Genomic DNA, 57,425 nt, shown 5'->3' on the forward strand with positions numbered 1-57,425 from the left:
GTCAACTACCCCCACTTCGCTAACGCTTGAAGTGGGGGCTTGCAACTCCCCAGAAGTGCGAGCGGACTTCGTCCTCCTTCCTTGACTTGGGGTTGCATTAGGGGCAGGTTGACAACTACCCAACGACGCAGGTCATGCCTGTGTCGTTCCTTCAACGATGTACTCTATTCCTTTTCGTTGAAGGTTCATAGCACCAATGCGGTCATCGTTTGAGGTGTATCCACATGTTCGGCAACAAAAGGTGTGTGTACGTTTCTTTCGATTGGCTTTTTCCGTATGCCCGCACTTTGGACATGTCAAAGAGGTGTAATGCGGAGCAACCACCATCACTTTTGACCCATGCAAACGTGCCTTATACTCTAACATTTGACGGAACTGATAGAACGCCCACGATACGGTTTCATATCGGTCATGGATACGTACACGTTCTGTTTTTTCACGAATGCCTGTTAAATCTTCTAATACAAAAAGGGTACGTTCTCCATATTGACGAACGAGTGCCTTCGTGACAGCATGGTTCACATCCGTCATCCAACGGTTTTCTCGTTGTCCGATTGTTTTCAACTTCCGACGCGCAGAAGCCGTCCCTTTTTGCTGGAGGGTTTTTCGCATTCGTTTGTACTTGGCACGCATATGCTTGATTTTTCGTCCGTTAAAAAAGGTAGTTTTCCCTTGCGAATCATAAGCTGTTGCAAGAAAGTTAACCCCTACATCAACACCGACCACTTGGCGAATGTTGTGTTCATCTACGGTTGGAATTGTTTTGGTCATGGGGATGTGCAAAAAGAATTTGTTATGCTTGTAGACGAGTTTGGCTGTGCCAAACGTCCATGAGCCATCAAAATATGGTTCCATGCCTTTTGGTTCGAACGGTACTTTGATTCGTCCTTCTAGCGTATTGACAGAAAATACGCCTTGAACAAGCGAATAATCTCGATTCCAGACGAGATCATATTCAAGTTTTTTAAAGCGAACCAATGTCCATTCGTGACCATTGCTTTTTAGGGAACGGTATCTAGCGATCACCGTTTTAATCACAGATTGCGCCATTTGCGAACGCAAAGCGTAGTTTGATCGAAGTAGACGATAGGTCATGTCGTGTAACTTGGCTTGTACAAGCACTTTTGTGTCAAAAATCACAACAGATACAGCGTTGCACGCTTGTCGATAAGCGGAAAGGGTGGCTTTCAATACTTCTGCTTGTTCCGCTGTTGGGTAAATTTTGATTTTGGCTGTTAACGTCATGTCCATTTGTCTCACCTCTCTTTCACTAAATATTATATAATACCCGTGGTGCTAGATAAACTTGATCAAGCATAAAAATAGCCCTTGCTGGCGGATCTCCAGTAGAATGAAAGTGTCACCCAACATTCGAAAGGAGAGATCCCCCATGCAAGAGCACTTTCATTTTACTACAGATCCAGCCAAACTTCAAAAACAATATGCCGCTATTTTCTGTTTTGTTTCTGCCCAACTGTCGTTGATTCAAATGTATCTTCATCGCCGCAACCGTCACTTGGTCAAGCAAGAAGACGAAGTGGTCATGGCGGTTCACCTTTTGGGGAAGCTGCTGGGCTTTTCTTCCGAACGAGCCTGGCATCGTTTTGTCACGGGAAATTTGTTCACAAACGGCTCGTTTCTTGAACGCTCCCGATACAACCGCCGCTGCCGGGCGCTTGGTTTCGCCATCAAATGGATCCGTCATGAGCTGGCGAAACGTGGCCAACACCATGCTTATGCGGTCGTCGACAGCTTGCCTCTTCCGTTGTGCCATCCCGTGAGAATGCAGCGCGTCAAGCGATTTCGAGGGATCGCGGATATGGGGTATTGTGCTTCCAAAAAGCAATGGTACTACGGTTTCAAGCTGCATCTTCAAGTGACCAATCAAGGGCTGGCCATGGGCTATGTCGTGACGGAAGCGTCCTGCCACGACGTCAAAGCCGCTGAAACGGTGATGACTCAAATCCCTCATCCCTACAACTTTGGGGACAAAGGGTACATCAGCCACGCTCTTCGAGAAAAGCTGTACGAAGAACACCAAGTCGCGTTCTGGACACCGTCTCGACACAATCAAAAGCACGGCCCATCCAAGGCATGGGAAGAATGGATCCAAAAAAAACGCAAAGTCATCGAGACGGTGTTTTCGATTCTCGTAGACCAATACCGGATCACCGACATTCGAGCGAATTCCATGGCCGGGTTTGAAGTGGCACTCGATGGCATCTTGTTGGCTTATTCCTTGGTCACACTAGGGCTGGTTGAGCGCTGACGCTCAACTAGCACCACGGGTTATATAATATATTATATCTCACATTTCGCACCCTCCCAACGAAAATCGGGAGGATTTTTTGTGTCCATCGTCGAATGAATCCTTGACATACAAGGAAAGTGAAGGAGTTTTTCTCTCATGAACGTTCAAGTCAAAAAGGTCTATCGTAATGATTATTTGAATATAATAAGTGCCCTATTCAAGAAACTGGGCCAACCCCAATTGATTGACCATCTCGTTCCCGTTGATCCACAGTGCCAGACTCGAGTCAGCGATGCCGTTCAGGCCATCATCTACAATATGTTTGACGGCCGGCAAGCCCTCGTTCACGTGGAACGATGGGCTCAGGAGATCGATCTAGAGAAACTCATCCGTCCCGGTCTCCATCCTTCCTGGTTGAACGACGATGCCTTGGCTCGTCATCTCGACCGCTTGTATGAGGCCGCTATTCACAAGGTGATCAGCACTTGCTTGATTCACATTTATCGCAAAGAAGGCCTTTCCCTCCGAGCCTTTCACGCCGATACGACGGACAAGACGGGTTACGGCGCGTATGAATCGGCCTCATTAGAGGCTTTGCAGATCACACATGGCTATAACCGCCATCATCGTTGGCAAAAACAGATCGGCTTCGGACTGGTCGGCAACGAGGACGGCATCCCGTTTTACGGCGATGTGCACGACGGCAACCTGCCGGACAAAACGTGGAATCCGGAGGTGCTGTCCCGTGTCCACGAACAGCTCAAACAAGCCAAGATGGAAGACGAATGGATTTATGTGGCCGATTCCGCCGCGATGACAAAAGACACTCTGGCGCAAACCAAAGCGGCCAACGCCTTTTTGATCACCCGAGGCCCTTCGTCGCTCCGCATCGTCAAACGGGCATTCGCGGAGGCCGATTCGGCCCACATCCCGTGGAGCGACCCCTTTACGCTGGCGGAGAGAAACGGCGCCACGTACCGGGTATGGGAAACATCCTCCACCTATGAAGGCCACCCCGTTCGGCTGATCGTCGTCGAATCGAGTGCGCTCGACCAGCGAAAAGGAAAGACGCTCGAAAAAGAACGAACCAAAGAAGCGGAGCTTCTTCGCGAGGAACAAGCCCGTTGGGAGCGCCACCCTTTCTCGTGCCGGGAAGACGCTGAACAAGCCTTGGCGTCCCTCAAGACGTCCCTTCGCCCACGGTTTCATCAGGTCAAGGCCGCGGTCGAAGAGATCGTACGCCCGAAAAAACGGCGCGGACGGCCGAAAAAAGGGGCGGAACCCGAGATGGAGACGCGGTATCTCTTGCGCCTTGACGTCGAATTCGACCAAAACGCGTGGGAACAGGCAAGACGGAAAGCGTCCCGGTTTGTCCTCGTCACGACCGTTCCGGAGGAATGGAAGGGCCAACAAATGGATGCCCAAGAGATCTTGAAGCTATATAAAGGGCAGATCTCGGTGGAAATGAACTTCGCTTTTTTGAAAGACCCTTTTTTCACGGATGAGATCTATGTCAAAAAGCCAGAACGAGTTGCGGTATTGGGCTATTTGTTTCTCTTGGCCTTGGCCATTTACCGCGTCTTTCAGCGCCGGGTGCGCCAGTTCATCACACCCGAACACCCATTAAAGGGCGCCGGAGGCCGCAAGCTGACCCGACCGACGGGGCAGGCGATTTTCCAGCTGTTTCAATATGTGAACGTCGTCCTCCTGGAGCTGCCGGATGGACGCATCCAACGCTCACTGGATCGCTCCCTCACCCCTGAACAACGAAGGATTCTGCAGGGGTTGGGGCTGGATGAGAGCATTTACGTGTAACGTCATACGGAACGACCAGTGATGGTAAAAAAAGGATAGCCATCGCTCGTCGTGTTGGTCAAAAAGTTATTCTGAAAAACTAAATAAAAAATCCTTTGTTTTGACCTTGTCAGGGTGCGAAATGTGAGTTATATCATATGTTATATCATATTTTTTAGTGATACAAAAACAAAAAAAGCGATTCCTCCCCCACTTACTCCCTTTGGTCGTTGAAGTGGGGGTCTCCTCGCCAAAGACGATGAACATTCCGTTGGACCGGCTCATTTCCGTCGAGCCGACGCGCATCATCGGTTCCTTTGACCGCCGCGGAGAAGAGGCCATGGTACATACTCGTTGAACGGAGGGCACGCGTCTTTGGGCGCGTGTTTTTTTGATGGTGGTCGGCTGTTTCTGCCTGCGGTCTGTTCTGTTGCGCTGGGCGCTATACCCAATGAAGGCGGCATTCGCGTTGCGATGTGCCAGGGAGCGGAATGGTTTTTTGTTGCATAGGCAAAGACTATCTTTTAGAATGGAAAGGACGAACGACTGACCATAAGGGGGAAGGGACATGCATGGCAAACGGATTGCCTTATGCGCGTCACGCAAACTGGACGAAATGACAACGCTTATTGAAAAGCAAGGAGGAACGGCCATCATTCGTCCGGCGCAAGGGACCGTCTTTTCAAAGGGAAGCGAACTGGGAGAGGAAATGCGAACCGTCATCGCCATGCGGCCGGACTGGATCGTATTTACGACGGGAATCGGCTTTGAGGCGCTGTTGGAAGCGGCCGACCGGGAGGGAATGGCTGCTCAATGGCATCGAACGATCAAGGAAGCGAACGTGGCTGCCCGCGGCTATAAAACGGTGACGGCGTTGAAACAAATCGGCGTCACCCCGGTGGCCGCAAGCGAGGACGGGACGACGAAAGGGTTGATTGCTGCTCTTTATGGGCACGACTTTGCGGAAAAAAACGTTGTTGTACAGCTGTACGGCGATACCGCGCCAGCCTTGAAGCAGTTTTTTCTTGAACAAGGCGCTTTGTATACGGAATTGTTGCCATACCGGCATATCGCTCCGGATGAGGAGACACTGGCGACATTGTATAAAGAAATCGTCGGGCGCGAAGTCGATGCCGTCTGTTTTACATCGGCGATGCAAGTCCGCTTTTTCTTTTCGTTCGCCCGCGAGAAAAAAGAGATCGCACCGCTGCTTGACGCGTTTCGCACCGATGTCGTGGCCTGCGCCGTTGGCAAAGTGACAAAAGAAGCATTGGAAGAAGAGGGAGTCGATCGCGTCATCGCCCCGGAACATGAGCGGATGGGAGCGATGATTGTGACGCTTGCCCGTTATTTTCAACAATAAGCCCTGTTGAGGGTTGTTTTATATCAATTTTCCAACCTGCTATATAAGAGATCATCTTTTTGTTAAATGTTTTATATTATGTGTTTCATCAAAAATGCTAAACTGTTTATTTTTTGTCACAGTTTTTCGAACATTTGCCGCTTATAATAAAACTGGGTATGTATTTTTCATATGAAAGGGCGGGGCGAGCATGAAACGAAGCTCATTCCAGCAGATGGCGAGCACGGTTCGGCGGGGATTTGCTACGGCGCGTCGCTCATGGGGGCGCGCGTGCTGTTTTTTTTTTTTGCGCTTCCCTGTCGGCGGTGTGATATGACTCACAACGATGGAGATGCTGCACACAGTATAATGGAAACAACGGACGGATCATAAAAAGGAGGAATTGATGATGCATTCATTTTGCCATATGGGCGGCCCTGAAGGGGTGAAATTATGCGCCGGACTGGCGCAATTAAAACAAGAACACGGCCCGCTGCGCGTCCAAATGGAGCAGCTGCTTGCCACAGCGGAAGCGATCGGCCAAGGGACAGATGACCGCAACTGGCGCGAGCCGCTCGCTGATTTGAGAGAAAAAGTTGAATCGTTCGTCGCCGCTCTAGATCCGCATTCGGAGCGGGAAGAAGGCGTATTGTTCCCGATGATGGCTCGGTACATCGGGCGGACGACCGGCCCTATTGCCGTCATGGAATACGAACACGAACAGGCGAAAGCGCGCCTTTCCATGTTTTTAGAAAAGACCGCCCAGCTGCCGGAGAACATCGACAGCAGACAGGCGTTGATGCTTGCCGGCGCGGTCATCGAGGCGCGTCACATTTTGGATGAGCACTTCATGAAAGAGGAGAACGTGCTCTTCCCGATGGCCGAGCGGCTGTTGTCCGATGCGGAGAAAGAAGAGCTGTTTGCGCGCATTAACTAAGTAACAAATGGAAAACAGGATGCCCCAAACGACGGGCATCCTGTTTTTTATTATTGGTTCATTTATTGGCAGGTTGTTATGCATGATCGTTAGGATATGCGGAAGCGCACGTTGTTTCGTTTCCGCCGCCGTTAAAGTTGACAGGCCGGCTGTTAGGCAATCGGTTTGCCCCCGCCTGTTCAGTTTAGGGTTCCTGATGTGACGCACGCCGCTCGCTTATTTGGCGCGGTTGAACGGCTCTGCTTGTTTTGGCATTCGCTTCCGATAGACGACGTAGCTGCGCTGCAAGTAGCGGAGCGGAAAGCTGAACACGTGAACGAGGCGGGTGAACGGCCAGACAGCGAACAAACCGAATGCAGCGAGAATATGAATTTGAAACCAAAGCGGCACCGTTTCCATATAAGCTGGGTTCGGACGGAATGTAAGAAGGCCGCGAAACCACGGGCCGATCGTCGTCCGGTAATCAAACCCGTGCGAATCGATGTTCAGAAACGTCGACGACAACCCGCTGGCGATCACGACAAGCAAAAATCCGAGCGCGACCCAGTCGCCGGTGCTGCTTGTCACCCGTACGCGCTTGACCGTCAAGCGGCGGCGAAAAAGGATCACGAAACCAACGAAGGCCGCCAAACCAGCGGGAATGCCGCCCGCCAAGGCGATGACGTGGTACATCTCCTCCGTAACGCCTAACGCCGTGTAAAACGGTTCCGGAATGAGAATGCCCATCACGTGGCCGACGAAGACGAACAAAATGCCCCAGTGGAAGAGAAGGCTTCCAAGGCGCAATTGCCGTTTTTCGAGCAGTTCGCTTGATTTGGATGTCCAGCCGAACTGATCGCGCTGGTAGCGCCAAACATGGCCGGCGATAAAGAGCACAAGCGACAAATAAGGAACGATCACCCAGAGAAATTGGCTAACCATGCCGTTGCACCTCCTTTCGGGATCGGCGTCACGCCGAGTTGAGTGAATGTGTGATTGAGCGCGTCAAACAGCTGTGCATACGGGCTGCCTGCCGCTGCCAGCCTGTCGCCGATTTCGCGGATATGGCCGGCATAATCGGCGAGCAAGGCGGTCGTATGCTCTTGATCTGCATAGGCCATCCATTCAAGCATGAGCGGCAAGTAATCGGGCAGCTCGTGATCGGAGACGTCGAATCCGGCCGCCTCGTAGCGCGCTTTTAAGGCGACGAGTTCGATTCCGCGCTCCCGCTGCTCGCCGTTTGTCATATACGTCAAGTACAAATTCGTTTTTTTGCCGAAATCAAATGTTTCGACATATTGCTCCATCCGCTCTCGAGCCGGGGTGACCGCGAGCTGTTCGGCCACTGCCAAAAGCGGCGCGCGGACGGTTTCATCGTCAAGCGAGCGGATGGCGTCTAGGCAGTCAGGAAGCGATTCGGCCCACTGTTCGTCCGGGTAAGACAACAAATACGATACACATAGAAAGACCGTTTGTTGTTGTTCGCTGTTCATCGTAAATCCTCCATTTCATTATTGAAGGGGGCGGGGCTCGCCTTCTTTCTCCTTTTACAGCGTGCCGCAAGCGCCCGGGCCGCCGGCAAATGCAAGCCCGCAGCTGCCTTGTTCGGCGTAGAGGTCAGCGACTTCTTCGCGGTGCGATGCTGGAATGACGAAGCGGTCTTCGTATTTGGCAATCGCGAGCAAACGGTACATCTCTTCAATGTCTTCACGGCTTAAGCCGAGCGATTCAATGAGGCGGATGTCCGGCTGTTTGTTCGTTTGTTTCGCCCGCATGTATGAGCGCATGGCCGCCATTTTTTTCAATGTCGTGCGGATGTGCGCCGTATCGCCCGCCGTCAGCAAATTCGCCAAATATTCGATCGGAATGCGCATTTCATCAATGGCCGGGAAGATGTCATCGGCGCTCGCTTGGCTTCCTTTTCCTTCGATCGTATTCATGATCGGGCTCAGCGGCGGAATGTACCATACCATTGGCAGCGTCCGGTATTCCGGATGCAGCGGCAAAGCGATTTTCCAGTTGACGATCATTTTGTAAATCGGCGAGCGCTGCGCCGCGGCGATCCATTCGTCCGGGATGCCGGCTTCTTTCGCGGCGGCGGCGACGGCTGGATCGTTTGGATCAAGGAAAATATCAAGCTGGGCGTGGTACAGCTGTTTCTCATCTGTGACGCTCGCCGCTTCTTTCACTTTGTCAGCGTCATACAGCATCACACCGATGTAACGGATGCGGCCGACGCACGTTTCCGAACAAATCGTCGGCATGCCGGCTTCGATGCGCGGGAAGCAGAGCGTGCATTTTTCCGCTTTGTTCGTTTGCCAGTTGAAATACACTTTTTTGTACGGGCAGCTTGTGACGCAATACCGCCAAGCGCGGCAGGCGTTTTGGTCGACGAGGACGATGCCGTCCTCGTCGCGTTTGTACATGGCGCCTGACGGGCAGCTCGATACGCATGACGGATTGAGGCAATGCTCGCAAATGCGCGGCAAGTACATCATAAAGACATTCTCAAATTCCGCTTGGATCGCCTGCTCCATTTTGACAACGTTCGGATCACGCAAACCGGTGATATGGGCGCCGGCCAGATCGTCTTCCCAGTTCGGCCCCCATGACAGCTCCATCCATTCGCCGGTGATGCTTGATTTCGGCCGCGCCACTGGCTGGTACTGTTTTAGCGGGCTGTTCGTCAACGTTTCATAGTCGTAATTCCACGGTTCGTAGTAATCGTCGATCGTAGGCTGGTACGGATTGTAGAACAAGTTGACGAGCCGCATCGCTTTCGAGCCGGATTTGAGCCGCAGTTCGCCGTTTTTCAACTCCCAGCCGCCTCTATACTTCTCTTGGTTTTCCCATTGTTTCGGATAGCCGATTCCGGGTTTCGTTTCAACGTTGTTAAAGTACATGTATTCAGCGCCGGGGCGGTTCGTCCATGTGTTTTTGCACGTGACGCTGCACGTATGGCAGCCGATGCATTTGTCCAAATTCATCACCATGCCGACTTGCGCTTTAATCTTCAAGCCAATCAACCTCCTCGAGTTTGCGGATGACGACGTACAGGTCGCGTTGGTTGCCCGTCGGTCCGTAATAGTTGAATCCGTAGCTTAACTGTGCATATCCGCCGATCATATGCGTCGGCTTTACGTGGATGCGCGTCGGGCTGTTGTGCGTGCCGCCGCGGTTGTTTGTCAGCTTCGTGCCCGGCACGTTAATATGGCGGTCTTGCGCGTGGTGCATAAACGCCATGCCGCGCGGCAGCCGGTGGGAGACGACGGCGCGGGCGACGACGACGCCGTTTTCGTTGAAACATTCGATCCAGTCGTTGTCGTTGATGCCGGCTTCGGCCGCATCATCTTTGTTCATCCACACGGTCGGCCCGCCGCGGAAAAGCGTCAACATCGGCAAGGAGTCGAAATACATGCTGTGGATCGACCATTTGTTATGCGGCGTCAAATAGTTCAAGATGACTTCCTTTCCGTTTTCTTTCGGGCGTTTGTTTGAAAACGGACGGTGCGGCAACACCGGCTTGAACGTCGCCATCGTTTCGCCAAACTCGCGCATCAGTTCATGATCGATGTAAAACGACTGCCGGCCGGTCAACGTCCGCCACGGGATGAGCCGTTCGACGTTCGTCGTAAACGGCGAGTAGCGCCGCCCGCCTTTTTCAGAGCCGCTGAACGCCGGCGAGGTGATGACCGTTTTCGGCTGGGCGGTGATTTGTTCAAACGTAAAGCATTCTTCCTCGCGTTCTTTCGCTAAATCGGCCAATTTCAAATCCGTCTTTTTCTCAAGCGCCTCCCACGCTTTCACCGCCATTTTGCCGTTTGTAGTTGATGACAGCGTCAAAATCGCTTCAGCCGCTTTTTTCGCTTCGCTGATATCCGGGCAGCCGTCGGCGATGGAAGCGCGCCGGACAGTGCCGAGCCGGCGTTTCAACTGTTCATACTCGTCTTTCGCTGACCAGGCAATCCCTTTTGTGCCGATCGGCTGGCGGGCGACGTTCGGACCCAGGGCGGTCATTTGATCGTAAATGAGCGTATAGTCGCGCTCGATGACATGAATGTTCGGCATCGTTTTGCCCGGAATCGGTTCAGTTTCGCCTTTGCTCCAGTCTTTCACTTCACCGAACGGCTGCGCCAGCTCTTGCGCCGTATCGTGCAACAGCGGAGTGGCGACGACTTCTTTCATCGGCTTTAAGCCGGCTTGTTTGGCGACATCAGATACGGCTTTCGCAAGTGATTTGAAAATATCCCAGTCCGAGCGCGCTTCCCAGAGCGGAGGCACGGCTGGATTGAACGGATGGATGAACGGATGCATATCCGTGCTGCTTAAGTCATGTTTTTCATACCATGTCGCTGCCGGCAGGACGACATCGGAGTAGAGCGCTGTGCCGGCCATGCGGAAGTCCAAGTTGACAAGCAGATCGAGCTTGCCTTCCGGCGCTTCATCGCGCCAGCGGATTTCTTCCGGGCGCAGGCTGTCGCGGTCATCGTTTAACAAGCCGTTCGTCGTGCCAAGCAAATGTTTTAAGAAGTATTCGTGCCCTTTGCCGGAGCTTGAGATTAAGTTGGCGCGCCAGACGATCAAGTTGCGCGGAAAATTCGCCTCGTTGTCCGGATCTTCGATCGCAAACTGCAATTCTTTCTTTTTCAGCTGTTTCGCGACGTAGGCGCCGATCTCTTCCGGCGTGCGGGCTCCATGGCTTACTGCTTCGTTATACAGCTCGATGCCGTTTTTGTTAAACGTCGGGTACGACGGCAGCCAGCCAAGCCGCGCGGCCAAGACGTTGTAATCGCCAGGGTGTGAATAGCGCGCTTTTTTGGCCAGCGGTGAGATGAGCTCATCGACCGGCCGCTCTTCATAGCGCCATTGGTCGGTCGCAAAGTAAAAGAATGACGTGCCGTTTTGCAATTTCGCTGGTCCGACCCAGTCGCGGGCGGTGGCGATTGTCTGCCATCCTTCCACCAGCCGCAGCTTTTCCTGCCCGACGTAATGGGCCCAACCGCCGCCATTCACCCCTTGGGCGCCGACGAACAAGACAAGGTTCAAGACGGCGCGGTAAATCGTATCGGAGTTGAACCAATGGTTGATCCCGGCGCCGACGATGATCATCGACCGGCCGTTTGTGTCGATCGCGTTGTCGGCAAACTCACGGGCGATTTTCACGACGAGTTCGCGGTCGACGCCGGTGATCGCTTCTTGCCATGCTGGCGTGAATGGCACCTCGTCATCGTACGAGCGGGCGACTGTGCCGCCGATGCCGCGGTCAATGCCGTAGTTGGCCAAAATCAAATCATAGACGGTCGTGACGTAAACGTCTCCTGTTACGGTTTGCACTTTTTTCACTGGAACCGCGCGTTCGATCGTTTTTCCGCCCTCAGCGGTGAAATATGGAAGCTGGATCGAGATGACTTCATCTTCGCTCCCTAAAAACGACAGGCGTGGCTCAAGCGGCTGTTCTGTTTCCTCATCAACAAGACGCAAGTTCCATTTTCCTTTGTCTTCCCAGCGAGCGCCGATCGTTCCATTCGGCACGACAAACGAGTCGGTGTTTTCATCATAGATGACCGGCTTCCATTCGGCATTGTTCGTTTGTTTGCCAAGGTCTTTCGCCAACAAGAAGCGGCCGGCCGTCCATGCGCCGCCGTTTTGTTTTAAGGTGACGACAAACGGAAAATCGGTGTACGTTTTGGCATATCGTTCAAAATATGGAACGGTCCGTTTGACGTAATATTCGTTTAAAATAACATGTCCCATCGCCATCGCCAAGGCGCCGTCCGTCCCTTGCTTCACCGACAGCCAGTCGTCGGCGAATTTTGTCGACTCGGCGTAATCTGGGCTGACGGAGACGACTTTCGTGCCGCGGTAGCGCACTTCGGCTAAAAAGTGAGCGTCCGGAGTCCGGGTGAGCGGGACGTTTGATCCCCACGTGATGATGTAGCCGGCGTTGTACCAGTCGCTCGATTCCGGCACGTCCGTTTGGTCGCCCCAAATTTGCGGCGATGCCGGCGGCAAGTCGGCGTACCAATCATAGAAGCTTAATATCGGGCCGCCCATCAGCTGCATAAACCGCGCCCCAGCGGCATGGCTGACCATCGACATGGCTGGAATCGGGGAGAAGCCGATGTTGCGGTCCGGTCCATATTTGACGACCGTATACAATAAGGAAGCGGCGACAAGCGTCAATGCTTCATCCCAGCTGACGCGCACGAATCCGCCCTTCCCGCGCGCCTGTTTGTAGCGCTTCGCTTTTTCGCGGTCTTCAACGATGCTTTTCCACGCCTCAAGCGGGTTGTTTGGATGATGGGAGAGCGCCTCGCGCCACATGTCAAGCAAGATGCCGCGGACATACGGGTATTTGACGCGCAGCGGGCTGTACATATACCATGAGAAGCTCGCGCCGCGCGGGCAGCCGCGCGGTTCAAAGTCCGGCATATCCGGCCCGGTCGACGGATAGTCGAGCTGCTGTCCTTCCCAGGTGACGATGCCGTTTTTGACGTAAATGTTCCAGCTGCACGACCCCGTGCAGTTGACGCCATGGGTCGAGCGGACGACTTTGTCGTGCTGCCAGCGGCGACGGTACGCATCTTCCCAGGCGCGGTCGCCGTAGGTTGTTTCGCTATGGCCGTCGGCTTGGCGCTCGATCGGCCGAATATATTTGAAACGGTTGGCAAGAGGGGATCGTTTTCGTTTCATTTGCTTCACTCCTTATTAGCGTTGTGTACTTTTAACTATAGCCATGATGTCAATAACGCGATGTTAACTTTGTCACACTTGGCATCATTGTCACAAATCCGTCAAAGAAACGAACAAATATTCTTTTCTGTGGTATAATGGGGAAAACGATAAAAGTTTGAGGGGATTTCGTTGCGATACTCCAGCCATGTCATTGCCACATTATGCCTCGGCGCGGCGGCGGCCGCGCATACAAAGCTGCCGTTTACCGCCGCCTATACGGCGGGGCTTGTCATCGGCAGCCTTCTTCCTGACATTGACGAGCCGTCGTCATACGTCGGCCGCCGTTCGTTCGGCGTCGCGGGGAAAGTAAAAGAAGCGTTCGGCCATCGCGGCATGACGCATTCGCTCATCGTCTGGGGGGTGCTTGCCGCCCTCGTCTGGCGCGACTCGGCGTCGCCGTTTACCGCTGGGCTCGTGCTCGGCTACTTGTTTCATATTGTGGAAGACTTTTTTTCTGTTCAAGGGGTGCCGCTGTTTTGGCCGTTTTCGTCCAAGCGGTGGAAAGTGCCGCTCTATCGGACGGGAAAAGGGATGGAGAAAGCATTGGTTGGCATCGCTTGGATCGCATTCGTCTATTTTGGCGTCAACGGCTTGTTTCACGAATGGTGGCGGTCATGGTTGTCGATGTGGTAACGGCGTCCGATCAAAAAAAAAAGGAAAAAAGAGGTGCGGTGGCGAATATAGTGAGAGGAACGGATTTGACTAGATAAGGGGGAGAGGAAGATGAGCGAACAATATCCGGTGCTCTCGGGCGCCGAGCCGTTTTACGCCGAAAACGGGCCGGTCGGGGTGCTGCTCGTGCACGGATTCACCGGCACGCCCCACAGCATGCGCCCGCTCGCTGAAGCGTATGCGAAAGCCGGCTATACCGTTTGCCTGCCGCGCTTAAAAGGGCACGGAACGCATTACGAAGACATGGAACGGACGACATTCCACGATTGGGTCGCCTCGGTCGAAGAAGGATATGGATGGCTGAAACAACGATGCCAAACCATTTTTGTCACCGGGCTGTCGATGGGCGGGACGCTCACGCTTTATTTGGCGGAACATCACCCAGACATCTGCGGCATCGTGCCGATTAACGCCGCTGTCGACATCCCGGCCATCGCCGCCGGGATGACGGGCGGGGGCGAGCTGCCGAGGTATCTGGATTCGATCGGTTCGGACTTGAAAAATCCGGATGTGAAAGAGCTGGCATACGAGAAAACGCCGACCGCTTCGCTTCTTCAGCTGGCTAGGCTGATGGCACAGACAAAAGCGAAACTCGATCGCATCGTCTGTCCGGCGTTGATTTTTGTCTCCGACGAAGATCACGTCGTGCCGCCGGGAAACGCCGACATCATCTTTCAAGGCATTTCATCGACGGAGAAAGAGATCGTCCGCCTCCGAAACAGCTACCATGTGGCGACGCTCGATTACGATCAACCGATGATTATTGAACGGTCTCTCGAATTTTTCGCCAAGCACGCCGGATAAAACGAATCGGTATATGGCTGATCCTGTTCAAAGGAGAGGCCATTTTTTGTTTGTCGGTATTTTTGTGAAAAAATATGTGGCTGTTTTGCCGGGCTTGTTCTACACTTATAAATAGCTGGAAAAAGAATAAGGGAGTTTTCTTTGTATGAATCATATCAAACCGATCGCATTGCTCGTTGAAGAAAAACGAATCGTGGATGCCCTTGCCCAGGTGCGGCCGCATTTAGAAAACATGGGATTGTTTCAATGGCGGCCGCTCATGGCGTCATGGGACAGCATCGAGCCGTTTCGGGCACTCATCCGGCTGTTTGATTATGCGCTCATGTACCGGCATAGCGGGCTTGTCGCGCGGTACGCCCACCGGAAGTTCAACACGTTGCAGACGCTCGCTTGGGTGTGTGATGAGTGGCTCGAGAACCGCCGGCCGCTCGATGTGGAAGAGGCGCTCACCCCGCGTCTTACAGAAGCGCTCGAAGGCCGGGTGGAGGAGCCGAGGGAATCGATCGCCCGGGCGGCGTTTGCGTTGGTGCGCGCTTTATTGGATATGCAGCGGATCGATGAGGCGCACGAATGGATGGATGTGGTTGCCCGCTATGAGACGGTGCCGATGCATGACAAGTGGGGCTATTTTTATATCGAGACCGGCGACCGGAAGCGCGCCGAACAGGTGATTCGCGCCGGTCTCGATGACCCGGAGCGCGGCGACATGTGCTATTTGCTGCTTTCGGATTTGTACGCTCTTGACGGCCGCCACCACGAGGCGCTTGCCGTTTTGGAGGAAGGAGGGCGGCGCTTTCCGCAAGTGCTGGCGTTTTACGCTGAGCGCGTGCGCCGCTTGCGCGATGTGCGCGCCTACCGTGAGGCGCTCGCGGCGATGGATGAACTTGACCGCCTGAATCCGCTTCATATGCATCGCCGTTATTTCGCCCATTTGCGCGCCGAACTGTATTACCAGCTTGACGAATGGGAGAAGCTTGAATCGCTTGTGAAAGCGGAGCCGCAGCTTGAAAAAACGCCGTACGCCCGAGCGCTTGGGCGGCAAAGGAAACGGTCGGTGGTGCTGCCGCTTGTGCCGGTCGTGCAAAAGCATAACTATTGCGTGCCGGCAAGTTTGGAAATGATGCTTCGATTGCTTGGCTCCCCCCGTACGCAGGATGAAGTGGCCCAACATATTTTTGATGTGCGCGGATCGAAATTGTCGACGACGGTTCATTATTTGGAAGAGCTTGGCTTTGTTTGCCGCTTTTTCGTCGGCTCGCCGCTTCGTTGGAAGCGGCTGATTGATGAGGGCGTTCCGGTGCTGTTAAGCGTCGATTATGAACAGTCATCGCACGTGCAGGTGTTGTTTGGCTATGACGAGCGGCTTGGGGCGTTGTACGTGCAAGACCCGAATCTATTTGATCCGTTTGTTGTTTCCGAGGACGAGCTTGCCAAATGGTATGCAGGGACGCATTATTTGTCGATTGTGGCGCTTCCCCGGGAAAAAGCGGCGCTCGCCGCCGAGCTCCCCGAAGAGGAAGACCGCTATTTCCGCGAATTGCATGCGTTGGCCGAAAAGATGGATGAGGACGAGCAGGCGCATTTCGACGCGTTTGTCGCCTTTTTGCGCAAGCATGAGCACATCCCGTACACATGGCTGTATGTCATGAAGCATTTTAGCAGCGATGAGGCGAAGCCGCTTGTGTTGGATTACACCAGGCGCGTCTTGAGCGAGTATCCCGAACATAACGACTTGCTGCTGATGGCGGCGAAAGCGTATGTCTACACGCAAGAAATGGAGAAGGCTGAAGACGTGCTCAAACGGGTGAAAGGAAAGGCACAAAGCCCGCTCTACCATTATTTGCGCGGCCGAATCGCCTTTTTTGCCAGCCGCTACGAAGAGGCGGCTCGCTATTTTCGCACCTCGCTCCAGTTGGACCCAGATCAGCCGGAAGTGTGGAGCTATTTCGGACTCGCCTCGGCGTACGCCGGTCATATCGAAAAAGGGCTCATCTCTTCGCGCGTAGCGGTCAGCTTATATCCGGGCGATTTGTTTATCGAAACGAACCATGGTGTGCTGTTGTTCCACGCGAAGCGGTTTGCCGAAGCGCGCGCCTGGTTTGATCGTCTTGTGCGCCGCGAACGGCGGGATGCCCAGCTTTGGTATGAGCGGGCCCGCTGCGATCGGGAGCTCGGCCGCCGGCGCAAGGCGGAACGCGGCTTTTGCGTCGCCAAAGCGCTCGACCCGCAGGAACCGTACCCGTATTTGATGTTGGCTGACTTGTATGATGACGACGGTGATCGGGAAAAAGCGAAAGCGGTGTTGGAAGAGGGATTGGCCGCCGCCTGGCGGTTGGCGCCGCTTTACGTCCGCCTTGGCGATCTCTATATGGAGGAAGGAGAGGCGGAACAAGCGGTTTCGTGCTACGAAGAGGCGATCCGCCATGACCGCGATGACGTGTTTGCCCATCTCGGCTTGGCGGCCGCCCTCGCGGAGCGCGGGGATGTGGAAGCGGCGCGCCGGTATGTAATCAAGCAGCGCACCCGTTTTGCCAACAACAGCGAATATTGGCTCAATGCAGGCAAATGGCTCATCGCCCACGGTTTCGCCGATGAGGAGGAAGGACGCGAGACGGCGCTGTCGTGGTTGGAGGAAGGGCTGCGCCTCGCCGAGTTTGATGCCGAAGAAGCGTACGAGTTTTACATCGACCAGCTGACAACGCCAACTCTTCGAGAGCGCGGCCGGGCGTTTTTGAAACAGCTTGTCTCGGCTCGCCCGACACTCGCTTCGGCCCATTCCGCTTTCGGCGTCCTTTATGAGCGGCAAGGCCGGCCGTCGAAGGCCATGGCGTTTTACCGAGAAGCCGCCGCCATGGGCCATGCGCTTCCCCTCTTCCGGCTCGCGGAGCTGTGCGCCTCGCTCGGACGCTACCAAGAGGCGAAACAACATTATGAGGCGTGTCTCAAAGCCGATCCGTCGTTTGTCCTCTGCCATTTTCGCTTAGCTGCGCTCTATGAGGCAGAAGGAAACGAAGAGCGGCAGCACGCGCATTTGCTTCAGGCGGTGCGCTTGGCCCCGAAGCGCATCGATATGGAGCAGCTTGCCGCGATCGCGGAGCCTTCCGCGCTTCTCCGCGCGTTGGCTGACGCCCGTCCGCATGCAGGGGAGGTGTGGTATTACGACAGCCTTGGATATGTTTATGGAGCGCTCGGACGGCGCGATCAAGAAAAGGCGGCCGTCGAGAAGGCGCTTGCTCTTGACCCGGACCATCCTGAAGTGCTCCGCCATTGGGCGATGGTGCTGATCGCGGAAGGAAGCCAAAAAGAGGCGGCGAAACTGCTCGAACAGTTGATGGTGCGCCATCCGGACGATGAATCGTTGTACCCGTTGTATGTGGCTCTCTTTCCGAAAACGATGCGCGGCTTAGGGAAGCTGCGCCATCGACTCGAGCGGCTGAAGGCAAGCCGCGAGGCGAAAAGCGTGATGTATCGGAACACCGCCTCGGCTCTTTTCCCGTATTTTGGCGAGGAGCAGGGGGGGCATGACGAACCGGTGCGATGGTGGACAAAAGCGAAAGAATGGGTCGGCACCGTTGTCTTGTTTTCGATTGTGACCGATTTCTACGACGAAGCGATTCGCCTCAACCGTAGCGATGCGGAAGCCTACAGGCGACTCGCCCGCTTATATGCCGCGCTCGAATTGGACAGCGATGCCGTGAAAACGTGGCGCAAAGCGCTCGCCCGCGTTTGGGATCCGTCTTTGGCGCAAGAATTTGTGGAATATTTATTGGCCGCCGATGAGGAAAGAAAACGCGAGGAAGCGAAGCGCTGGCTGGAGCGGCTGCTGGCTGATGACCCGGATGATGTCGACCTGCGCGTGTTGCAGGCGGTCGTTTGGCTTCAAGAAGGACAGCGCGAGAAAGCCAAGCGGCAGCTCGAGGAGATTGTGGCGGAAGAACCGCTCGCCCGTGAGGCGCTCATGTTGCTTGGCGAGCATTATATGGAAACGGGCCGCTATCAAGAAGCGGCGGCGCTTTGGGAGCGCTATGCCGATTGGTATCCTGAGGATGAAGAGTTCCATATGCAGCTTGCGGCTGTTTATGAAGAAGCGGGGCGCATCGATCAGGCGCTCGCGGCCATCGAGCGGTGCGTCCATATGGCCAAAGATGCTCGACTTCGCTACGAACGAGCCCGCTATCTCGCGCTGCTTGGACGCTTCGATGAGACGAAGCAAGAGCTTGAGGCGGCATTTTCGGCTGATGAAAGCGGAGAGCTCGCCATGTTGGCAGCCGACGAGCCGGCATTTCACCGCTTGGAGCGGATGTGATCAATTGTTGCTTTTCTTTTGATGGAAAGTTTGCTATTGTATGAGAAGAGAAGATGGACGGGGCAAAAGGGGGTGGACGGGACGCATGGAAGCGCCTATTGATTTGCTTGTGTATATGTCGCTTGTCGGCGCGTTATGGATCATCATGAAAGGGTATATGGGCGCACATCGGACAGCGAAATCATTGTTTTACGAGCCGGCGTTGGCCTCGGTTCGCGAGCGGGAGGCGGGAGGAGGCGCCGAACGAGCGGCGCTTCCATGGCGCCCGCTGTTTTTGCCGCAGCGGCGGAAAATTCCCGTTCGGGAACGGACAAGCCGAACGGATGAGGATGGAAGGCCCTTTCCTTTATGTTGAAACGGCATGATTTTGCAACATGATATTGAAGGAGGGCTTTTCATCCTATTTCGCGCAGGAGACTCCCACTTCAACGACCGAAGGGAGTAAGTGGGAGAGAAATGCGCGTTCCCCCCTTTCTTTTGTGTATGATATAATAAAGGCGTGGAGAAAACCGTTCAATAAAGGCACTCCAATCACGGCTACTCGATGTATGGAGTTGGTTACAGGAAACGTTGTAACCGTAAAACATCGAGCGTAGGTCCGTCTGTTGTGTGTGGAAGCCAAGTACTGCCAACAGACACACCGAGAGAATCGGTAACGATGCAGGCATGACCTGCGTCGTTGGGTAGTCGTCAACCTGCCCCCTGATGCAACCCCAAGTCAAGGAAGGAGGACGAAGTCCGTTTGCACTTCTGGGGAGTTGCAAGCCCCCACTTCAAGCGTTAGCTAAGTGGGGGTAGTTGACGAAAAAATGGGTATTGGTGCTGCTTGGCGCCGTTTTGCTTCTTGCCGGCTGCAACCGCAACGAACCGATCAATGAACATAGCCAAGGCATTTGGAACCATTATTTTGTCTACCCGATGTCGAAGCTCCTTTTGACGCTTGGGCACTGGTTTGGCGACAACTACGGCATCGCCATTATCGTGCTGACGCTCATCGTTCGTTTTTGCTTGCTGCCGCTCATTTTGAAGCAGTTCCGCGCATCACTCGCCATGCAAAAGCTGCGTCCGGAATTGTTGAAGCTGCAAGAAAAATATAAAAGCAAAGACCCGGAAACGCAGCGCAAGCTCCAGCAAGAAATGATGCAGCTGTACCAAAAGCACGGCGTCAATCTGGCGAGCGGCTGCCTGCCGGTGTTAATTCAAATGCCGATTTTTATGGCGCTTTATTACGCGATTTCGCGGACGCAAGAAATTAAAACCCACTCGTTCCTATGGGTCGAGCTTGGCCACCGCGATCCGTATTTCATTTTGCCCGTTTTGGCGGCGTTGACGACGTTCATCTCGCTCCGCCTCTCGCCGTCGATGGCCGAAGAACAAATGCCGCAAATGGCGATGATGTCGTACATCATGCCGGTCATGATTTTTATCGGCGCCAGCTCCGTTCCATCGGCGCTGTCGCTCTATTGGGTCGTCGGCGGCTGCTTCTCGATCATCCAGTCGCTCATTTTGCGTGCTCAAATGAAAGCGGCCAAAGCGGCGGAAAACAGCTAAAACGACTTCGACAATCCCCTGTCTGCTTCAAAGCAGGCATGGGATTTGTTGTCTTGTCTGCTGTCCATATTGCTATGGTATAATGGTAGAAAAGCCCAACAAGATGTAGGCGGGATGAAAAAACAGCAACCCGACCATGCAGGAAGAGGAAAAGGAGTGAACAGGAATGAACAAAGCGCTTATTAACATCGACTACACCGTCGATTTCATCGCTGATCATGGCGCGCTTACATGCGGGAAACCGGGGCAGGCGATTGAAAAAGAGCTCGTGCGGGTGACGAAACAGTTTATTGACAACGGTGATTTTGTCGTCTTTGCCATTGACAAGCATGTGGCGGGAGATCACTACCATCCGGAAACGAAGTTGTTTCCGCCGCATAACATTGAAGGGACGGAGGGCCGAAAGCTGTACGGGGAGCTCGAGGCGGTGTATCAGGGGAACAAGCATAAAAACAATGTGTATTGGATGGACAAAACGCGCTACAGCGCGTTCGCCGGGACCGATTTGGAGCTGAAATTGCGCGAGAGAGGCATCACGGAAGTGCATTTGGTCGGCTGCTGCACCGATATTTGCGTCCTCCATACGGCGGTCGATGCATACAATAAAGGCTTTCGCATCGTCGTCCACCGGCGGGCGGTGGCGAGCTTCGACGCGGCGGGACACGAATGGGCGCTCCGCCATTTTCGCCATACGCTAGGCGCAGAAATAGTGGAATAATGGAGAAAACGTGATAGAATAGACGATGAACGTTCTTTTTCTCCATTCGGCGGCGCAGTCATTCGTGTGTTGGAGGCAGCGATTCATGAAGACATATGCTGATGACAGTTTGATGCTTCATACGGACTTATATCAAATCAATATGGTCGAGACGTATTGGGAAGATCGTATGCATGAGCGCCGCGCTGTGTTTGAAGTGTTTTTCCGCAAGCTGCCGTTTGGCAACGGCTATGCGGTGTTCGCTGGGTTGGAGCGTGTCATTCAGTTTTTGCAACAGTTCCGATTTTCTGACAGCGACATCGACTATTTGCGCCAAGAACTTGGCTACCGTGATGACTTTTTAGACTATTTGCGGACGCTTCGCTTCACCGGCACGGTCCGTTCGATGCGCGAAGGGGAAGTGGTGTTTGCCAATGAACCGATTATGCGCATCGAGGCGCCGCTCGCCGAGGCGCAGCTCATCGAAACGGCTATTTTAAACATTATCAATTTCCAGACGCTCATCGCCACGAAAGCGTCGCGCATTAAGCATATTCTCGGGGATGAGCCGGCCTTGGAGTTCGGCAGCCGGCGGGCGCAGGAGATGGATGCGGCGCTTTGGGGCGCGCGCGCAGCGTATATCGGCGGGATTGAGGCGACATCGAACGTGCGTGCCGGGAAGCTGTTTGGCATTCCGGTCGCCGGAACGCACGCCCATTCAATGATTCAAGCGTATCAGGATGAATACACGGCCTTTTTGAAGTATGCACGCCGCCATAAAGACTGTGTCTTTCTTGTCGATACGTACGATACGTTGAAGTCGGGGGTGCCAAACGCCATTCGCGTCGCGAAGGAGCTGGGCGACCAAATCAACTTTATCGGCATCCGCATCGACAGCGGCGATTTGGCCTATTTGTCGAAAGAAGCGCGGAAAATGCTCGATGAAGCCGGATTTCCGAACGCGAAAATTTTCGCCTCAAACGATTTGGACGAAGATACGATTTTAAACTTGAAGTCGCAAGGGGCGAAAATCGATGTGTGGGGGATCGGCACCAAACTTATTACGGCGTACGATCAGCCGGCGCTCGGCGCCGTGTACAAAATGGTGGCGATCGAAAACGAACGCGGTGAGATGGTCGATACGATCAAAATCAGCGGCAATCCGGAAAAAGTGACGACGCCGGGGCTGAAGCGGGTGTACCGCATCGTCAACAAAATCAACCATAAAGCGGAAGGCGACTACATCGCCTTAGAGAGCGAAAACCCGCAGCAAGAAGAGCGGCTGAAAATGTTCCATCCGGTGTACACGTTCATCAGCAAATTCGTCACCAATTTCGAAGCGCGTGATTTGCATGTGACGATCTTCGACAACGGCCGGCTCGTGTATACGTCGCCCCCGCTTCCGGACATTCAAGCGTATGCGAAAGAAAGCTTGCGCTTGTTTTGGGAGGAGTACAAACGGACGCTCAATCCCGAGCAATATCCCGTCGATTTGAGCCAAGCGTGCTGGGACAATAAGATGGAAAACATCCGCAAGGTGAAAGAAAAAATTGCAGGCGCATCTTTAAGTGAATAACCGTCTTGGCTGCGGGGCAAGCGCATGGTGTCGCTTTGCGCGCTGGCGTCCGATTGAAGCTCGGCGCGTTGCAGCGCAAAGCGATATTCTTTTTTCCGCCGCAATAACAAAGGTGTCCCGAACGGCGCGGGACACCTCTTTCATGTATAGATGCAACAAAGAAGTTTAACATATCCTTGACAGAAAAGTGGTTTGCCCATTTTTGACTGTCGAAGGCAAGCCATAGGCTTGCCCCGTCACGCCAAGGCGTGACGGAAGACCGAACAACCACCTGCTTCACAGACCCATATATGGGTCTTTAAGCGGCGTTGTTCGGTCGCCTGACAGTCGATAAAAGCTGCAAATGGTAAATCTTCAAATTGCATCTATATAGACCGCTGACGGTTTTGGCTTGGCAGCTGTCGATCGAGTTCGTCAACGAGTTCGGCGAAATGACCTAAGACCCGCTCGATCGGTTCGGGGCTTGTCATATCCACTCCGGCTCGCTTGAGCAGACGGATCGGATCATCGGATGCGCCGGAGCGCAAAAATTGTTTGTACCGCTTCACCGCCTTGCCGCTTGCATCGGTTTGGATGCCGCTCACAATGGTGTACGATGCGGCGAGCGAAGTGGCATATTTGTATACATAAAAGGCGTCATAAAAATGCGGGATGCGCAGCCAGCCGCGCGCGGCGCCGGGATCGGCGGCGTACGCCGGGCCGTAATACGTTTTCAGCAGGCCAAGCCAAAGCTGGTTCAGTTCGTCCGCTGTCAGACTGCCGCCTTGGCGCACTTTGTCATGAATCATCCGTTCAAATTCGGAATACATCACTTGCGTGTACAACGTGCCGCGGATTTGCTCGATTTGTTCGACGAGCAGGCGGAGTTTTTCTTCTTTTGTTTTCGCCTGTTTGTACAAATAATCGAGCATGAGCCATTCGTTCGCGGTCGAGGCGACTTCGGCGGTGAAAATCGAATGACCGGAATAATGGTACGGCTGCGCGCGGTTCGTGTAGACGGAATGCATGGCGTGCCCAAGCTCGTGAGCCATCGTCAATACGCCATCAAGCGAACCGTTGTAATTGAGCAAGATGAACGGATGGGTGTCATACGCTCCCGTGTTGTAGCCGCCGGTATATTTTTTCGGGCGCGGGAAGACATCAAGCCATCGCTCTTGAAACGCTCGGTGCACCTGTTTGATATAGTCGGCGCCGAGCGGCTTGAGCCCTTCGACAATGAACGTTTTCGCTGTTTCAACTGGGATCGATTTCGCCGTTTCGCCGACAAGCGGCACGTACAAATCATAGCTGTGAACGCGGTCAAGCCCGAGCGCGCGCCGCCGCAATTCGATATAGCGGTGCAGCGCCGGCAAATGGCGGCGGGTGGCGGCGATTAAGTTGTCGAACACTTCCTTCGGGACATCGTCGGCGGCCAGCGCGGCGGCCAGGCCGGATGGATAGCGGCGCACGTTCGCATACAATTCGTCCGCTTTGACCGAGGCGTACAACGTCGCCGCGGCGGTCTGCTCGAGCGCCTCATAGCTTTTCGCTTTCGCTTCAAACGCCGCCTTTCGATAGCGGCGGTCCGGGTGCTCGAGCATGGCGGCGTATTGGTCGTCGGTCAATGTCACTGTTTTTCCATTCGGCATCGTGACAGACGGCGGCTCGTAATCGCCGCGGACGGCGTGGTCATAAATGTTCTCCGCCTCGCCGAGCACCGGCGATAGTTTCGCGAGCAGCCGTTCTTCGCGTTTCGTAAGCGTATGCGGCTTTTGCTCGCGCAACTCATGGAAGTAATAGCGGTACGCTTTCAGTTCTTTGCTCGTTTGGAGCTTCTTGAGCGTCCGCTCGGGTAGGGCGAGCAGTTCCGGCTCGATGAACGCTGTTTTCGCCGCATATTGGGCGGCGAGCGCTTCCACTTTTGCCCCAAGCCGGGCCGCTGCCTCGTCTTCAATGTTCAGATCGCGTTTTAAATGGGTGTAAAGCGACAGTTTTTCGAGCTTGCGGGCCGTTTGTTCGTTGAGGGCGAACAGTTTGGCGATCGTCTTTGCATCATCGAGTTTTCCTTCAAACGCCGCCAGTTTCGGCAAGGCGTTTTGCACCGCCTTGTAGTCGTGCATCCACTCGGCTTCGGATGGATAAATGTCGGCTAGGTTCCATTCGTATGCGGTTTCGGCGGCTGATGCCGGCCATGGGGAGGCGAAAAGAAGCACAGCGGCGAGCCCAAGAAGCCAGCGCTTCATATCATCACGTCCTTTCCGTTTTTTCCTCTTGTTGGTAGTATGCGCAAGCGGAACGATTTTAGCCAAAAATAAAGAAAGGGAGACAATCAATGGAACGAATTCAGTCTTACAAAGCTCCATGGGGCATGATGTGCCGTAAGGGGAGAGGACGATGAAGGTCATTATCGCGGAAAAGCCGGACCAAGGGGCGACGCTCGCCTCGATTTTTCGGACGAAAAAACGGCAAGGCTATATCGAAATTTTGCCGAATGACTTGTTTCCCGACGGGGCGTATATGACATGGGCGATCGGGCATTTGTTCCAGCTCGCCCCGCCGGAGCGGTATCGGCCGGAGTGGAAGCGGTGGACGCTCGGCACGTTGCCGATCATCCCGGAACGGTTTGAGTATGAGATCGAAAAAGCGAAGGCGAAACAGTTCAAGGTTGTGAAAGAATTGCTGCGAAAGCCGGAAGTGACGGAAATCATCCATGCCGGCGACGCGGGGCGCGAAGGGGAGCTCATTGTGCGCAACCTCATCCGCATGAGCGGCGTCAACAAGCCGATCAAGCGGCTTTGGCTGTCGTCCTTGACCCCGAAGGCGATCGAGGAAGGGTTCCGCCGCCTGCTTGATGAACGGACGACGCGCCCGCTCTATGAGGAAGCGTACGCCCGCGCCTGCGCGGATTGGCTCGTCGGCATGAACGCCTCGCGCGTGTACAGCCTCTTGCTGAAGGAGCGCGGGATGAACGATGTGTTTTCCGTCGGGCGCGTGCAGACGCCGACATTGGCGCTGATCGTCCGGCGTGAGCGGGAAATTGAGCAGTTCCGCCCTGAACCGTTTTGGGAAGTCGTCGCCTCGTTTGTCATTGGCGACAAGCGTTATGAAGGAAAATGGACGGATAAAAACGGCCAAACGCGTCTTGGGGACGAGGAGATGGCGAAAAAGATCGCTGCCTTTTGCCAAGGAAAACGGGCGGAAGTCGCCGACGTCCACACAGAGCGGAAAACGTATCAGCCGCCGCTGTTGTTCAACTTATCGACGCTGCAAGCGACAGCGAACAAGTTGTACCGCTTCTCGCCGAAAAAGACGCTTGATGTGCTGCAATCGCTCTACCAAAAAGGGATCGTTTCGTATCCTCGTTCCGATTCGATGCATGTGACGAAAGGGGAAGCGGAAACGTTTCCCGCCATTTTGCAAAAGCTGTCCTCGTTTCCGGCGTACGCTTCGTATTTTCCGCTGCCGCAGCCGTCGATTTTACAGAATAAACGTTATGTAAACGAGAAAAAGGTGACGGACCATTACGCCATTATCCCGACCGAGCAAGTGGTGGATCCCGAGAAGCTGTCAGCCGACGAACGGAAGGTGTACGATTTGGTCGTCCGCCGCCTAATTGCCGCCCACCATCAGGCGGCGGTCATCGATTATACGACCGTCACGACGCTCGTTGACGGCCGGGCCCGCTTTGTTTCGAAAGGAAGACAAGTCGTCGAGGAAGGATGGCGCGCCGTCATCCGTCCGCATGAGGAGGAGAAAGATGCTGCGCTGCCTCTCCTTGAGCGAGGGGAGGCGGGGGAAGCGGCCGCTGTCAAGGTGAAAGAAGGGAAGACCGAGCCGCCGAAACGGTATACAGAAGGCGAACTCATCACTTTGATGAAAACGGCGGGAAAATTTTTGGACGATGAGGAACTGGAAAAAGTGCTCGCCAAAACGGAAGGGCTCGGCACGGAAGCAACAAGGGCGGCGATCATTACCATGCTGAAAGAGCGGAAGTATATTGAAGTGAAAAACAACCTCGTATATGCGACCGACAAGGCGAAAGTATTGATCGAGGCGCTCGGCGGCACGATTCTCGCCTCGCCGGAAATGACGGCGAAATGGGAGCAGCGCTTAAGCGAAATCGGCGAAGGGAGCGCCTCTCCCGCTGCCTTTATGGAACAGGTGAAAAAGTTGGCGCAAAAAGTGGTCGCTGACGCCATCGCCGCCGCGCCGAATTGGAATTTCAGAGGGGTTGACACCGCCTCGATCCAACGGACAAGGAAGAAAAAAACGATGGGCGAGAAGCTTGGACCGTGCCCGCTTTGCGGCGGGACCGTCGTCGACAAAGGAACGTTGTACGGCTGCGACCAGTACGCGAAAACAAAATGCCCGTTTACGATTTCCAAACGCATTCTCGGCAAATCGATTTCGGCGGCCAATGTGAAAAAACTGCTGGCGCAAGGGAAAACGAATGTCATCAAAGGGTTTAAAAAAGGCGAAAAAACGTTTGACGCCATCCTTGTCTGGGATGAAAACGAGAAGAAATTATCGTTTCAGTTTCCGAAGCGGTGACAAGGGCGGGGGAGGAAAGGATGGAGCGCTTGGACAAAAGGCGGACCGATGGCGGACCGCCGATCTGACCTCCTTTTTCTCAAATGATACACCGAATCGGGTCAAATGGGAACGATTTTCGTTTTTATTAACCATGATAACATTATGTAAACAATAAGCTCCCCCTGGCTCCCTGAAGGCGGGTCAATGACGGGGCAAACGACGGCAGGCGGCAATGCGGCCAGGGCGGTCTGGATAATCGGTGAACACACCGTCCACGCCCATGGCGCATAGGCGAGCGAGATCGTGTGGTTCATTGACGGTATAGACGTGAACCATGAGCCCACGGCCATGGGCGGCGCGCACCCACTCTTCGGTGACGGCTGAGAGCGGCAAGCCGATGCCATCGGCATAGACGGCGATTTGTTGCAACAGCTCGTCGCGGCCACTTCGCGCTTCCTTTTCGCCGACCAATTGAATGAGCGGGACGCCGCGCGGGATGAGCGGGCGGAGCGCCTGCAAACTTTCTGGATGGAACGATTGAAACATGACGCTTCCACGCTGGAGAACGCCGTGTTTTTGCAATAGGCGGGCGACCGCCCGTTCGATGCCGGGCTGTTTCGTTTCGACGTACAACGGAACGTTTACACGTTCCGCTTTCAGCATCCGAACCACCTCATCAAGCGTCGGAACGCATTCGCCGGCAAAGCGTGGATCGAACCACGATCCGGCATCCAATTTTTTGAGCTCACGCAATGAAAAATCGCTGACCCGCCATGGCGACCGGTGCGGGTAAACCGTTTCGACATTTGTCGTCCGGGCGAGCGTCGCATCATGCAGGGCAACGAGCTTCCCGTCTTTCGTTGCGCGCACATCGACTTCGATATAATCGGCATTCATGCGGGCGGCGAGGCGGTAGGATGAGAGCGTATGCTCCGGCGCGTGTCCGGACGCGCCGCGGTGGGCGATGACGGTGGTTTTCGGCTGGCTGGGTGGCTGCCAGGCAGCCGCGGCCGCTAAGACGATCGGCAGCGATAACAAAAACAATGCGCAAAGATAGAAGCGAAAAACCGTGATCCGGCGCATAGACATCTCTCCCCTTCCAGTATCATATCGGAAAAACAAGTGCGAGAGAAAACGAGGGGATATAGCAGGGAAAGGGTGCTTGTACCGATAGTGTCGCACATCAAGCAAAAGAATATTCAGGTTGATGCATAACGTGCACCATCATGCCGCATACTGTAAACGACAACAAAACGTTGGGCTATAGCCAAGCGGTAAGGCAACGGACTTTGACTCCGTGATGCGCTGGTTCGAATCCAGCTAGCCCAGCTGAATCGCCGGACGGGGTCCGCTCGCCCCGGCGGCCAAAACGGCTTCCGCCATGTTGTGCGGGGCCGTTTTTTCGTTCGCCGGAAAGCGGGGACGAGAACATCTTTTTATCGTTTTCAGCGGCTCCGCAAGGACACGCATCCGATGCCCGAGCAGAAGCAGCGCCGCAAAAAAATGTGGTGTCGGCAGGATTTTGACGAATGGTGGCGAATGAAAAAAAACGAAAGGGGAGAGGATCATGAAAACAGCTGATTTATGCGATCAATGTTTAGATGAGTTGCAAGTGTGCGAACTTTCGTTTCAATCGTACGGCGGAAAACGGATGTTTTCCGGGCCGATCGCGACGGTCGACGTGTTTGAGGACAACGTCCTTGTCCGTGAAGCGCTCGAGACGGTGCCGCCAGGGACGGTGCTCGTGGTCGATGGAAAAGGCTCGCGCCGCGTGGCGCTATTAGGCGACCGGTTGGCGCAAATCGCCTGCGACCGGGGGCTTGCCGGCGTCATCATCCACGGCTGCATTCGCGATTCGGCGGAAATCGGCCGCATGCCGCTTGGGGTCATGGCGATCGGCACGTGCCCAGTGAAAAGCAAAAAAGAAGGAAAAGGCGCCCGCGACGTTGTGCTCGAGTTCGGCGGCGTCCGCTGGGAGCCGGGCGCATACGTGTACGCCGATGCCGACGGCGTTGTCGTCGCCCGCGAAGATTTGTCGGCAAAAAACGGTTGACGCCTGCCATCAAGTTGTACTACGATGAGAACGGATGCTTGTTCCATGACAAGATCAATAGGCGAGAAACAAACAAGGTGCCTAAGCCTGCTCTAGGGTTTGGGTGAAAAGGGAAGCCCGGTGAAAATCCGGCACGGTGCCCGCCACTGTGATGGGGAGCTTTGCGGCAGCAAGTCACTGAAGGATGCTTCGGGAAGACGCCGTCAAGCGATGATCCTCAGTCAGGAGACCTGCCTTGTTTGGATCGGACGGATGCCTACGGGACTATAGGCAGACGTGCGGGAGAATGATGGCTGCATTGGGCCTGTTTGGGCCGTTTACGGCTTTCGTATACATTTTTCTGCACCTCTGCTGTAGAGGTGCTTTTTCTTTTGCCGAAAACCTGCCCGTCTGTCTGCGCCTAAATTCTATCATTCTAGCCAAAAAGGGGGGATTCGGTGGCGACATGGGATTTGCGGGGAATGAAGCATCATGTGCTCATTTGCAACGGAGGGACGTGCCTCCGCCATGGCGGGGATGATGTGACAACGGCGGTGCGCGAGGAGATCGCCCGTCTCGGGCTTGACGACGCTGTCCATACAACAAGGACGCGCTGCAACGGACGATGCCAAGACGCGTGCGTGATGATCGTCTATCCGCAAGGCATCTGGTATCGACAGATGACGCCGGAGCGGGCGAAGGAGGTTGTGCGCGCCCATTTGGGTGAGGGGGTTCCGATGCGGGAGTGGGCGACGTATGAATACGAAGGCGAATTGGTGTTGACGCCAGCCGGCGAACGGGAGGCGCCAAGCGGAAAACGGAAAACGGAACATGCTGCGAAAGGAGTGAAGGGATAAATGAAGAGAGCGGTTCGATGGAGCGGAATGGCGGCTTTGTTCGTTTCTTATTTTTTGTTGACGAATGAAAATGAAGCGTATGCCATGCACATTATGGAAGGATTTTTGCCTGTCAAATGGGCGCTGTTTTGGTGGCTGTTGTTTTTGCCGTTCTTTGTGTTCGGATTGCGGCGGCTTGTGCATACGCTGAAGCAGCACCCCGAACATAAGCTTCTGATGGCGTTAGCTGGCGCGTTTACATTTGTATTGTCGGCGTTGAAAATTCCATCCGTCACCGGCAGCAGCTCGCATCCGACCGGGATCGGCTTCGGCTCGGTTTTGTTTGGACCATGGGTGATGGTGGTGATCGGCACAGTCGTTCTTCTCTTTCAAGCGCTGCTTCTTGCCCACGGAGGAGTGACGACGCTTGGGGCCAATGCGATGTCGATGGCGATCGTCGGCCCGTTCGTCGCGTACGGAGTGTATCAACTGTGCCGAAAAGGGGGGGTATCCAATCGAGCGGCTTTGTTTCTTGCCGCTTGTTTGTCTGATTTGGCTACATATGTCATGACGTCCCTGCAGCTTGCCCTGGCGTTTCCGTCTCCTGATGGGGGAGTCACCGCCTCGTTTTTGAAATTCGCCGGCATTTTTGCCATTACTCAAGTGCCGTTGGCGGTGACGGAAGGCATCATAACGGTAATCGTCTGGAACTGGCTTTCCTCCTATCAAGCTTCTCCGCTGTTCCAAAAGGAAAAGGGGGCGTAATGCGATGAAGAAAAATGGCTTGCTCGTGTTGCTGGCTGCTTTGCTTGTCATCATTCCTCTTTGGTGGGCGCGCGGATCGGAATTCGGTGGAACGGACGATCAGGCGGAAAAAGCCATTCAAACGCTCAACCCGCATTACCGGCCGTGGTTTGAGTCGATCTTCACCCCTCCAGGCGGCGAAGTCGAAACGCTTCTGTTCTCGCTGCAAGCCGCGCTTGGCGCCGGCGTGATCGGCTACGTCGTCGGGTTGTACAAAGGGCGTTCGGAGCGGAAAAACAGCCATGATTCGCGAGTTTGACCGTTGGGCGTATGACAACCGGCTGCGGGCATGGCGGGCGGAGTGGAAGCTGATCGTGGCGTTTGTTATGCTTGCCGTTGTCATGATGGGCGGCTGGCGCGAACAATGGCTTGTGCTCATCGGAATGGCGTATTGGATTGTCGCTCGTGCACGAGTGCCGTTTTCCGTGTATGGAAAAGCGATGCTCGCCGCCTCCGTTTTTTTAGGGCTCAGCCTGCTGACGCTCGTTGTGTCCGTGTCGGTTCCTTTTCAAATAACTTTCATCGACAGCCAGCTGCAGCCGGCTGCAAAGCTCGCCGTCCGCTCCCTTGCCGCCTGGTCGTGCTTGTTTTTCCTTCTCATTACGACGCCGGCGCCGGACTTGATTGCGGTGCTGAGGCGAATGCGGCTGCCGGCGGCGCTCGTGGAACTTTGCTTTCTTATGTATCGCTTTATCTTTTTGCTCGAGCAGGCGGCCGCAGAGCTAATGCTGGCGTTGCGGGCCCGCAGCGGGGGAACGCATTGGCGGCATGGCGGGATGCTGATGTACCAACTATGGATGAAAACGTGGCAGTCGTATGAAGCGTTCAGCCGTTCGCTTGCGGCGCGTGGAGGCGTCGCGTCGGCTGGGCATACGCATCATCGGGAAAAAGCGCATGTGCCTCTTGTCGATGTTGCGGCCGGCATCATCATGGCCTTGTTGCTTGGGTGGGCATGGCGGAAAGGGTGAAAACGTTGCTGCTGCGAATGGAACGAGTGAAATACGCTTATCAAGCAGAACGGTACGTGCTGAATGGGATTGATTGGGAAATTCCAGAGCGAAAAAAATGCGCCTTGATCGGGCCAAACGGCTGCGGCAAAACGACGTTGTTTCTTCATTTGAACGGGCTGCTGCGGGCGCAGGAAGGAGCGGTGTATTGGAAAGGGCGCAACATGTATGAACGCGGAGCGGATTGGACGCAATGGCGGCGTGAAGTCGGCATCGTCTTTCAAAACCCGGAGCATCAAATCCTCGCCCCGCTCGTGCGTGATGAATTGGCGATCAGCTTAGTCCATGCCGGAATCGATCGAGAAAAAATGGGGGAGGCGCTTGCCGCGATTACGGCGGAATACCACCTTCAATCTTGGCTGGACCGCCCGACCCATCAATTCAGTCTCGGACAGAAAAAATGGCTGACGCTCTGCTGTACGATGGCGGCCAAGCCGGACTTGCTCGTATTGGACGAACCGACCGCCTATTTGGATCAGCATCAGACAAAGCAGTTTCTCAAACAAATTGACGCCATTCACCAGGCGGGGACGACTGTGTTGATCGCCACCCATGACATGGATTTCGTCTGGCAGTGGGCGGATGTCGTCGCGGTCATGCACGAAGGACGGATCGTGATGCAAGGGGCACCCGAAGACGTATTCGCCGACCGCCAGCGGCTGTTGGACATTCGCTTGGATGTTCCGCTGTTCGTGCGGCTTTGGCAAGCATGGCGGCCAGAGGAAAAGATCGTCCCCCGATGTGTTGCGCCGTGAAAGGGACATGAGCGGCGAATGGAGTGTGAAAAATGGGTGCTAGTCGGCAAAAGGAGGGATCATGATGAGCGGCAAATTGCTCATTGTCGGCTTCGGCCCGGGAAGCGTCGACCATATGACGAAACGGGCTCGGGAAGCGATTGAAGAAAGCGACGTCATCATCGGCTACAAAACGTACATTGAACTTGTGCGCGATCTCATTGCTGGAAAAGAGATCATTAGCACGGGCATGACCGAAGAAGTGAGCCGCGCCCAAGCGGCGGTGAAGTGGGCCGAGCGCGGCAAAACGGTTGCCGTCATCTCCAGCGGCGACGCCGGGTTGTACGGCATGGCGGGGCTCGTGTATGAAGTGTTGATCGAAAAAGGGTGGACGAAAGCGAGTCCGATTGAAGTCGAAGTCATCCCCGGCATTTCCGCGATTCATTCGTGCGCGGCGCTGCTTGGCGCCCCGATTATGCACGATGCCTGTACGATCAGTTTGAGCGATCATTTGACGCCGTGGGAGCTGATTGAAAAGCGGATTGACGCCGCGGCGGCGGCCGATTTTGTCATCGCGCTGTACAACCCGAAAAGCGGGCGGCGCACTCGGCAGATTGTGGAGGCGCAGCGCATCCTGCTTCGCCACCGGTCTCCGGAGACCCCGGTCGGTCTGGTAAAAAGCGCGTATCGCGAGCGTCAGCATATCGTCCTCACCGACTTGGCGCATATGCTGGACCATGAAATCGGCATGTTGACGACGGTCATTATCGGCAACTCGACGACTTTTGTTTACGATGGGCTCATGATCACGCCGCGCGGCTACCAGCGCAAATACCAGTTGACTGCCGCCGTCCAGCCGCTCAAGCCGCATGAGCGGCTGCGCAAAGAGGCGGAGCCATGGGCGCTCGACCAGACGAAGCCGCTGAGAGAGCCGGACGAAGAAAACGGAGAAGCGTTTCGGCCGTTTGCCGCGGCTGCCTCCGCTTTCGGCGACAAGAAAGACCGCGGTTTTGCCGCCGTAGCGGTTTTGCCGCCAGCTGTGGACGCGGCCGCGAAGGAAGCTGGATTGGCGCCGGCAGCTTCCGCTTTTCCGCTGCCGGAGGAGCCATTCGTCCAAACGGAAAACCGGCCGTCATCCGCTCTGTTGCATCGGGTGAGAGAAACAGCGGAGGACGCGCTTGCAGCATTGGAAAGAAGAACGACAAAGAAGGCGTCCGCCGTGCTGTTCGAAGCGGCAGTGAGCCCAGGGGTGGCCAACAAGCAGTTTACTCCGGAGCAGCTCATCGCGCTTGCCGAAGCGGTCGGACCGGACGGGAAAATGACGTACACGCCGGATCATTATATCAAAATCGAGCGGGTGACAGAGGATCCAAAAGGGCTTGTCGATCGGCTCGCTGCTGTCGGACTGATGGTAATGCCGGTTGGTGATGTGCTGACGGTGAAGGCATGCGACTTTTGCGATGGAGAGAAAAAAGACGCGATTCCATATGCCGAGGAATTGGCGCGGCGATTTGGGGGCATGGCGCTGCCGAAAGAGTTGAAGCTTGGCATCAACGGCTGCGGCATGGCATGCTACGGCGCGGTGCGCGAAGACATCGGGCTTGTGTACCGGAAAGGGAAATTTGACTTGTTTTTAGGCGGGAAAACGGTCGGCCGCAACGCCCATCCTGGCCAGCTCGTTGCGGAAGGCATCCCGCCGGAAGAGATGGTGGCCATTGTGGCGGACATCATTGAACAGTACAAAGAACATGCTCATCCGAACGAACGATTTCATAAGTTTTTTGCCCGCGTGAAACAAATCGGCCGCTTTTCGTACGAGGAGGCCAAGACGGCGGCGAAGATCGAAACGCCGGCATGCGGTGAGTAACCTCGGATGGAGCGATATAAAAGAGAGGAGAGCGAATATGAGAGCCATTTTGTTTGTCGGCCATGGAAGCCGCGACCCGGAAGGAAATGAGCAAGTACAGCAGTTTGTCGACCGCCTGCGGCCGCGTCTTTCTGCTTCTTTCCATGTTGAAACGAGTTTTCTAGAGTTTGGCCATCCGTCGATCAGCGAAGGAATCGCGCGGTGCGTTGAGGCCGGAGCGGCGGAAGTGGCGGTCATTCCGCTCATTTTATTGCCGGCTGGGCATTCGAAGCTGCACATCCCGGCGGAAATCGATGAGGCGAAAGCGCGCTATCCGCACATCATGTTTCGATATGGACGGCCGATCGGCGTTCATGAGCAGACGTTCGCGATTTTGCGCGAGCGTCTGCAAGAAATCGGCGAGCGGCCGGAAGAGCCAGACGACGGCACAGCGGTCATTTTGCTCGGTCGCGGCGGGAGCGACCCGGACGCGAACAGCGACTTGTATAAAATCGCCCGCTTGTTTTGGGAACAAACGGGCTATGCGCTCATCGAGCCGGCGTTTATGGGGGTGACGACGCCGTCGCTTGATGACGCCGTCCGCCGCTGTCTCATGCTTGGGGCGAAGCGGATCGTCGTTTTGCCGTATTTTTTGTTCACCGGTGTGCTCATCAAGCGGCTTGAACAGCAAGTGGCGCAATACCGCCTCGATCACCCGCACGTCTCATTTGCGCTGGCCGATTATGTCGGCTTTCATCCGAAACTGATCGATATCGTGCTTGACCGCCTGCAAGAAGTGCTCGATCAAACGGTGGCGATGAACTGCGATGTCTGTCAATACCGGCTGCACGTTTCTCACCATCATCATCACCATCATCACTAAAAAACAAAAAGGGGGAGCGCTGATGATTTTGATGTTGGCAGGGACGAGCGATGCCCGCGAATTGGCGGTGATGATCCAACAAGCTGGCTATTCGGTCACGGCGACGGTCGTCACCGATCACGCGGCCGAACAGCTTCGGTCATCCGGCATTCGCGCCTATGTCGGCCGCTTGGATGCGTCCCAGCTTGCCGAGCTGGCCAAAGCCGAGGGAGCCAAAGCGATTGTCGATGCGAGTCATCCATTTGCGGAGGAGGCGTCGAAAAACGCCATGCAAGCGTCGGCCGCTGCCGAATTGCCGTACATCCGCTATGAGCGGCAGGCGTCTTCGCTTTCATCCGAGAAGGTGACATTTGTCGATAGCTATGAAGAAGCCGCCGAGCTGGCGGCGGAAAAAGGCGGCGTCGTGATGCTGACGACCGGCAGCAAAACGCTCGACATTTTCGCCGCCAAACTGCTCAATCGCCCAAACGTGAAGGTGATCGCCCGGATGCTCCCGAGAAAAGACAATTTGGACAAATGCGAGCGTCTTGGGTTTTCGCAAGAGCAGATCGTCATGATGCAGGGGCCGTTTACCCAAGAGCTCGACCGGGCGCTGTACCGTCATTTCGGCGTCACGGTCGTCGTCACGAAAGAAAGCGGCAAAGTCGGGTTTGTGGATGAGAAAATCGCCGCCGCCGAGGAGCTCGGCATCGAGGTCATCGTCATCCGCCGCCCGCGGCTGTCATACGGCATCGTGCACCACGATTTTGCCGGCGTGCTCGAGGCGTTGAAGCAGCATGCACCGCTTCCGACGGCGTAAACGGATGGACATTCCTCCATGCCGCTGGGTAAAGCGCACACGTAGTGTCAAACAAAATAGATTTGGCTAGCGGGAGTTCCCTGAACATCAAGCGAAAAAAGGAGCGAGTGAAAGATGGAGTTTCATACCACGTTTCGTCCGGCCACCGTCCAGCCGGAACAAATTGAAGCGCGAAGTTTTCAAATCATTGATGAAGAGATCGGCGAGCATTCATTTACGGAAGAACAATATCGAATCGTTCAGCGCGTCATCCATGCATCGGCTGATTTTGAGCTTGGCAAAAGTCTTCTTTTCCACCCGGATGCGATTCGCTCAGGCATTGATGCCATCCGCAGCGGCAAGCTTGTCGTCGCCGATGTGCAAATGGTGCAAGCCGGCGTCAATCAAGCGCGGTTGGCGAAGTTCGGCAGCGCGGTGCGCGTCTATATTTCTGATGAAGACGTGATCGCTGAAGCGAAACGGTTGAATACGACGAGGGCGATTGTGGCGATGCGCAAAGCGGTGAAAGAAGCGGAAGGCGGCATTTTTGCCATCGGCAACGCTCCGACTGCGCTGTTGGAGCTCATTCGCCTCATCAAAGAAGGAGAGGCGCGGCCGGGATTGGTGATCGGCTTGCCGGTCGGATTCGTCTCGGCGGCGGAATCGAAAGAAGAATTGGCGAAGCTCGATGTGCCGTTCATCACCAACCGCGGCCGCAAAGGAGGAAGCACCGTGACCGTCGCTGCCTTGAATGCTTTATCGCTGCTCGCCGAGCGAGCGTGACGAACGATGGAAACGAAAAAAACGCTGCGTGAAGGGTATACGACCGGATCGTGCGCGACAGCGGCAACGAAAGCCGCGCTCACGGCGCTCATCACTGGCCAAGTGCAGGCGGAGGCGACGATTCGGATTCCGATCGGGCGGGTCGTCACCTTTTCACTTGCCTCTTGTTCGTTCGATGGCGAAACGGCGACGGCCTCGGTCGTGAAGGATGGCGGCGATGACCCAGATGCGACGCACGGTGCGCTCATCGTTTCCACTGTCTCATGGGCCTCGTCGCCGGGCGTTCATATCGACGGCGGGGAAGGGGTCGGACGTGTCACCAAACCCGGCTTGCCGGTGCCGGTCGGGGAAGCCGCGATCAATCCAGTGCCGCGGCAAATGATCCGCGAAGCCGTCAATGAAGTGCTGGCGCAATACGGTCTACATCGCGGGGTGAAGGTCGTCATTTCTGTGCCCGGCGGCGAGGAAATCGCCAAAAAAACGTTGAACCCGAGACTAGGCATCATTGGCGGCATTTCGATTTTGGGGACGCGCGGCATCGTCGTTCCGTTCTCCACCGCCGCCTACCGGGCGAGCATCGTGCAGGCGCTTCAAGTGGCGAAAGCGAACGGCTGCCGCCATGTTGTCATCACGACCGGGGGGCGGAGCGAGAAATACGCCATGCAAGAATATCCACATTTGCCGGAAGAAGCGTTTATCGAAATGGGCGATTTTGTCGGCTTTACGCTGAAACAATGCAAACGGCTTGGCATCAAGATGGTGTCGATGGTCGGGATGATGGGGAAATTTTCGAAAGTCGCTCAAGGAGTGATGATGGTGCACTCGAAAAGCGCCCCGGTCGACTTTGGCTTTTTGGCTGCCATCGCCGAGCAGGCAGGTGCTGGCCCAGAACTGGTGGCTGCGGTGCGCGGCGCGAATACGGCGGCGCAAGTCGGCGACATGATGCAAGAGGCCGGTTGCATGAAGTTTTTCGAGCTTTTGTGCGAAGCGTGCTGCCAGGCGGCGCTTCACGAAGTGGGAGGCGGTCTGACGGTGGCGACGTCCATTTACACAATGAACGGACAACAATTAGGAAAGGCGGTGCAGACCGATGGGGACGATGAAGTTGATCGGTGTGGGTGCTGATGGGCAAGCAAGTCTTCCTGAGCTGTATCGACGCTGGATTGATGAAAGCGAGCTGCTTGTCGGCGGCGAACGGCAGCTGGCGATGTTTCCTGAATACAAAGGAGAAACGATCATCATCCGCCGCGGACTGGCGGAGCTGGTGGAGCGGCTCCGCCATGAGACGCGCAACACGGTCGTGCTTGCTTCCGGCGATCCGCTCTTTTACGGCATCGGCAGCTATTTGGCCGGCAAATTGCCGATCGACGTGTATCCGGCCGTCAGCTCAGTGCAATGGGCGTTTGCGAAAATGGGCGAGTCTTGGCAAGACGCGGCGTTTGTCAGCGTCCATGGCCGGCCGCTCACCGGTTTGGCTCAGCGGGTCGACGGGCGGCGCAAAGTCGCCATCTTAACCGATGAGACGAACTCGCCGGCCGCCATCGCCCGCTATTTGCTCGAGTACGGCATGACGGAATATGAGGCGTTTGTCGGCGAGGAGCTCGGCGGGCCGAATGAGCGCTGCCGCTTGTTTTCGTTGGAAGAGATGGCGGAAGCCGAGTTTCTTCCATTAAATATAGTCATTTTGCGGCAGACAGCGCCAAGCCCGGTTTGGCCGTTCGGCATTGAGGATGACGAGTTTTTTCAGCGCAAGCCGGACAAAGGATTGATTACGAAAAAAGAAATCCGAGTTTTAAGTCTAAGCTCCTTGCGCTTGCGCCCGGACAGCGTCGTCTGGGATATTGGAACGTGCACCGGTTCGGTGGCGATTGAAGCGGCGAAAATCGCCCGCGACGGCGCCGTGTTTGCGATTGAAAAAAATGAACAAGATATCGAACTTTGCCGGCAAAACTTGCGCAAATTCCGCGTCGATATCACACTTGTGCACGGCAGGGCGCCCGATCGGCTCGATGAGTTTGCCGACCCGGACGCCATCTTTATCGGCGGCACGTCAGGGGCGATGGCGCCATTGCTGGATGTGTGCTGCCGCCGCTTGAAACGAAACGGGCGCATCGTCATCAATGCGGCGACGATCGAGACGCTGGCCGAAGCGAGCCGCGAGCTCGGCGAACGCGGGTTTCATGTCGATATCACGCTCGCTCAAGTGTCGCGAAGCAAGCCGATTTTGAACTTGACGCGCTTTGAGGCGCTCAATCCGGTGTACATCATAGCCGCGAAGCGGGAGGGAGAGAAATGACGGGAACATTATATGGCATCGGCGTGGGCCCAGGCGATCCGGAGCTGATGACTGTCAAGGCGTACCGCCGCCTAAAAGAGGCGGAGGTGATCGCCTATCCAAAAAAAGGGCGGCAAAGCAAAAGCTATGCCGAACAAATTATCGACGCGTATTTTGCGCCGGAGGAAAAACGCCGGCTTGGGCTTCATTTTCCGATGACAAAAGACGTGGCCGTGCTTGAACCAAAATGGAACGAAGCAGCCGACGCCATTTGGGCGGAACTGTCGGCTGGGCGCGATGTGGCGTTTGTCACCGAAGGCGATCCGCTGTTGTACAGCACGTTCATCCATTTGATGCATGTGATGGAGCGACGCTATCCAGACGCGCCGATCGAAGTCGTCCCCGGCGTCAGCTCGGCGAACGCCGCCGCCGCCCGGCTTCGCCTGCCGCTGGCGGACGGCGATGAGCAAGTGGCGATCGTGCCGGCGCGTGACGACTATGAAGCGATGAAAGCCGCGATTCTTGCACATGATTGTGTCATCTTTTTTAAAGTAGCAAAAGTGATCGACTTGATGATCCGCCTCCTGCGCGAGCTCGATTTGCTTCATCGGGCGGCAGTGGTGACGAAAGTGACGTCAAGGGAAGAAGTCATTTGGGACGTTGAGCGGCTCGAAGGGGCAGAACTCGAATATTTGACATTGCTGGTGGTGAGAAAGTGAAGCTGTATATCATCGGAGCGGGGCCGGGAGCGCCGGATTTGATCACCGTTCGAGGAGCGGAGCTGTTGGCCGCGGCGGACGCCATTTTTTACACCGACTCGTTAGTGAGCGAAGAACTGATTGAGCGTTACCGGAAGCCGGAGGCAGAGGTGTTTCATACAGCCGGCATGCATTTGGAACAAATGGTGGCGATGATGGCCGACAAGGTGAGGCAAGGCCGGCTCGTCGTCCGCGTGCATACGGGTGATCCATCGATTTACGGGGCGACGCTCGAGCAAATCGCCTTATTGAAAGGAGAAGGAATTGAAGTCGAAATCGTCCCCGGTGTCAGTTCGGCGTTTGCGGCCGCGGCCGCGGTGCAGGCCGAGCTCACCGTCCCCGAATTGACGCAGACGGTCATTTTCACCCGCGCCGAGGGGCGGACGCCGGTGCCGCCGCGTGAGAAATTGCAGGAGCTGGCCCAGCATCATTGCACCCTTGTCCTTTTTTTAAGCGCGACGCTTGCCAAAAAAGTAAGCGCGGCGCTCCTTGACGCGGGCTGGAGCGGTGATACGCCTGTCGCGATCGTCTATAAGGCGACATGGCCGGATGAAGTGGTGATTCGTTCCACCGTTGCCACAATGGCTGACGATATGCGGCGCTATGGCGTGACGAAGCACGCCATCATCTTAGCCGGCTGGGCGCTCGATCCGCATATTCATGGACAAGGCTATCGGTCGAAGCTGTATGACCGGACGTTTACGCACGGATATCGAAAGGGGGAGGCGTAAGGTGGGGGATGTTGCCATAAACAACGAAAGGAACGGCGTCTATGCGGTCGTGGCCATTACGAAACACGGGGTCGAGATCGCCCGCCGGCTCGGCGGCGCGCTAGTTGGAGCGGACGTGTATTATACGGAGAAATTCGCCCGCGGCGATGAAGCCGAGCACGGGATCCGCTTGTTTTCCGGCAACGTGAAGACGTTGCTGCCGGAGCTGTTCGCCCGCTACGACGGGCTCATTTGCATCATTTCGCTCGGCGCGGTCGTCCGGATGATCGCTCCATTGCTGAAAGATAAAAAGACCGATCCGGCGGTTGTCGTCATTGATGATAAAGGAGAACATGTCATCAGCGTATTATCCGGCCATTTAGGAGGCGCCAACGAACTGACGCGGCGTGTGGCCGCCATATTGGGCGCCCGCCCGGTCATTACGACCGCTTCCGATGTGCAGCAGACGATCGCTGTTGATCTATTCGGCCGCGAATTCGGCTGGGAATGGGAGTCGGATGACAACTTGACGCCGGTGAGCGCGGCTGTTGTCAATGAAGAACCGGTCGCCATTGTGCAAGAGTCAGGAGAACCAAATTGGTGGCCGGCGGGCCGCCCGCTGCCAAAAAACATCACCGTGTACGGCTCGATCGCGGAGGCGCTGGCCGCCCGCCCGACGGCGGCGCTTGTGGTCACTCACCGGCTGCTTGCGCCGGAAGAAGAAGCGATTTTGCAAAACGGCGTCTTGTATCGCCCGAAAGTGATCGCCCTTGGCATCGGCTGCAACCGCGGCACATCGGCTGACGAAATCGAAGCGGTCATCCGCGAGACGCTCAATGAGCTGCGCTTTTCGCTCAAAAGCGTCAAAGCGGTGTGCACCATTGACTTGAAAAAGGATGAACAAGGCCTTTTGGAGGTAGTCAACAAATATCGATGGGAATTGGTTGCATATACGCCAGAAGAGCTGAACACGGTGCCGATCGAAGCGCCGTCGGAGACCGTGTTTCGCTACACCGGCGCCTACGGGGTGAGCGAGCCGGCGGCGAAATTGTACAGCGGGGCCGATCGAATGGCGCTCGTGAAAAAGAAATCGGGCAACGTGACGATTTCGGTGGCACTGATCGATCACAGACGCAGAAAGGAGAGCGAGCCATGCGACGGCTTGTCATCGCTGCGCCAGGAAGCGGAGCCGGCAAAACGACTGTAACGCTCGGCTTGATGGCGGCCATGAGGCAGCAAGGATATACGGTGCAAGGGTTTAAATGCGGACCAGACTACATTGATCCGACGTACCATACGGCGGTCACCGGCCGGCCGGCGCGCAACTTGGACAGCTGGATGGCCGGCCGTGCGAACGTGCGCCAAATGTTGGCGAACGGCTGCCAAGGGGCGGATCTCGCCATCATCGAGGGGGTGATGGGGCTGTTTGACGGCAAGCAGCCGCTGTCTGATGAAGGATCGACAGCCGATATTGCGGCATTGACGGAAAGCCCGGTGCTGCTTGTCATTGACGCCGCCGGCATGGCCCGCAGCGCTGCTGCCATCGTCCGCGGGTTTCAAACGTTTCACCCCAACGTCCGCATTGCCGGCGTGTTTGCGAACCGCGTCGGCGGCGAAGGGCATTTCCGGCTGATTCAGGCGGCCATCGAGCAAATGTGCGGCATCCCGGCGGTCGGTTATTTGCCAAAAGACGAGGCTCTGACGTTGCCCGAGCGGCATTTAGGGCTCGTACCGTCGGTGGAGCGCGGCGAATTGGATGCTTTTTTTGCCGCCCTTGGGGAAAAAGTAGCGGAAACAGTCGATTGGGAGGCGCTGCTTCAAATCGCCGAGTCCGCTCCGCCTCTGGAGGCGCCTGCGCCGCTTGTCCAGCCAAGCCGGACGTATCCGGTTCGCATCGCGGTGGCGAAGGATGCCGCCTTCCACTTTTACTATCCAGAAAACTTGGAGATATTGGCCGCCTATGGCGCGGAACTTGTTTATTTCTCCCCGCTCGCCGGCGAGCCGCTTCCGGAAGGCGCCGACGGGCTGTATATCGGCGGCGGCTTCCCGGAGGAATTTGCCGCTGAGCTGGCGCGGCAGACGGCGGCGAAACAGTCGATCCGGGCGGCGATTGAATCCGGTTTGCCGACGCTGGCTGAGTGCGGCGGATTTATGTTTCTCACTGAACAGCTTGTGACGACGAGCGGGGAGGCGTACGACATGGTCGGCGTCATTCCGGGGCGGGTCGTCATGCAGCGGACGCTGGCGGCGCTTGGGTATCGCGAAGTGCGCGGGCGGAAAGGGAATTTTCTATTGCCGGAAGGAGAAACAGCGCGCGGACATGAATTCCATTATTCGGTGTACGAACCGCGGAGCGAGATGCCGTTTGCTTATGACACGAGCGGCCGGAAAGGAACAAAGCCGGACGGTTGTCTAATGCACCGGCTTGTCGCCGGCTACGTCCATTTCCATTTCGCGTCCGCCCCGGCGATGGCTGAACGATGGCTCGCCGCATGCGAGCGGGTGAAACGCGATGGCTAGAGCGCTGCCGATTATGTTTCAAGGCACCCATTCTGATGCCGGCAAAAGCGTCATCGCCACCGCCTTTTGCCGCATGTTTGCCCAAGACGGCTGGAAGACGGCGCCGTTTAAGTCGCAAAACATGTCGTTAAACTCATATGTAACGCCGGACGGGAAAGAAATCGGCCGGGCGCAAGGCATTCAGGCGGAAGCGGCCGGAGTGGCGGCGCGCGTCGAGATGAATCCGATTTTGATTAAGCCAAGCCGCGATCACGAGTCGCAAATCGTCGTGCTTGGCAAACCGTATGCCAATATGCAGGCGTTCGCCTACCGAAACGAGTTTTTCGATCAAGGGCTGGCCGTCATTCGCCAGTCGCTTGAAACGCTGATGAACGAATACGACCGGCTTGTCATCGAAGGAGCGGGAAGCCCGGCGGAAGTGAATTTAAACGACCGTGAGCTCGTCAACATGCGCATCGCCCGCCTCGCCAACGCTCCGGTCGTGTTGATCGGCGATATTGAGCGGGGCGGGGTGTTCGCGAGCCTCGTCGGAACGCTGTCGCTGCTTGAGCCTGAGGACCGAAAGCGGGTCATCGGCGTCATCATTAACAAGTTTCGCGGCGATGTGTCACTGCTTAAACCGGGGCTTGATTGGTTTGAGCAGCACACCGGTGTGCCGGTGCTTGGCGTCGTTCCATATTTGCCTGATTTGACGATCGATGCGGAAGATTCGCTGTCGCTTGAGCGGTTTGCTTCATCTGTCGGGGGAGAGGAAGCGATTGACATCGCCGTCATCCGCTATCCGAAAATCGCCAATTTCACCGATATCGACCCGCTTTTGGCCGAACCGGACTGCCGCGTCCGGTTGGTGACGCACGCGGGTGAACTCGGCGAGCCGGATGTGATCGTGCTTCCCGGCAGCAAAAACACGATCGAAGACTTGATTTATATGAAGAAAAGAGGACTCGCTTCCCGCATTGTGTCGCTTGTCAATGAAGGAAAAGCGAGGGTCGTCGGCTTATGCGGCGGCTACCAAATGCTTGGCGCCGTCATCCGCGATCCGTATGGAGTCGAGACGCCGCTTTTGGAAGTCAAAGGGCTTGGGTTGCTGCCGATGGAAACGACGCTTGAGCGGACGAAAATCACGATCCGTTCCGAAGGAGTGCTTACATGGGGCGGAGAGCGATTTGCCGTGCAAGGATACGAAATTCATATGGGCCGCTCGGCGCCGCTTTCTGGCTATGCGCCGCTTATTGAGGCGGACGGCCGTCATGAAGGGGCGAAGCACAGTGATGAGCGGGTGCTGGGCACGTACATGCACGATTTGTTTCATAACGATGCGTTCCGCACCGCTTTTTTGAATGCTATTCGCCGCGAAAAGGGAGCTCCGTTGCACGGCGCTGTATCGTTTCACACCCGTAAGGAAGCGATGTTTGACCGGCTTGCCGCCCATGTCCGCGAGCATGTCGACGTCGGACGGATCGAACAGATGATGCGTCAATTTGGCTGTCGCGATCACAGTTGAAGTCCAACAACGGGAAGACACCAAGGCAATGGGCGTTGATTTGGGACTTCGTTATATCGCCGTTGCCAGCATTGGAACGAAATCGTTGTTTTTCAAGGACAGCCAATGCGCTTTCATTCGCCGACGATATGCGGCTTTGCGGCGAACGTTGGGCAAAGCGAAGAAGCTCCATATGATTCGCACAATCGGCCGTAAAGAGTCCTGCTGGATGAAGGATATAAACCATAAAATCAGCCGTCAAATCGTCCGTTTTGCCCTCACCAACGGTGTTGGCATGATTCGGATGGAAAAGTTGACGCGTTCCCTCAATCATAGGCGAGAAAGGAGGAAGCGCCTATTCCCGCTTGATGGGGATATGGTGCGCCCATGATGAATGTTTCCATCTCACCGATCCACCGTGAAATGGTTGAACAAGCGCGTGCCTATATCGATCAATTGACCAAACCGCCCGGCAGCCTCGGCCGTCTTGAAGAAGTGGCGACAACGCTTGCCGGCATGACCGGGGAGCTGCTTCCACGCGTCACTCCGCCCGGAGTGCTTGTGTTTGCGGCCGATCATGGCGTCACGGAAGAAGGGGTGTCTGCCTATCCGGCCGAAGTGACGGCGCAAATGGTGTACAACTTTGCCAACGGCGGAGCGGCGATCAACGCCTTCAGCCGTCAAATCGGCGCGTTGCTTCAAGTCATTGATGTCGGTGTCGCCGTGCCAATTGCTGATGAGCGTGTCATTCAGAAAAAGGTGCGCCCGGGAACGAACAATTTCGCCAAAACGGAAGCGATGACGCCGTCCGAGGCCGAACAGGCGCTTCATGTCGGTTACGAGCAGGCGGCATCCATCATTGAACAAGGCGTCCGCACGCTCATTGTCGGCGAAATGGGCATCGGCAATACGACCGCCGCGAGCGCCTTATTGGCCACGCTCTCCGAGGAGCCGCTTGAGCGCATCGTTGGCAAAGGAAGCGGCATTAAGGAGGAAATGCTTGCCCATAAACAGGACGTGATCCGACGGGCGCTCTTGCTTCATCGGCCGGATCCGGCGAAGCCGCTTGAATGGCTTTCGAAAATCGGCGGGTTGGAGATTGCGGCTATGGCCGGAGCGATGCTGGCAGCCGCCGAACGGCGCATCCCGATTTTGCTTGACGGTTTTATTTGCACGGTGGCTGCCCTTGTGGCCCGCCAGTTTGCCGGGAACGTCACAGACTATATGATTGCCGGCCATCGTTCCGAAGAGCCGGGGCACAGTATAGCCCTTCGTTTGCTTGGGAAAGAGCCGCTTTTGGATCTTGGCATGCGCCTTGGCGAAGGAAGCGGCGCGGCGGTAGCGTTTCCGCTCTTGGTGTCCGCGACGGCGATGGTGAACGAAATGGCGACATTCGCTTCGGCGGGCGTTTCCACCGCTGATGCGAAAGGAGAGAACGGGAAATGACCATCGGCAAAGTGTATTTAGTCGGCGCCGGGCCGGGCGATGAAAAGCTCATCACGGTTTACGGCCGCGAATGCCTAGAGCGGGCGGATGTCATTATTTACGACCGGCTCATCAACCGGAAGCTGCTGCGCTACGCAAAGCCGGGCGCTGAGGTTCTTTACTGCGGCAAAGAGCCGGGAAAACATGACACGGTTCAAGAACAAATTCATGAGCTGCTCGTTTGGCATGCGCAACAAGGAAAAACGGTCGTCCGCTTAAAAGGCGGCGATCCGTGCATTTTTGGCCGCGTTGGTGAAGAGGCGGAAGTGTTGGTGAAAGCCGGAATTCCGTTTGAAATCGTTCCAGGGGTGACATCCGGCATCGCTGTGCCGGCGTACGCCGGCATTCCGGTCACCCACCGTGATTACGCCGCCTCGGTGGCGATGGTCAGCGGGCATCGGAGTGAGCGGATCGATTGGGAGGCGCTGACTCGAGGATGCGATACGATCATTGTCTACATGGGAGCGGCCAACTTGTCGGATATTTGCGGCCGTTTGATGGCGGCCGGAAAGCCGTCGGATACGCCGGCGGCCATCATTGAATGGGGGACGACCGAGCGGCAGCGCACGGTGGCGGCGACGCTTTCGACGCTGTCAGACGAGGCGGAACAGGCGGGCATTTCCCATCCGGCCATCATCATCATCGGCGATGTCGTTCGTCTGCGTGAGACGCTCCAATGGTTTCCGGAGCGGCAAGGGGGCGTGGTCGATGCCGACGCCTCGTCGTAGCGGGCGTGTCATCGTTTATACGGGCGACGGAAAAGGAAAAACGACGGCCGCATTGGGGCTTGCCCTGCGTGCCGTCGGCCGGGGAATGAACGTCGCGGTTTTGCAGTTTTTGAAATCGCCGGAACGAACATACGGCGAGCAGTTGGCCCTAGAGCGCCTTGGCGTCGACGTCCGTCAGCTCGGCGCCGGCTTCACATGGACGAAAACGCCGGACATCCACCGGGAAGCATTGAAGCGTGCCTGGGCGGTGGCCAAAGAATATGTGTATTCCGGACGGTATGATATGATTGTGCTCGATGAACTGAACAATGTGTTGGCCATTGACCGCTTTCCCGTTGAAGATATCGTATCAGTCAGCGAGGTGCTCGAGCTGATCCGCACGCGCCCGCCGTCGCTCCATCTTGTCATCACGGGGCGCGCGGCGCGCCCGGAGCTGATGGCGGCTGCCGATATCGTTACGGAAATGAAGCTCATCAAGCATGACTATGAACAAGGAAGGACCGCGATGAAAGGGATTGAATTTTAGAAGCAAAAAAGCGGCTAAAAAACGGCTAAAAAACGGCCGCTTTTTTGCAGGTTAGGCATTTTCATCGGTTTTGTCATTTTGGATTTTGTTTTGCCGCCGTCCTTTGCTGTTATCGCCGGAAACCGGGCCGCGAAGCAAGGCCATCGGATCTTGCGTTGGCGCGTTTTGATTGCGGCTGCCGTTGTTTGGGCGTTTCGTCATGAGCTCCACCTCCTTTGGCTGCCGTTGTCATACGTTTAGCATGGACGATGCTTTCATTCCTATGCATGGTTGTCTACAGCCCAACATAAAAAAAGCGGGAAGCGTTCGTGTTCCCGTTGCAAGCCGGCCGGATGAAGGCAATCAGTGATTTCGGTTAGTAGGCATATCCGCCCAAGCAGGCACATCCAACAATAATCAACAAAATAAACAGAACGACAATCAACGCAAAGCTGTTTCCATGCCAAGCGCCCATCATGTTCACCTCCTGGTGGAATCTATCGTATTGTATGTCAAAAAAACTAAAAGAACAGGGCGATTGTCGAAACACGAAAACAATCGTCCAAAATGAGAAAAACGCCTTGCATATGTTTCAGCAAGGCGTTTTTTCGGGATGGTTCAAGTGAAATGATTGCATATATTGATTTCATTCCCATTCATAAGGCGTTTCTTGATACACGTAATAGTTCAGCCAGTTGACAAACAGTAAATTGGCATGCGAGCGCCATGTGTTCAGCGGCGGCTGGCTTGGGTCATCATTGGGAAAGTATGATTCTGGGATGTGAATCGGCAGCCCTTTCGCCAAGTCGCGTTCATATTCTTCTTTGAGCGTTGTCGCATCATATTCTGGATGACCCGTTAAGAAAATGCGGCGCCCGTCGTTCGATGCAACGAGGCAAACGCCGGCTTTGTCGGACATGGACAAAATTGTGAGATCTGGCACTTTTTCGATGTCTTCGCGCTTGACGTCGGTATGGCGGGAGTGCGGCATGCGGAACACATCGTCAAAACCGCGCAATAGTTTCACGTTTTTCGCTTCCACCGTATGGTTGAACACACCGAAGCATTTTTCCGGCAATGGGTATTTCGGAATGCCGTAGTGATAGTATAAGCCAGCTTGTGCTCCCCAACAAATGTGCAACGTTGACGTGACGTTCGTTTTCGTCCATTCCATGATATCGGTCAGCTCATCCCAATACGTAACTTCTTCGAACGGCAATTGCTCGACCGGGGCTCCGGTGATGATCATTCCGTCGAACTTGCGATGGCGGATGTGCGGGAAAATCGTGTAAAATTGTTCTAAATGATGTTTGCTTGTCGTTTTCGGCTCATGGGTCGCCGGGCGCAAAAAGGTGACGTTCACTTGCAGCGGCGAGTTGCCAAGCAGCCGCAGCAACTGTGTCTCTGCTTTTTCTTTTTCGGGCATCAAGTTTAAAATGATGATGTTGAGCGGCCGGATGTCTTGGGAGTAAGCCCGTTCTTCGTCCATCACGAAAATGTTTTCCTGTTCGAGTATTTCTTTCGCCGGCAAGTCTTTTGGAATGTTGATTGGCAATGGTGTCCCCTCCGTTTCTGTCTCGTTACTAAATACCTTAATTATAAAAACTTTGTCAACATTCTTCAATTGATTTTTTTGACCTTAAACAGCTGGTGAACAAAAAGGGGGAATTCCGATTGGATCCGACAGCCTTTGACAATTTAAAAACGGTGTTGGAAGGGGCGGTATATGACGCGGATTTGCAAGGGCGCATTGCCGTGGTCGAGCGCCGCGACCTTGTCGATTTGGCCCGTTTGTTTCGGGAGTACGCCATTTCATTTCGGCTGAATGATGCGCCCGATCCGCTCGTCGTCTGCACCGCGCGGCTTTCGCTTGATTTTGCTGAGCTGGTCAATGAGCGGCTCTATCACGGCCGGGCCGGCTGTCGGCTTGCGGTCTCGTTCGCCTTGCCGGTGCGCCGCCTGTCCGTTTGTGCGCTTATCGAAGGAACGCTGCGGACGATTTGGGGCAAGGAGCGAATCATCCGGCAAACGCTCCGCTTTCCATTTCCACATGAACGCGGCCCGTATGAAAATGAAGCCGTGGTCGAATTTGCCCGCCTCATTTATGAGGAAAACGCCGCCGATTTGCCGGAGATGGTGCCGTATATGGTTTCATCACTTGAACAATTGCAGCTGTTCGCCGGGCAGTAACGGTGCAAAAAGTAGAAACAAACCATGAAATCCGCTATGATGGAGATGAGGTGAAAAATCATGAGTGTATATGAATTCAGCGTCAAAACGATTCGCGGAGAAGAACAGCCGTTGTCTGCCTATCGAGGAAAAGTGTTGTTGATCGTCAACACGGCGAGCCGTTGCGGCTTTACCCCGCAGTATAAAGAACTGCAGGAGCTGTATGACGAATATCGTGATCGCGGGTTTGTGGTGCTCGGCTTTCCGTGCAACCAGTTTGGCGGCCAAGAGCCGGGGACGGAAGAGGAAATCGAGCAATTTTGCCAGTTGAATTATGGTGTGACGTTCCCGCTGTTTGCGAAAGTGGATGTGAATGGCGATCACGCCCATCCGCTGTTTCAATATTTGAAAGAAGAGGCGCCGGGGGCATTGGGAACGAAGGCGATCAAATGGAATTTCACGAAGTTTTTGGTCGACCGCAACGGCAAGGTTGTAGCTCGTTTCGCACCGCAAACAAAGCCGAGCGAGCTGAAAGAAGACATCGAAAAACTGCTGTAAGACAGTGGGACAGTCAAAGGAGGGGGTTGCGCTTGCGCATTAAAGCGATTGAACCGACACCAAGCCCGAATACGATGAAAGTGCTGCTTGATGAAGAGCTGCCGTTTGGCACGAGCCATAACTACAAGCCGGACAACGTCGCCGCCGCGCCGCCGATCATCCAGGCGCTCATGCGCATTGAAGGGGTGAAAGGCATTTACCATGTCGCCGATTTTCTGGCCGTCGAGCGTCATCCGAAGTACGATTGGCGCGACATTTTGACGAAAGTGCGCGAAGTGTTCGGCGAAGATGTGGGGGAAGCGGAAGAGGAAAAGCCGACGGTGAACGAACATTTTGGCGAAGTGAAAGTGTTCGTGCAAATGCTGTACGGTCTGCCGATGCAAGTGAAGCTTGTCGATGGGGAGCGCGAACACCGCGTCGGGCTACCGAAACCGTTTATGGACGCAGTCATTGAGGCGCAAAAATACGCGGGAAATGTTGTGCTTGAGCGCAAATGGGTCGAAAAAGGGGTGCGTTACGGCACGTTCGAAGAAATCGGCCGCGAAATCGTCGATGAGCTGTCAGCCGCCTATCCGCCCGAGCGGCTGGAGCGGATCGTCAACATGTTCCGCCGCGGCGAGCAGGAAAAAACGGTGCAAAAGCGTCCAAGCCTCAAAGTGACAAGCGAGATGCTCGATGACCCGGACTGGCGCAAACGGTATGCCGCGCTCGAACAAATGGCTGAGCCGACCGAAGACGATATTCCGGTGCTGGCCAAAGCGTTAAAAGATGAAAAAATGGCTATTCGCCGCCTGGCGACGGCATACCTTGGCATGATCGGCGGGAAAAAGGTGCTTCCGTATTTGTACGAAGCGCTAAAAGATCCGGCTGTCGCTGTCCGCCGCACTGCCGGCGACTGTTTGTCCGACATCGGCGACCCGGACGCCATTCCGGCCATGATCGAGGCGCTCAAGGACGAAAGCAAGCTCGTTCGTTGGCGCGCGGCTATGTTTTTGTACGAAGTCGGCGATGAATCGGCCTTGCCGGCGTTAAAAGCGACGGAAAACGATCCGGAATTTGAGGTCAGCTTGCAAGTGAAAATGGCGATCGAACGGATTGAAGGCGGCGAAGAGGCGAAAGGCTCCGTCTGGAAGCAAATGACGGAAAGTCGAAAAAAAGAGAACAAGACGGAGAAATAAAAAAAGGCGCGCCGGCCGGCGCGTCTCTTTCTTTGGCCAAACAAGCGATTCTTGTTAAGTCGTCACGGTTGTGCTCAAGATACGTTCATTCTATTTGAATGTTCCACGCTGCAGTCACTGACGGCAGCCACTTAATTTTCGGGTTTGCGGCTGTTTCCCAGCCGGCGCTGATTTGGAGGGGCGTCTTCCCCCGGCCATCGGCTTTTCACTTGCCGCTGGCAGCCGTCTTCATTGATTTTTTCGTGCGAAGTATAGTATGCTGATAGCACAACGATGATCATATGGAGGGATGATGGCCATGTCGATGGCATATGAAGAATATATGCGTCAGCTCGTGCAGCCGATGCGCGATGAGCTCGTCCGCGCCGGTTTCCGCGAATTGCGCACGAGTGAGGAAGTCGAGCAGTTTATGGAACAAGTGGAAGGAACGACGTTTGTCTTTGTCAACTCAGTGTGCGGCTGCGCCGCCGGACTGGCGCGCCCGGCCGCGACGCAGGCGGTGCTTAGGAGCGAGAAAAAGCCGGATTATCTTGTGACGGTATTCGCCGGCCAAGACAAAGAGGCGACGGCGAAAATGCGCGAGTACTTTGTCGGCTATGCGCCGTCCTCGCCGTCGATGGCGCTCTTAAAAGGAAAGGAAGTTGTTCATTTTATCCCGCGCGAAGACATCGAGTTTCACTCGATGGAGGACGTGATGGAAAACATTTTGGCTGCGTTTGACAAATATTGTAACTGATGCCTTATGCCTTCCCAGGCCTTGCATACCGCTGCCGGCGCCGGGGAACGATAAGGGCGGAGGTGATCGGCGTGCCGAAGCGGAAAAAAGACCGTTCGAAAACGGGCGTCAGCGCCCCGGAGGTGAGGGGACAAGGCACGACGCAAACGGAAACAGGCGCCTACGAGCTTGATTCTGCGCGCAAAAAAACGAAAATCGACTGAAAGAAAACGGAGCTCCTGTGCGGAGCTCCGTTTTCGCTGCCGCCGTCAGGCATTGGCGATGCAGCTGTAAATGAAATACAACAACGTAATGAGGCTGGCCGCAAAAAAGATGGTTGTCATCGCTGTTTTCCCGCCTTTCTGTCTATGTTTTCCCCTTGAACATATGATACACTATTCATGTAATCATAGTATATACCAACAAAAGTGGAAAAGGAAAAGCGGTTTTTGTTTTGGCAAGGGAGAGGAAAGACGATGAAAAGGGCGAAACGAATGAACGCGTTTTCGGCATCGATTTTCGCCGAGTTGACGGCGTATCGTCAAAAGCAGCGCCACCTTCATGACGAGTGGATCGATTTAAGCGTCGGCAGCCCGGATTTGCCCCCGGCGCCGTTTGTGCGTGAGGCGATCGCCCGCTACGCCAACGAGCCGAATGCGTACGGCTACACATTAAGGGGCATTCGCGAGTTTCATGAAGCGGTCGCCGACTATTATCGCACGGCGCATGGCGTCGTGCTCGATCCGGAGACGGAAGTAACGTACGTCATCGGATCACAGGACGGGCTCGTGCATTTGCCGATGGTGTTCGCCGACCCGGGGGATGTCATTTTATTGCCGGATCCCGGGTATCCGGCGTATGCGGCGGGGGTGGCAATGGCGGAAGCGGAGCCGTATTTTCTGCCGCTGAGGGAGGAAAACCGCTTTTTGCCGGATTTGCGTGCGATCCCGGAGGACATTGCCAAACGGGCGACAATCATGTTTACCAACTTCCCTGGAAATCCAGTTCCAGCTATAGCGACAGAATCGTTTTATCGCGAAGTGGTCGAGTTTGCGAAGCGGTACGATATTCTCGTTGTGTCCGATTTTGCTTACGGCGAGCTGTATTATGACGGAAACAAACCGGTGAGTTTTCTTTCTGTTCCAGGCGCAAAGGACGTTGGCGTGGAGATCAATTCGTTGTCCAAAAGCTACAACATGGCCGGCTGCCGGGTCGGCTATTTGTGCGGAAATGCCGAAGTGATTCGCACGTTCGCCGAGTTTAAGTCGAATTTGGATTATGGCGTCTTTTGGCCGATTCAAAAAGCGGCGGCCGAAGTGCTGCGTCATGGGGCCGACTTTTGCGCCGAAAGCCGCGCGATATATCAATCGCGCCGCGATGCGCTCGTTGACGGGTTGGCCGACATCGGCTGGGCGGTTGACCGTCCGCAAGCCGGTATGTTCGTGTGGGCGAAAATTCCGGACGGCTTTACATCGCTTTCGTTTGCGAAGGCGCTCATCGACCAAGCGGGCGTCGTCGTCACGCCCGGGCACGCGTTTGGGCCAAGCGGCGAGGGCTATGTGCGCATCGCCCTCGTCCAGCCGGAGGCGGTGTTGCGCCGGGCGGTCGCCAAATTAAAAGCGACCGGCTTGTTTGCGTCTTTAGCCGCTGATCGGCGGTAGTGAGAGGTGAAGGCGATGAAGCTGCCGTCTTGGCTTCGAAAAACGCTTGTTGCCGCCATTACCGTCTGCACGTTTGGACTCGTCACACCGCCCGCTTCGCTGCTCGCGGCCAAAGAGCCGCCGTCAGATGACGCCCCGTCTCCCGATTGGAAGCATTCCCAAGCAGACCATGAGGCGGAAGCTGTTTCTGTTTCGTTAACTCGTGAACAGTTTATCGAAGAGACGATGGAAAAGGCAGTGGCGCAGTCGTACGAAAAGTTCGGCCGCAAAATCGCCCCGGTTATTGAAGATGAATTTCGCACCGTCATCTTGCCGCGCATCGAAGAGGTGATTGCCGGGCTGGCTGAACGCTGTCCGGAAGAAGAGCTCCGTTATTTGGCCGTATCGGAAAATCCGTCCGGCGGGCAAGGAGAACGCATTTTCCATTTGTATCGCATGGACACAGGAGAAGATCTCGTCCGCTTTCACGTCCGCCGCGAACACCCGCCGCAGGACGGGTACTGGTTTCAATTTCACTATCATACTTGCGATGATGGCTTTCAAGCTCACTATGAACTCGGGAAAATCTACTGGTCCAAAAATACGCCGCCGAATTGGCGCACATAAACCGCTTGCGGTTCTTTCCTGATTTTGCGCGTTTTTCCCTGCTTCGTTCTATGATATCATTTTCATAGAATAAAAGAAGCGGGGGAACACCATGAAACGATTGTGGACTAGTTTGTTGGCAGCGCTGTTCGCGATTCCGCTTCTATCGCTTTCGCCGTACCCGGCCGCCCACGGCGTGCTGCTTCAAGAAAGCGGCCTTGATCTTCGGGACATTCCGTCCCGTGACGTGCTCGGCCGCATTGTGATCGTGCCCGAGACAGCGTTTCCCGCTGCGGAGGCGAACAAGACCATTCAGACGCTCGCCCGCATTGATCGCACGATTTTAGAGCAGGCGGCGGACCACCATATTTACATCCAACTGTTGACCGGCCCGATCACCGATGAGCCGACGGCCCGCCATTTGCGCGGAAAAACGCCGCGCGGTTATATGCCGGGATCCAAAACATGGGATGACGTGCCGGGCATCGGCGGGTCGCATTTGGTGCTCGTCCGTCTCGGCCATAGCGAAAAAGGGAAAGGACACGGCTCGGTCAATTTGGAGCTGCATGAGTTTGCTCATTCGCTCGATTACATCGTATTTGACCGCATTCATGAAACGGACGAATTTCAAGCGATTTGGCGGGAGGAGGCGCCGCGGCTCTTTCCTGGCGAATCTTATTTTTTGACTTATCCGGAAGAGTATTTTGCCGAGTCGTTTGCCTATTATTATGCAAGCGACAAGACGCGGCACACGCTGCGGGCGGCAGCGCCGAACACATACGCATTCATCCGTGGATTGGCGGAGCGGGCCTCGTAAAAGGCTCGTTTTTTTTATCATGTGTTGCTTTATGGTATGATAGAGCGTGAGGTGAGGACATTGCGGCAATATTTACAGCTTTTGGAGGATATTTTGGAAAACGGCGTCGAAAAAGAAGACCGAACGGGCGTCGGCACGCTGTCGGTGTTCGGCCGCCAGCTCCGCTTCAACTTACAGGACGGATTTCCGCTCGTGACAACGAAAAAATTGCATATCCGCTCCATCATTTATGAACTGCTTTGGTTTTTAAAAGGCGATACGAACGTCCGCTATTTGCAGGAGAATGGCGTGACGATTTGGGACGAGTGGGCGGACGAAAACGGCGATCTCGGCCCGATTTACGGCGCGCAATGGCGCTCGTGGAAGGGAGCAGACGGGAAAACCATCGACCAGATCGCATGGGTTGTCGAAGAGATCAAACGAAATCCGAATTCACGCCGGCTGCTGGTGAGCGCTTGGAACGTGGCGGAATTAGACGAGATGAAGCTGCCGCCGTGCCATTATGCCTTTCAGTTTTATGTCGCGAACGGTCGGTTGTCGTGCATGTGGCAGCAGCGCTCCGTTGATACGTTTTTAGGGCTGCCGTTTAACATCGCGAGCTACGCGTTGTTGACGCATATGATCGCCCAGCAATGCGACCTCGATGTCGGCGAACTCATTTTCACCGGCGGTGATGTCCATTTGTACAAAAATCATCTGGAACAAGCGAAACTGCAGCTGACGCGCGAGCCGCGCCCGCTGCCGAAGCTCGTGATCAAACGGAAGCCGCCGTCCATTTTCGATTACGAATACGACGATTTTGAAATTGTCGGCTACAACCCGCATCCGGCGATTAAAGCACCGGTGGCGGTGTGAAGGGGAGAGCGCGATGATGTCGCACATTGTGGCGATGGATGAAAACCGGGTGATCGGCAAAGACAACCGCTTGCCTTGGCATTTGCCGGCCGATTTGGCGTATTTCAAACGGGTGACGATGGGGCATGCCATCGTGATGGGGCGAAAAACGTTTGAGGCGATCGGCCGGCCGCTTCCCGGACGGGAAAACATCGTCGTCACGCGCAACCGTTCGTTTCGCCCGGAAGGCTGCCTTGTGCTTCACTCGCTCGACGAGGTGAAACAGTGGGCCGCCGGCCGCAACGATGAAGAGGTGTTTATCATCGGAGGAGCGGAACTGTTTCAGGCGACGATGCCGCTTGCCGACCGACTGTATGTGACGAAAATTTTCGCCTCGTTCCCCGGCGATACGTTTTATCCGCCCATTTCTGACGATGAATGGGAAATCGTTTCCTATACGCCAGGAGGGAAAGATGAAAAGAATCCGTATGAACACGCCTTTATCATTTATGAGCGGAAAAAGGCGAAATAGATGGGACACGGGCATGGATATGCGTTTGTCGTTGGCGTACGAAACGTTTGCGAAGACGACCCCAAAACGGGGCGTCTTTTTGTTTGAGATCCGAACATTTTGAAAACGTGTTTCTGCATAGAAGCGGGGCGAACAAGGAACGATAACAAGTAAGACCCAACAATGGAAATGGAGGAAGACAAATGAAGCATATCGTTCCTTTTATCGTCAAGCTCGCCGCTTGGAGCGTCGTCTTATTTTCCATGTTTACGATCTTCAACGCCCCGCTTTCGTTGATTTCGCTCATGACGGTCATCACGGCGCTCGTGTCTTACGTCATCGGCGATGTGTTCATCTTGCCGCGCGTCGGCCATTTTGTTGCTGCCGCACTTGACGTGCCGCTTTCCTTTTTGTTGATTTGGCCGTCCAGCTTTGCCATCATTGCTCCGTCCGTCAATATGGCATACGGTGCGTTTTTCAGTTCATTGGCGATCGGGGCGGTTGAAGCGTTTTTCCACTTGTATATGGAAAGCCATGTTCTCGAAGAGGCAAGGAGGGAAGAAGAGCACCGCTGGTATGATGAAGGAAGATGGGCAACGGAATTTGCCGAGGAAGAAGAGTTTAAAAAAGAGGACGACCGGACATAGCGCCGGTCGTTTTTTCGGTCCGCTTGCGCATGAACGAGCCGTTCGCTGTGCCTGTATTGGCCGAGTGGAAGAGGTTTCTAGAAGCTCATCCGATGACGTCAAGCTAGGACCGCGGAAGCGTCCGGTAAAGCGGGATTATCGCGATGATCGCGAGCCAGCCCCTCTTCACTCAAAAACTTTTCGAAAATTCCCTTTTCTTTTTACGAATTTGTGATATAATCTACAAATCAAAGACAACTTAGAAAAGAAAGGGAACGAGAACATGGAACAACAGCTGAAACGGAAGCAAGGGGCAGTATACGTCGAGGACATTTTGATCGCGTATCATACGTTGAAGGATGTTGTGTTCCATACGCCGCTGCAAAAAAATCCGCTGTTATCCGAGCGCTACGAATGCAATGTCTACTTAAAGCGCGAGGATTTGCAA

The 57,425-nt window shown here is 55.2% G+C and carries 54 protein-coding genes, 1 tRNA gene, 2 pseudogenes and 1 riboswitch (1 of these 58 cut by a window edge); of the genes and pseudogenes, 47 read left to right on the forward strand and 10 right to left on the reverse strand.

Going from position 1 to position 57,425, the window contains the following annotated elements; genetic code table 11:
• Positions 1 to 132 precede the first annotated feature (132 nt).
• Positions 133 to 1,251 (reverse strand): RNA-guided endonuclease InsQ/TnpB family protein, encoded by a 1,119-nt coding sequence (locus CD000_RS06200; protein ID WP_096225212.1) that lies wholly within the window; start codon positions 1,249 to 1,251, stop codon positions 133 to 135.
• Between the two features lie 139 nt (positions 1,252 to 1,390).
• On the opposite strand from CD000_RS06200, the gene CD000_RS06205 reads away from it, so the two are divergent.
• The 5 genes and pseudogenes from CD000_RS06205 (at position 1,391) to CD000_RS06220 (ending at position 6,324) form a co-directional block, all read left to right on the forward strand.
• Positions 1,391 to 2,269: an IS982-like element ISGsp1 family transposase gene (locus tag CD000_RS06205; RefSeq protein ID WP_014195983.1), complete on the forward strand. Its 879-nt coding sequence runs from the start codon at positions 1,391 to 1,393 to the stop codon at positions 2,267 to 2,269.
• Between the two features lie 138 nt (positions 2,270 to 2,407).
• Positions 2,408 to 4,066: an IS1634 family transposase gene (locus CD000_RS06210; RefSeq protein ID WP_096225214.1), complete on the forward strand. Its 1,659-nt coding sequence runs from the start codon at positions 2,408 to 2,410 to the stop codon at positions 4,064 to 4,066.
• A gap of 547 nt (positions 4,067 to 4,613) precedes the next feature.
• Positions 4,614 to 5,408, forward strand: a complete 795-nt coding sequence (locus CD000_RS06215) for a uroporphyrinogen-III synthase (protein WP_014195925.1) — start codon at positions 4,614 to 4,616, stop codon at positions 5,406 to 5,408.
• A gap of 171 nt (positions 5,409 to 5,579) precedes the next feature.
• Positions 5,580 to 5,681 (forward strand): annotated as a pseudogene (locus CD000_RS19535) (pyruvate synthase alpha chain); the annotation flags it as partial.
• A 115-nt stretch (positions 5,682 to 5,796) separates the two neighbouring features.
• Positions 5,797 to 6,324, forward strand: coding sequence for a hemerythrin domain-containing protein (locus CD000_RS06220; protein WP_096225216.1), 528 nt, complete (start codon positions 5,797 to 5,799; stop codon positions 6,322 to 6,324).
• A gap of 216 nt (positions 6,325 to 6,540) precedes the next feature.
• Here the strand turns inward: CD000_RS06220 and narI are convergent, their stop codons facing one another.
• The 4 genes from narI to CD000_RS06240 are packed head-to-tail and all read right to left on the reverse strand — an operon-like array spanning position 6,541 to position 12,996.
• Positions 6,541 to 7,245, reverse strand: a complete 705-nt coding sequence (gene narI, locus CD000_RS06225; protein ID WP_096225217.1) for a respiratory nitrate reductase subunit gamma — start codon at positions 7,243 to 7,245, stop codon at positions 6,541 to 6,543.
• Positions 7,221 to 7,796, reverse strand: a complete 576-nt coding sequence (gene narJ / locus CD000_RS06230) for a nitrate reductase molybdenum cofactor assembly chaperone (RefSeq protein ID WP_096225219.1) — start codon at positions 7,794 to 7,796, stop codon at positions 7,221 to 7,223. Before narJ ends, narI begins: the two co-directional genes overlap by 25 nt.
• A gap of 54 nt (positions 7,797 to 7,850) precedes the next feature.
• Positions 7,851 to 9,320, reverse strand: coding sequence for a nitrate reductase subunit beta (gene narH / locus CD000_RS06235; RefSeq protein ID WP_021322596.1), 1,470 nt, complete (start codon positions 9,318 to 9,320; stop codon positions 7,851 to 7,853).
• Positions 9,310 to 12,996 (reverse strand): nitrate reductase subunit alpha, encoded by a 3,687-nt coding sequence (locus CD000_RS06240; protein WP_096225220.1) that lies wholly within the window; start codon positions 12,994 to 12,996, stop codon positions 9,310 to 9,312. The genes narH and CD000_RS06240 overlap by 11 nt, the downstream gene beginning before the upstream one ends.
• Before the next feature lie 171 nt (positions 12,997 to 13,167).
• Between CD000_RS06240 and CD000_RS06245 the strand changes: the two genes are divergently transcribed.
• The 7 genes from CD000_RS06245 (at position 13,168) to CD000_RS06280 (ending at position 22,644) form a co-directional block, all read left to right on the forward strand.
• On the forward strand, positions 13,168 to 13,671 hold the full coding sequence (locus tag CD000_RS06245; RefSeq protein WP_011231316.1) for a metal-dependent hydrolase: 504 nt from the start codon (positions 13,168 to 13,170) through the stop codon (positions 13,669 to 13,671).
• Between the two features lie 90 nt (positions 13,672 to 13,761).
• On the forward strand, positions 13,762 to 14,514 hold the full coding sequence (locus CD000_RS06250) for an alpha/beta hydrolase (RefSeq protein WP_014195917.1): 753 nt from the start codon (positions 13,762 to 13,764) through the stop codon (positions 14,512 to 14,514).
• A gap of 145 nt (positions 14,515 to 14,659) precedes the next feature.
• On the forward strand, positions 14,660 to 18,820 hold the full coding sequence (locus CD000_RS06255) for a bacteriocin-processing peptidase family protein (RefSeq protein WP_096225222.1): 4,161 nt from the start codon (positions 14,660 to 14,662) through the stop codon (positions 18,818 to 18,820).
• 85 nt (positions 18,821 to 18,905) lie between these two features.
• Positions 18,906 to 19,175 carry a hypothetical protein gene (locus CD000_RS06260; protein ID WP_033010886.1) on the forward strand — a complete coding sequence of 90 codons (270 nt, stop codon included), beginning with the start codon at positions 18,906 to 18,908 and terminating at the stop codon, positions 19,173 to 19,175.
• Positions 19,176 to 19,618: 443 nt separating this feature from the next.
• Positions 19,619 to 20,371: a membrane protein insertase YidC gene (gene yidC, locus CD000_RS06270; RefSeq protein ID WP_096225224.1), complete on the forward strand. Its 753-nt coding sequence runs from the start codon at positions 19,619 to 19,621 to the stop codon at positions 20,369 to 20,371.
• A gap of 166 nt (positions 20,372 to 20,537) precedes the next feature.
• A complete protein-coding gene (locus tag CD000_RS06275) occupies positions 20,538 to 21,089 on the forward strand; it encodes a cysteine hydrolase family protein (RefSeq protein WP_096225225.1) in 552 nt (183 codons plus the stop codon).
• A gap of 85 nt (positions 21,090 to 21,174) precedes the next feature.
• On the forward strand, positions 21,175 to 22,644 hold the full coding sequence (locus tag CD000_RS06280) for a nicotinate phosphoribosyltransferase (RefSeq protein WP_015374911.1): 1,470 nt from the start codon (positions 21,175 to 21,177) through the stop codon (positions 22,642 to 22,644).
• Between the two features lie 365 nt (positions 22,645 to 23,009).
• Here CD000_RS06280 and pepF read toward each other — a convergent pair whose 3' ends face one another.
• Entirely contained in the window at positions 23,010 to 24,866 is a 1,857-nt protein-coding gene (gene pepF, locus CD000_RS06285; protein ID WP_096225226.1) for an oligoendopeptidase F, read from the reverse strand.
• 151 nt (positions 24,867 to 25,017) lie between these two features.
• Here pepF and CD000_RS06290 point away from each other — a divergent pair, with 151 nt between their 5' ends.
• A complete protein-coding gene (locus tag CD000_RS06290; RefSeq protein WP_096225228.1) occupies positions 25,018 to 27,174 on the forward strand; it encodes a DNA topoisomerase III in 2,157 nt (718 codons plus the stop codon).
• A gap of 183 nt (positions 27,175 to 27,357) precedes the next feature.
• On the opposite strand, the gene CD000_RS06295 is transcribed toward CD000_RS06290, so the two are convergent.
• The gene (locus CD000_RS06295; RefSeq protein WP_198962490.1) at positions 27,358 to 28,239 is read right to left on the reverse strand and encodes a glycerophosphodiester phosphodiesterase family protein; all 882 of its coding nucleotides are present in this window, start codon (positions 28,237 to 28,239) and stop codon (positions 27,358 to 27,360) included.
• Between the two features lie 174 nt (positions 28,240 to 28,413).
• On the opposite strand from CD000_RS06295, the gene CD000_RS06300 reads away from it, so the two are divergent.
• From CD000_RS06300 to cobO, 22 genes and pseudogenes are all read left to right on the forward strand, one after another.
• Positions 28,414 to 28,485, forward strand: a tRNA-Gln gene (locus CD000_RS06300).
• Positions 28,486 to 28,723: 238 nt separating this feature from the next.
• Entirely contained in the window at positions 28,724 to 29,209 is a 486-nt protein-coding gene (gene rraA, locus CD000_RS06310; protein WP_060788108.1) for a ribonuclease E activity regulator RraA, read from the forward strand.
• A 58-nt stretch (positions 29,210 to 29,267) separates the two neighbouring features.
• Positions 29,268 to 29,461, forward strand: a riboswitch (cobalamin riboswitch).
• Positions 29,462 to 29,646: 185 nt separating this feature from the next.
• Positions 29,647 to 30,045, forward strand: coding sequence for a (2Fe-2S) ferredoxin domain-containing protein (locus tag CD000_RS06315; RefSeq protein ID WP_011231300.1), 399 nt, complete (start codon positions 29,647 to 29,649; stop codon positions 30,043 to 30,045).
• Positions 30,046 to 30,789: an energy-coupling factor ABC transporter permease gene (locus CD000_RS06320; RefSeq protein ID WP_096225233.1), complete on the forward strand. Its 744-nt coding sequence runs from the start codon at positions 30,046 to 30,048 to the stop codon at positions 30,787 to 30,789.
• A gap of 4 nt (positions 30,790 to 30,793) precedes the next feature.
• Entirely contained in the window at positions 30,794 to 31,087 is a 294-nt protein-coding gene (locus CD000_RS06325; RefSeq protein WP_011231298.1) for an energy-coupling factor ABC transporter substrate-binding protein, read from the forward strand.
• Positions 31,071 to 31,796, forward strand: a complete 726-nt coding sequence (locus CD000_RS06330; RefSeq protein ID WP_096225235.1) for an energy-coupling factor transporter transmembrane component T family protein — start codon at positions 31,071 to 31,073, stop codon at positions 31,794 to 31,796. Before CD000_RS06325 ends, CD000_RS06330 begins: the two co-directional genes overlap by 17 nt.
• Complete coding sequence (locus CD000_RS06335; RefSeq protein WP_033005386.1) at positions 31,793 to 32,590, forward strand: energy-coupling factor ABC transporter ATP-binding protein; 798 nt, start codon at positions 31,793 to 31,795, stop codon at positions 32,588 to 32,590. Before CD000_RS06330 ends, CD000_RS06335 begins: the two co-directional genes overlap by 4 nt.
• A gap of 64 nt (positions 32,591 to 32,654) precedes the next feature.
• A complete protein-coding gene (gene cobJ, locus CD000_RS06340) occupies positions 32,655 to 34,436 on the forward strand; it encodes a precorrin-3B C(17)-methyltransferase (protein WP_096225236.1) in 1,782 nt (593 codons plus the stop codon).
• Between the two features lie 37 nt (positions 34,437 to 34,473).
• Positions 34,474 to 35,298, forward strand: a complete 825-nt coding sequence (locus tag CD000_RS06345) for a sirohydrochlorin chelatase (RefSeq protein WP_096225238.1) — start codon at positions 34,474 to 34,476, stop codon at positions 35,296 to 35,298.
• A 22-nt stretch (positions 35,299 to 35,320) separates the two neighbouring features.
• Positions 35,321 to 36,097: a precorrin-6A reductase gene (gene cobK, locus CD000_RS06350; RefSeq protein ID WP_096225240.1), complete on the forward strand. Its 777-nt coding sequence runs from the start codon at positions 35,321 to 35,323 to the stop codon at positions 36,095 to 36,097.
• A 114-nt stretch (positions 36,098 to 36,211) separates the two neighbouring features.
• Complete coding sequence (locus tag CD000_RS06355) at positions 36,212 to 36,859, forward strand: precorrin-8X methylmutase (RefSeq protein ID WP_011231292.1); 648 nt, start codon at positions 36,212 to 36,214, stop codon at positions 36,857 to 36,859.
• A 6-nt stretch (positions 36,860 to 36,865) separates the two neighbouring features.
• On the forward strand, positions 36,866 to 37,984 hold the full coding sequence (locus tag CD000_RS06360) for a cobalt-precorrin-5B (C(1))-methyltransferase (RefSeq protein ID WP_014195897.1): 1,119 nt from the start codon (positions 36,866 to 36,868) through the stop codon (positions 37,982 to 37,984).
• Positions 37,950 to 39,155, forward strand: a complete 1,206-nt coding sequence (cbiE, locus tag CD000_RS06365) for a precorrin-6y C5,15-methyltransferase (decarboxylating) subunit CbiE (RefSeq protein ID WP_096225242.1) — start codon at positions 37,950 to 37,952, stop codon at positions 39,153 to 39,155. Before CD000_RS06360 ends, cbiE begins: the two co-directional genes overlap by 35 nt.
• Positions 39,152 to 39,853 (forward strand): precorrin-2 C(20)-methyltransferase, encoded by a 702-nt coding sequence (gene cobI / locus CD000_RS06370; protein WP_011887473.1) that lies wholly within the window; start codon positions 39,152 to 39,154, stop codon positions 39,851 to 39,853. Before cbiE ends, cobI begins: the two co-directional genes overlap by 4 nt.
• Positions 39,850 to 40,623: a precorrin-4 C(11)-methyltransferase gene (gene cobM / locus CD000_RS06375; RefSeq protein ID WP_096225244.1), complete on the forward strand. Its 774-nt coding sequence runs from the start codon at positions 39,850 to 39,852 to the stop codon at positions 40,621 to 40,623. The genes cobI and cobM overlap by 4 nt, the downstream gene beginning before the upstream one ends.
• A gap of 1 nt (position 40,624) precedes the next feature.
• Positions 40,625 to 41,809, forward strand: a complete 1,185-nt coding sequence (locus CD000_RS06380; RefSeq protein ID WP_096225245.1) for a cobalt-precorrin 5A hydrolase — start codon at positions 40,625 to 40,627, stop codon at positions 41,807 to 41,809.
• Positions 41,755 to 43,122, forward strand: coding sequence for a cobyrinic acid a,c-diamide synthase CobB (locus tag CD000_RS06385; RefSeq protein ID WP_033010019.1), 1,368 nt, complete (start codon positions 41,755 to 41,757; stop codon positions 43,120 to 43,122). Before CD000_RS06380 ends, CD000_RS06385 begins: the two co-directional genes overlap by 55 nt.
• Complete coding sequence (locus tag CD000_RS06390; protein ID WP_096225247.1) at positions 43,115 to 44,626, forward strand: cobyric acid synthase; 1,512 nt, start codon at positions 43,115 to 43,117, stop codon at positions 44,624 to 44,626. The genes CD000_RS06385 and CD000_RS06390 overlap by 8 nt, the downstream gene beginning before the upstream one ends.
• Positions 44,604 to 44,924 (forward strand): annotated as a pseudogene (locus CD000_RS06395) (transposase); the annotation flags it as partial. The gene CD000_RS06390 and the pseudogene CD000_RS06395, both read left to right, overlap by 23 nt.
• A 68-nt stretch (positions 44,925 to 44,992) precedes the next feature.
• Positions 44,993 to 46,051: a nicotinate-nucleotide--dimethylbenzimidazole phosphoribosyltransferase gene (cobT, locus tag CD000_RS06400; RefSeq protein WP_198962491.1), complete on the forward strand. Its 1,059-nt coding sequence runs from the start codon at positions 44,993 to 44,995 to the stop codon at positions 46,049 to 46,051.
• Positions 46,048 to 46,818 (forward strand): uroporphyrinogen-III C-methyltransferase, encoded by a 771-nt coding sequence (gene cobA / locus CD000_RS06405; RefSeq protein WP_096225249.1) that lies wholly within the window; start codon positions 46,048 to 46,050, stop codon positions 46,816 to 46,818. The genes cobT and cobA overlap by 4 nt, the downstream gene beginning before the upstream one ends.
• Complete coding sequence (gene cobO, locus CD000_RS06410; RefSeq protein ID WP_011231283.1) at positions 46,799 to 47,344, forward strand: cob(I)yrinic acid a,c-diamide adenosyltransferase; 546 nt, start codon at positions 46,799 to 46,801, stop codon at positions 47,342 to 47,344. Before cobA ends, cobO begins: the two co-directional genes overlap by 20 nt.
• Positions 47,345 to 47,395: 51 nt before the next feature.
• Here the strand turns inward: cobO and CD000_RS18720 are convergent, their stop codons facing one another.
• The 3 genes from CD000_RS18720 to metA form a co-directional block, all read right to left on the reverse strand.
• Complete coding sequence (locus CD000_RS18720) at positions 47,396 to 47,545, reverse strand: hypothetical protein (RefSeq protein ID WP_011231282.1); 150 nt, start codon at positions 47,543 to 47,545, stop codon at positions 47,396 to 47,398.
• Between the two features lie 154 nt (positions 47,546 to 47,699).
• Entirely contained in the window at positions 47,700 to 47,798 is a 99-nt protein-coding gene (locus CD000_RS06415) for a YjcZ family sporulation protein (RefSeq protein ID WP_011231280.1), read from the reverse strand.
• 171 nt (positions 47,799 to 47,969) lie between these two features.
• A complete protein-coding gene (gene metA, locus CD000_RS06420; RefSeq protein WP_014195890.1) occupies positions 47,970 to 48,878 on the reverse strand; it encodes a homoserine O-acetyltransferase MetA in 909 nt (302 codons plus the stop codon).
• Positions 48,879 to 48,997: 119 nt separating this feature from the next.
• Between metA and CD000_RS06425 the strand changes: the two genes are divergently transcribed.
• The 12 genes from CD000_RS06425 to ilvA all read left to right on the forward strand — a co-directional run.
• Entirely contained in the window at positions 48,998 to 49,513 is a 516-nt protein-coding gene (locus CD000_RS06425) for a hypothetical protein (protein ID WP_096225251.1), read from the forward strand.
• 60 nt (positions 49,514 to 49,573) lie between these two features.
• Complete coding sequence (locus CD000_RS06430; RefSeq protein ID WP_096225253.1) at positions 49,574 to 50,050, forward strand: glutathione peroxidase; 477 nt, start codon at positions 49,574 to 49,576, stop codon at positions 50,048 to 50,050.
• Positions 50,051 to 50,082: 32 nt separating this feature from the next.
• A complete protein-coding gene (locus CD000_RS06435) occupies positions 50,083 to 51,228 on the forward strand; it encodes a conserved virulence factor C family protein (RefSeq protein ID WP_096225255.1) in 1,146 nt (381 codons plus the stop codon).
• Positions 51,229 to 51,526: 298 nt separating this feature from the next.
• The gene (locus CD000_RS06440; RefSeq protein ID WP_096225256.1) at positions 51,527 to 51,964 is read left to right on the forward strand and encodes a BrxA/BrxB family bacilliredoxin; all 438 of its coding nucleotides are present in this window, start codon (positions 51,527 to 51,529) and stop codon (positions 51,962 to 51,964) included.
• 71 nt (positions 51,965 to 52,035) lie between these two features.
• A complete protein-coding gene (locus CD000_RS06445; RefSeq protein ID WP_080729592.1) occupies positions 52,036 to 52,167 on the forward strand; it encodes a YuzL family protein in 132 nt (43 codons plus the stop codon).
• 252 nt (positions 52,168 to 52,419) lie between these two features.
• Positions 52,420 to 53,604 carry an LL-diaminopimelate aminotransferase gene (locus CD000_RS06450; RefSeq protein ID WP_096225258.1) on the forward strand — a complete coding sequence of 395 codons (1,185 nt, stop codon included), beginning with the start codon at positions 52,420 to 52,422 and terminating at the stop codon, positions 53,602 to 53,604.
• A gap of 21 nt (positions 53,605 to 53,625) precedes the next feature.
• Entirely contained in the window at positions 53,626 to 54,210 is a 585-nt protein-coding gene (locus tag CD000_RS06455) for a YpjP family protein (RefSeq protein WP_198962526.1), read from the forward strand.
• Between the two features lie 91 nt (positions 54,211 to 54,301).
• On the forward strand, positions 54,302 to 55,006 hold the full coding sequence (locus CD000_RS06460) for an anthrax toxin lethal factor-related metalloendopeptidase (protein ID WP_096225261.1): 705 nt from the start codon (positions 54,302 to 54,304) through the stop codon (positions 55,004 to 55,006).
• A 60-nt stretch (positions 55,007 to 55,066) separates the two neighbouring features.
• Entirely contained in the window at positions 55,067 to 55,861 is a 795-nt protein-coding gene (gene thyA, locus CD000_RS06465; protein WP_096225263.1) for a thymidylate synthase, read from the forward strand.
• Positions 55,862 to 55,874: 13 nt separating this feature from the next.
• Entirely contained in the window at positions 55,875 to 56,372 is a 498-nt protein-coding gene (locus tag CD000_RS06470; protein WP_096225265.1) for a dihydrofolate reductase, read from the forward strand.
• 182 nt (positions 56,373 to 56,554) lie between these two features.
• Positions 56,555 to 56,998 carry a YndM family protein gene (locus CD000_RS06475; protein WP_033010005.1) on the forward strand — a complete coding sequence of 148 codons (444 nt, stop codon included), beginning with the start codon at positions 56,555 to 56,557 and terminating at the stop codon, positions 56,996 to 56,998.
• 262 nt (positions 56,999 to 57,260) lie between these two features.
• A protein-coding gene (gene ilvA / locus CD000_RS06480; RefSeq protein ID WP_096225267.1) for a threonine ammonia-lyase IlvA crosses the window boundary here: on the forward strand, positions 57,261 to 57,425 show its beginning. It continues 1,107 nt past the right edge of the window; the window shows 165 of its 1,272 coding nt (coding positions 1-165); its start codon is at positions 57,261 to 57,263; its stop codon lies beyond the right edge, outside the window.

It is taken from the genome of Geobacillus sp. FJAT-46040 (assembly GCF_002335725.1).
GTDB classification, from domain to species: domain Bacteria; phylum Bacillota; class Bacilli; order Bacillales; family Anoxybacillaceae; genus Geobacillus; species Geobacillus thermoleovorans.

Excerpts from the sequence above, each read along its gene's own strand:
- CD000_RS06200 (WP_096225212.1), bottom strand. The coding sequence starts at position 1,251 with ATGGACATGACGTTAACAGCCAAAATCAAAATTTACCCAACAGCGGAA.
- CD000_RS06205 (WP_014195983.1), top strand. The coding sequence starts at position 1,391 with ATGCAAGAGCACTTTCATTTTACTACAGATCCAGCCAAACTTCAAAAA.
- CD000_RS06210 (WP_096225214.1), top strand. The coding sequence starts at position 2,408 with ATGAACGTTCAAGTCAAAAAGGTCTATCGTAATGATTATTTGAATATA.
- CD000_RS06215 (WP_014195925.1), top strand. The coding sequence starts at position 4,614 with ATGCATGGCAAACGGATTGCCTTATGCGCGTCACGCAAACTGGACGAA.
- CD000_RS06220 (WP_096225216.1), top strand. The coding sequence starts at position 5,797 with ATGCATTCATTTTGCCATATGGGCGGCCCTGAAGGGGTGAAATTATGC.
- narI (WP_096225217.1), bottom strand. The coding sequence starts at position 7,245 with ATGGTTAGCCAATTTCTCTGGGTGATCGTTCCTTATTTGTCGCTTGTG.
- narJ (WP_096225219.1), bottom strand. The coding sequence starts at position 7,796 with ATGAACAGCGAACAACAACAAACGGTCTTTCTATGTGTATCGTATTTG.
- CD000_RS06240 (WP_096225220.1), bottom strand. The coding sequence starts at position 12,996 with ATGAAACGAAAACGATCCCCTCTTGCCAACCGTTTCAAATATATTCGG.
- CD000_RS06250 (WP_014195917.1), top strand. The coding sequence starts at position 13,762 with ATGAGCGAACAATATCCGGTGCTCTCGGGCGCCGAGCCGTTTTACGCC.
- CD000_RS06255 (WP_096225222.1), top strand. The coding sequence starts at position 14,660 with ATGAATCATATCAAACCGATCGCATTGCTCGTTGAAGAAAAACGAATC.
- CD000_RS06260 (WP_033010886.1), top strand. The coding sequence starts at position 18,906 with ATGGAAGCGCCTATTGATTTGCTTGTGTATATGTCGCTTGTCGGCGCG.
- CD000_RS06275 (WP_096225225.1), top strand. The coding sequence starts at position 20,538 with ATGAACAAAGCGCTTATTAACATCGACTACACCGTCGATTTCATCGCT.
- CD000_RS06280 (WP_015374911.1), top strand. The coding sequence starts at position 21,175 with ATGAAGACATATGCTGATGACAGTTTGATGCTTCATACGGACTTATAT.
- pepF (WP_096225226.1), bottom strand. The coding sequence starts at position 24,866 with ATGAAGCGCTGGCTTCTTGGGCTCGCCGCTGTGCTTCTTTTCGCCTCC.
- CD000_RS06290 (WP_096225228.1), top strand. The coding sequence starts at position 25,018 with ATGAAGGTCATTATCGCGGAAAAGCCGGACCAAGGGGCGACGCTCGCC.
- CD000_RS06295 (WP_198962490.1), bottom strand. The coding sequence starts at position 28,239 with ATGCGCCGGATCACGGTTTTTCGCTTCTATCTTTGCGCATTGTTTTTG.
- rraA (WP_060788108.1), top strand. The coding sequence starts at position 28,724 with ATGAAAACAGCTGATTTATGCGATCAATGTTTAGATGAGTTGCAAGTG.
- CD000_RS06320 (WP_096225233.1), top strand. The coding sequence starts at position 30,046 with ATGAAGAGAGCGGTTCGATGGAGCGGAATGGCGGCTTTGTTCGTTTCT.
- CD000_RS06325 (WP_011231298.1), top strand. The coding sequence starts at position 30,794 with ATGAAGAAAAATGGCTTGCTCGTGTTGCTGGCTGCTTTGCTTGTCATC.
- CD000_RS06330 (WP_096225235.1), top strand. The coding sequence starts at position 31,071 with ATGATTCGCGAGTTTGACCGTTGGGCGTATGACAACCGGCTGCGGGCA.
- cobJ (WP_096225236.1), top strand. The coding sequence starts at position 32,655 with ATGAGCGGCAAATTGCTCATTGTCGGCTTCGGCCCGGGAAGCGTCGAC.
- CD000_RS06345 (WP_096225238.1), top strand. The coding sequence starts at position 34,474 with ATGAGAGCCATTTTGTTTGTCGGCCATGGAAGCCGCGACCCGGAAGGA.
- cobK (WP_096225240.1), top strand. The coding sequence starts at position 35,321 with ATGATTTTGATGTTGGCAGGGACGAGCGATGCCCGCGAATTGGCGGTG.
- CD000_RS06355 (WP_011231292.1), top strand. The coding sequence starts at position 36,212 with ATGGAGTTTCATACCACGTTTCGTCCGGCCACCGTCCAGCCGGAACAA.
- CD000_RS06360 (WP_014195897.1), top strand. The coding sequence starts at position 36,866 with ATGGAAACGAAAAAAACGCTGCGTGAAGGGTATACGACCGGATCGTGC.
- cbiE (WP_096225242.1), top strand. The coding sequence starts at position 37,950 with ATGGGGACGATGAAGTTGATCGGTGTGGGTGCTGATGGGCAAGCAAGT.
- cobI (WP_011887473.1), top strand. The coding sequence starts at position 39,152 with ATGACGGGAACATTATATGGCATCGGCGTGGGCCCAGGCGATCCGGAG.
- CD000_RS06385 (WP_033010019.1), top strand. The coding sequence starts at position 41,755 with ATGCGACGGCTTGTCATCGCTGCGCCAGGAAGCGGAGCCGGCAAAACG.
- CD000_RS06390 (WP_096225247.1), top strand. The coding sequence starts at position 43,115 with ATGGCTAGAGCGCTGCCGATTATGTTTCAAGGCACCCATTCTGATGCC.
- cobT (WP_198962491.1), top strand. The coding sequence starts at position 44,993 with ATGATGAATGTTTCCATCTCACCGATCCACCGTGAAATGGTTGAACAA.
- cobA (WP_096225249.1), top strand. The coding sequence starts at position 46,048 with ATGACCATCGGCAAAGTGTATTTAGTCGGCGCCGGGCCGGGCGATGAA.
- cobO (WP_011231283.1), top strand. The coding sequence starts at position 46,799 with ATGCCGACGCCTCGTCGTAGCGGGCGTGTCATCGTTTATACGGGCGAC.
- CD000_RS18720 (WP_011231282.1), bottom strand. The coding sequence starts at position 47,545 with ATGACGAAACGCCCAAACAACGGCAGCCGCAATCAAAACGCGCCAACG.
- CD000_RS06415 (WP_011231280.1), bottom strand. The coding sequence starts at position 47,798 with ATGGGCGCTTGGCATGGAAACAGCTTTGCGTTGATTGTCGTTCTGTTT.
- CD000_RS06430 (WP_096225253.1), top strand. The coding sequence starts at position 49,574 with ATGAGTGTATATGAATTCAGCGTCAAAACGATTCGCGGAGAAGAACAG.
- CD000_RS06440 (WP_096225256.1), top strand. The coding sequence starts at position 51,527 with ATGTCGATGGCATATGAAGAATATATGCGTCAGCTCGTGCAGCCGATG.
- CD000_RS06450 (WP_096225258.1), top strand. The coding sequence starts at position 52,420 with ATGAAAAGGGCGAAACGAATGAACGCGTTTTCGGCATCGATTTTCGCC.
- CD000_RS06460 (WP_096225261.1), top strand. The coding sequence starts at position 54,302 with ATGAAACGATTGTGGACTAGTTTGTTGGCAGCGCTGTTCGCGATTCCG.
- CD000_RS06470 (WP_096225265.1), top strand. The coding sequence starts at position 55,875 with ATGATGTCGCACATTGTGGCGATGGATGAAAACCGGGTGATCGGCAAA.
- CD000_RS06475 (WP_033010005.1), top strand. The coding sequence starts at position 56,555 with ATGAAGCATATCGTTCCTTTTATCGTCAAGCTCGCCGCTTGGAGCGTC.